Source organism: Noviherbaspirillum autotrophicum (genome assembly GCF_000818395.1).
Taxonomy (GTDB): Bacteria; Pseudomonadota; Gammaproteobacteria; order Burkholderiales; family Burkholderiaceae_D; genus Noviherbaspirillum; species Noviherbaspirillum autotrophicum.
The window spans coordinates 898,726-956,396 of the sequence record NZ_JWJG01000028.1; the positions used below are offsets into that span (position 1 = coordinate 898,726).

At 61.0% G+C, this 57,671-nt stretch carries 45 protein-coding genes, 1 tRNA gene, 1 pseudogene and 1 riboswitch (1 of these 48 running past the window's edge); of the genes and pseudogenes, 14 read left to right on the forward strand and 33 right to left on the reverse strand.

The features are described from left to right. On the forward strand, positions 1-295 hold a 295-nt coding region (locus tag TSA66_RS05490; RefSeq protein WP_269748365.1), incomplete at its 5' end, for an acyl-CoA dehydrogenase family protein. A 13-nt stretch (positions 296-308) separates the two neighbouring features. Continuing rightward, on the forward strand, positions 309-1,532 hold the full coding sequence (locus tag TSA66_RS05495; RefSeq protein ID WP_040039306.1) for a CaiB/BaiF CoA transferase family protein: 1,224 nt from the start codon (positions 309-311) through the stop codon (positions 1,530-1,532). A gap of 198 nt (positions 1,533-1,730) precedes the next feature. Here the strand turns inward: TSA66_RS05495 and TSA66_RS05500 are convergent. Next, positions 1,731-1,817: transfer RNA gene (locus TSA66_RS05500), tRNA-Leu, on the reverse strand. Between the two features lie 136 nt (positions 1,818-1,953). Here TSA66_RS05500 and TSA66_RS05505 point away from each other — a divergent pair. The 3 genes from TSA66_RS05505 to TSA66_RS05515 all read left to right on the forward strand — a co-directional run bounded on the left by TSA66_RS05505 (position 1,954) and on the right by TSA66_RS05515 (position 6,554). After that, a complete protein-coding gene (locus tag TSA66_RS05505) occupies positions 1,954-3,912 on the forward strand; it encodes an APC family permease (protein ID WP_040039307.1) in 1,959 nt (652 codons plus the stop codon). Between the two features lie 1,126 nt (positions 3,913-5,038). Beyond that, positions 5,039-5,890, forward strand: a complete 852-nt coding sequence (locus tag TSA66_RS26770) for a hypothetical protein (protein WP_157691612.1) — start codon at positions 5,039-5,041, stop codon at positions 5,888-5,890. Between the two features lie 490 nt (positions 5,891-6,380). Next, positions 6,381-6,554 carry a CsbD family protein gene (locus TSA66_RS05515; RefSeq protein WP_040039309.1) on the forward strand — a complete coding sequence of 58 codons (174 nt, stop codon included), beginning with the start codon at positions 6,381-6,383 and terminating at the stop codon, positions 6,552-6,554. A gap of 223 nt (positions 6,555-6,777) precedes the next feature. Here the strand turns inward: TSA66_RS05515 and TSA66_RS26775 are convergent, their stop codons facing one another. The 6 genes from TSA66_RS26775 to trxA form a co-directional block, all read right to left on the reverse strand. Continuing rightward, on the reverse strand, positions 6,778-7,041 hold the full coding sequence (locus tag TSA66_RS26775) for a hypothetical protein (protein ID WP_157691613.1): 264 nt from the start codon (positions 7,039-7,041) through the stop codon (positions 6,778-6,780). Between the two features lie 231 nt (positions 7,042-7,272). Continuing rightward, on the reverse strand, positions 7,273-8,646 hold the full coding sequence (locus TSA66_RS05520; protein ID WP_040039310.1) for an MATE family efflux transporter: 1,374 nt from the start codon (positions 8,644-8,646) through the stop codon (positions 7,273-7,275). Further along, positions 8,643-10,355: an ArnT family glycosyltransferase gene (locus tag TSA66_RS05525; protein WP_040039311.1), complete on the reverse strand. Its 1,713-nt coding sequence runs from the start codon at positions 10,353-10,355 to the stop codon at positions 8,643-8,645. Before TSA66_RS05525 ends, TSA66_RS05520 begins: the two co-directional genes overlap by 4 nt. 121 nt (positions 10,356-10,476) lie before the next feature. Beyond that, positions 10,477-10,743 carry a type B 50S ribosomal protein L31 gene (locus tag TSA66_RS05530; protein ID WP_040039312.1) on the reverse strand — a complete coding sequence of 89 codons (267 nt, stop codon included), beginning with the start codon at positions 10,741-10,743 and terminating at the stop codon, positions 10,477-10,479. Positions 10,744-10,971: 228 nt separating this feature from the next. Further along, positions 10,972-12,237, reverse strand: coding sequence for a transcription termination factor Rho (gene rho / locus TSA66_RS05535; RefSeq protein WP_040039313.1), 1,266 nt, complete (start codon positions 12,235-12,237; stop codon positions 10,972-10,974). Between the two features lie 100 nt (positions 12,238-12,337). Beyond that, positions 12,338-12,664, reverse strand: a complete 327-nt coding sequence (gene trxA / locus TSA66_RS05540) for a thioredoxin TrxA (protein ID WP_040039314.1) — start codon at positions 12,662-12,664, stop codon at positions 12,338-12,340. A gap of 323 nt (positions 12,665-12,987) precedes the next feature. Between trxA and TSA66_RS05545 the strand changes: the two genes are divergently transcribed. Both TSA66_RS05545 and TSA66_RS05550 read left to right on the forward strand, forming a co-directional pair. Continuing rightward, positions 12,988-15,675: a PD-(D/E)XK nuclease family protein gene (locus TSA66_RS05545; protein WP_040039315.1), complete on the forward strand. Its 2,688-nt coding sequence runs from the start codon at positions 12,988-12,990 to the stop codon at positions 15,673-15,675. An 8-nt stretch (positions 15,676-15,683) separates the two neighbouring features. Further along, positions 15,684-18,977 (forward strand): UvrD-helicase domain-containing protein, encoded by a 3,294-nt coding sequence (locus tag TSA66_RS05550; protein WP_198358714.1) that lies wholly within the window; start codon positions 15,684-15,686, stop codon positions 18,975-18,977. Here the strand turns inward: TSA66_RS05550 and TSA66_RS25390 are convergent. Then, complete coding sequence (locus tag TSA66_RS25390; protein WP_052452121.1) at positions 18,943-21,660, reverse strand: putative bifunctional diguanylate cyclase/phosphodiesterase; 2,718 nt, start codon at positions 21,658-21,660, stop codon at positions 18,943-18,945. The genes TSA66_RS05550 and TSA66_RS25390 overlap by 35 nt on opposite strands. 180 nt (positions 21,661-21,840) lie before the next feature. Continuing rightward, on the reverse strand, positions 21,841-23,757 hold the full coding sequence (locus TSA66_RS05560; protein ID WP_052452122.1) for a putative bifunctional diguanylate cyclase/phosphodiesterase: 1,917 nt from the start codon (positions 23,755-23,757) through the stop codon (positions 21,841-21,843). 325 nt (positions 23,758-24,082) lie between these two features. On the opposite strand from TSA66_RS05560, the gene TSA66_RS05565 reads away from it, so the two are divergent. Next, entirely contained in the window at positions 24,083-26,683 is a 2,601-nt protein-coding gene (locus TSA66_RS05565) for a sensor domain-containing protein (protein ID WP_198358718.1), read from the forward strand. A 25-nt stretch (positions 26,684-26,708) separates the two neighbouring features. On the opposite strand, the gene TSA66_RS05570 is transcribed toward TSA66_RS05565, so the two are convergent. Beyond that, entirely contained in the window at positions 26,709-27,782 is a 1,074-nt protein-coding gene (locus tag TSA66_RS05570; RefSeq protein WP_052452124.1) for a type I glyceraldehyde-3-phosphate dehydrogenase, read from the reverse strand. 367 nt (positions 27,783-28,149) lie between these two features. Then, positions 28,150-28,244, forward strand: a riboswitch (glycine riboswitch). Positions 28,245-28,571: 327 nt separating this feature from the next. Between TSA66_RS05570 and TSA66_RS05575 the strand changes: the two genes are divergently transcribed. Further along, entirely contained in the window at positions 28,572-29,717 is a 1,146-nt protein-coding gene (locus TSA66_RS05575) for a branched-chain amino acid ABC transporter substrate-binding protein (RefSeq protein WP_040039317.1), read from the forward strand. Positions 29,718-29,981: 264 nt separating this feature from the next. On the opposite strand, the gene TSA66_RS05580 is transcribed toward TSA66_RS05575, so the two are convergent. Continuing rightward, complete coding sequence (locus TSA66_RS05580) at positions 29,982-30,731, reverse strand: SDR family NAD(P)-dependent oxidoreductase (RefSeq protein ID WP_040039318.1); 750 nt, start codon at positions 30,729-30,731, stop codon at positions 29,982-29,984. Positions 30,732-31,042: 311 nt separating this feature from the next. Here TSA66_RS05580 and TSA66_RS05585 point away from each other — a divergent pair, with 311 nt between their 5' ends. Beyond that, positions 31,043-31,393: a hypothetical protein gene (locus tag TSA66_RS05585; RefSeq protein ID WP_040039319.1), complete on the forward strand. Its 351-nt coding sequence runs from the start codon at positions 31,043-31,045 to the stop codon at positions 31,391-31,393. Between the two features lie 4 nt (positions 31,394-31,397). Here TSA66_RS05585 and TSA66_RS05590 read toward each other — a convergent pair whose 3' ends face one another. The 14 genes from TSA66_RS05590 to TSA66_RS05655 form a co-directional block, all read right to left on the reverse strand. Further along, positions 31,398-32,207, reverse strand: a complete 810-nt coding sequence (locus TSA66_RS05590) for a substrate-binding domain-containing protein (protein ID WP_040039320.1) — start codon at positions 32,205-32,207, stop codon at positions 31,398-31,400. Positions 32,208-32,226: 19 nt separating this feature from the next. After that, a complete protein-coding gene (locus tag TSA66_RS05595) occupies positions 32,227-32,904 on the reverse strand; it encodes an energy-coupling factor ABC transporter ATP-binding protein (RefSeq protein WP_040039321.1) in 678 nt (225 codons plus the stop codon). Further along, complete coding sequence (locus TSA66_RS05600; RefSeq protein WP_040039322.1) at positions 32,901-33,608, reverse strand: ABC transporter permease; 708 nt, start codon at positions 33,606-33,608, stop codon at positions 32,901-32,903. The genes TSA66_RS05595 and TSA66_RS05600 overlap by 4 nt, the downstream gene beginning before the upstream one ends. A gap of 55 nt (positions 33,609-33,663) precedes the next feature. After that, entirely contained in the window at positions 33,664-34,506 is an 843-nt protein-coding gene (locus TSA66_RS05605; protein WP_040039323.1) for a formate dehydrogenase accessory sulfurtransferase FdhD, read from the reverse strand. Between the two features lie 28 nt (positions 34,507-34,534). After that, entirely contained in the window at positions 34,535-34,894 is a 360-nt protein-coding gene (locus TSA66_RS05610; protein WP_040042230.1) for a hypothetical protein, read from the reverse strand. An 11-nt stretch (positions 34,895-34,905) separates the two neighbouring features. Further along, positions 34,906-36,051, reverse strand: coding sequence for a formate dehydrogenase subunit gamma (locus tag TSA66_RS05615; protein WP_040039324.1), 1,146 nt, complete (start codon positions 36,049-36,051; stop codon positions 34,906-34,908). 60 nt (positions 36,052-36,111) lie between these two features. Beyond that, positions 36,112-36,342 carry a hypothetical protein gene (locus tag TSA66_RS05620; protein WP_040039325.1) on the reverse strand — a complete coding sequence of 77 codons (231 nt, stop codon included), beginning with the start codon at positions 36,340-36,342 and terminating at the stop codon, positions 36,112-36,114. Beyond that, positions 36,339-36,965: a formate dehydrogenase FDH3 subunit beta gene (fdh3B, locus tag TSA66_RS05625; protein WP_040039326.1), complete on the reverse strand. Its 627-nt coding sequence runs from the start codon at positions 36,963-36,965 to the stop codon at positions 36,339-36,341. Before fdh3B ends, TSA66_RS05620 begins: the two co-directional genes overlap by 4 nt. Positions 36,966-36,978: 13 nt before the next feature. Beyond that, positions 36,979-39,939, reverse strand: a complete 2,961-nt coding sequence (locus tag TSA66_RS05630) for a formate dehydrogenase subunit alpha (RefSeq protein ID WP_040039327.1) — start codon at positions 39,937-39,939, stop codon at positions 36,979-36,981. 18 nt (positions 39,940-39,957) lie between these two features. Then, the gene (locus tag TSA66_RS05635) at positions 39,958-40,152 is read right to left on the reverse strand and encodes a hypothetical protein (RefSeq protein WP_040039328.1); all 195 of its coding nucleotides are present in this window, start codon (positions 40,150-40,152) and stop codon (positions 39,958-39,960) included. Between the two features lie 101 nt (positions 40,153-40,253). Continuing rightward, the gene (locus TSA66_RS05640; protein WP_040042231.1) at positions 40,254-40,874 is read right to left on the reverse strand and encodes a TorD/DmsD family molecular chaperone; all 621 of its coding nucleotides are present in this window, start codon (positions 40,872-40,874) and stop codon (positions 40,254-40,256) included. Between the two features lie 47 nt (positions 40,875-40,921). After that, entirely contained in the window at positions 40,922-43,015 is a 2,094-nt protein-coding gene (locus tag TSA66_RS05645; protein WP_040039329.1) for a 4Fe-4S binding protein, read from the reverse strand. After that, the gene (locus TSA66_RS05650; RefSeq protein ID WP_052452125.1) at positions 42,990-43,541 is read right to left on the reverse strand and encodes a DUF3306 domain-containing protein; all 552 of its coding nucleotides are present in this window, start codon (positions 43,539-43,541) and stop codon (positions 42,990-42,992) included. The genes TSA66_RS05645 and TSA66_RS05650 overlap by 26 nt, the downstream gene beginning before the upstream one ends. After that, positions 43,531-44,061, reverse strand: a complete 531-nt coding sequence (locus TSA66_RS05655; RefSeq protein WP_040039330.1) for a DUF3305 domain-containing protein — start codon at positions 44,059-44,061, stop codon at positions 43,531-43,533. The genes TSA66_RS05650 and TSA66_RS05655 overlap by 11 nt, the downstream gene beginning before the upstream one ends. Before the next feature lie 233 nt (positions 44,062-44,294). On the opposite strand from TSA66_RS05655, the gene mobA reads away from it, so the two are divergent. The 3 genes and pseudogenes from mobA (at position 44,295) to TSA66_RS25395 (ending at position 49,025) form a co-directional block, all read left to right on the forward strand. Then, a complete protein-coding gene (gene mobA / locus TSA66_RS05660; protein WP_040039331.1) occupies positions 44,295-44,891 on the forward strand; it encodes a molybdenum cofactor guanylyltransferase MobA in 597 nt (198 codons plus the stop codon). A gap of 12 nt (positions 44,892-44,903) precedes the next feature. Beyond that, a pseudogene (gene moeA / locus TSA66_RS05665) lies at positions 44,904-46,179 on the forward strand (molybdopterin molybdotransferase MoeA). A gap of 188 nt (positions 46,180-46,367) precedes the next feature. After that, the gene (locus TSA66_RS25395) at positions 46,368-49,025 is read left to right on the forward strand and encodes a putative bifunctional diguanylate cyclase/phosphodiesterase (protein ID WP_084199312.1); all 2,658 of its coding nucleotides are present in this window, start codon (positions 46,368-46,370) and stop codon (positions 49,023-49,025) included. 122 nt (positions 49,026-49,147) lie between these two features. Here TSA66_RS25395 and TSA66_RS05675 read toward each other — a convergent pair whose 3' ends face one another. The 7 genes from TSA66_RS05675 to TSA66_RS05705 all read right to left on the reverse strand — a co-directional run bounded on the left by TSA66_RS05675 (position 49,148) and on the right by TSA66_RS05705 (position 56,939). After that, positions 49,148-49,387 (reverse strand): hypothetical protein, encoded by a 240-nt coding sequence (locus tag TSA66_RS05675; RefSeq protein WP_040039332.1) that lies wholly within the window; start codon positions 49,385-49,387, stop codon positions 49,148-49,150. 1 nt (position 49,388) lies between these two features. After that, positions 49,389-49,661: a hypothetical protein gene (locus TSA66_RS05680; RefSeq protein WP_040039333.1), complete on the reverse strand. Its 273-nt coding sequence runs from the start codon at positions 49,659-49,661 to the stop codon at positions 49,389-49,391. Positions 49,662-50,064: 403 nt separating this feature from the next. Beyond that, positions 50,065-50,799: a Crp/Fnr family transcriptional regulator gene (locus tag TSA66_RS05685; protein ID WP_040039334.1), complete on the reverse strand. Its 735-nt coding sequence runs from the start codon at positions 50,797-50,799 to the stop codon at positions 50,065-50,067. A 310-nt stretch (positions 50,800-51,109) separates the two neighbouring features. After that, positions 51,110-52,174, reverse strand: coding sequence for an NAD(P)-dependent oxidoreductase (locus tag TSA66_RS05690; RefSeq protein ID WP_332309957.1), 1,065 nt, complete (start codon positions 52,172-52,174; stop codon positions 51,110-51,112). After that, a complete protein-coding gene (locus tag TSA66_RS05695) occupies positions 52,056-53,243 on the reverse strand; it encodes an osmoprotectant NAGGN system M42 family peptidase (protein WP_040039336.1) in 1,188 nt (395 codons plus the stop codon). Before TSA66_RS05695 ends, TSA66_RS05690 begins: the two co-directional genes overlap by 119 nt. Positions 53,244-53,262: 19 nt before the next feature. Further along, positions 53,263-54,972, reverse strand: coding sequence for an N-acetylglutaminylglutamine synthetase (gene ngg, locus TSA66_RS05700; RefSeq protein WP_040042234.1), 1,710 nt, complete (start codon positions 54,970-54,972; stop codon positions 53,263-53,265). Between the two features lie 185 nt (positions 54,973-55,157). Then, positions 55,158-56,939, reverse strand: a complete 1,782-nt coding sequence (locus TSA66_RS05705) for an N-acetylglutaminylglutamine amidotransferase (protein WP_040039337.1) — start codon at positions 56,937-56,939, stop codon at positions 55,158-55,160. 420 nt (positions 56,940-57,359) lie between these two features. Between TSA66_RS05705 and TSA66_RS05710 the strand changes: the two genes are divergently transcribed. After that, positions 57,360-57,569, forward strand: coding sequence for a hypothetical protein (locus tag TSA66_RS05710; protein WP_157691614.1), 210 nt, complete (start codon positions 57,360-57,362; stop codon positions 57,567-57,569). 62 nt (positions 57,570-57,631) lie between these two features. Here TSA66_RS05710 and lnt read toward each other — a convergent pair whose 3' ends face one another. Then, on the reverse strand, positions 57,632-57,671 hold the 3' end of the coding sequence (gene lnt / locus TSA66_RS05715) for an apolipoprotein N-acyltransferase (RefSeq protein ID WP_040039339.1). The gene runs 2,426 nt beyond the window's last position; the window shows 40 of its 2,466 coding nt (coding positions 2,427-2,466); the start codon falls outside the window, past its right edge; its stop codon occupies positions 57,632-57,634.

Genomic DNA, 57,671 nt, shown 5'->3' on the forward strand with positions numbered 1-57,671 from the left:
TGAAATCACGCTGGGTCTTCAGGGCTGCCTGCGCTTGGGCCGCATGAAGGATGAAGGCACGGCGACGGTGGAAATCACGTCGATCATGAAGCGCAACTCGTGCGGCAAGGCGCTGGACGTGGCGCGCATGGCGCGCGACATGCTGGGCGGGAACGGCATCTCGGATGAATTCGGCGTGATCCGCCACATGGTCAATCTCGAAGTCGTGAACACCTATGAAGGCACGCATGACATCCATGCACTGATCCTGGGCCGCGCACAGACCGGTATCCAGGCGTTTCAGGCTGGACAGTGAGAAGGAGCCGGGCATGAGCGGTGCACTCTCTCATATTCGTGTGCTGGACCTGTCGCGGGTGCTGGCTGGACCCTGGGCCGGGCAGTTGCTGGCTGACTTGGGCGCGGAGGTCATCAAGATCGAACGTCCGGACACGGGCGACGATACCCGTGCCTGGGGCCCGCCCTTTCTGCAGGATGGCGAAGGCAGGAACACGAGCGAAGCGGCGTACTACCTGTGCGCCAACCGCAACAAGAAGTCGGTGACAGTCGATATCGGCAGCGCGCAAGGGCAGGAATTGATCCGCGCGCTCGCCAGAAAAGCCGATGTCGTGCTGGAGAACTTCAAGGTTGGCGGCCTTGCGCAGTACGGCCTCGACTATGAAAGCCTGCGCGCGGAAAACTCGCGCCTGGTGTACTGCTCGATCACCGGTTTCGGCCAGATCGGACCCTACGCCAACCGCCCCGGCTACGACTTCCTGATCCAGGGGCTCGGCGGGCTGATGAGCATCACCGGCGCGCGCGCCGGAGAACCGGGCGCCGGGCCGCAGAAAGTCGGCGTCGCGCTGACCGACATCCTGACCGGGCTGTATGCGACCGTGGGTGTGCTGGCGGCGCTGGCGCACCGCGAGCGTACCGGGGAAGGGCAGTACATTGACCTGGCGCTTCTGGACGTGCAGATCGCGTGCCTGGCCAACCAGAACATGAACTTCCTGACTACCGGCACAGCACCCACGCGCATGGGCAATGCGCATCCAAACATTGTTCCCTACCAGGATTTTCCGACCGCTGATGGAGACATGATTCTTGCCGTCGGCAATGACAGGCAGTTCGCGTCCTTGTGCGGCGTACTCGGCCATTCCGAATGGGCGGCCGACGAGCGCTTCGCAACCAATGCCGGGCGGGTCAAGCACCGCGATGTGCTGGTCCCACTGATGCGGCAGGTCACGGTATTCAAGACTACGCAAGAGTGGATCGCGGCGCTGGAGGCGGCGAACGTGCCGTGCGGGCCGATCAATGACCTGAAGGCTGTGTACGACGATCCGCAGGTTAAGGCACGCGGCCTGCGCATGGAACTGCCGCATCCACTGGCAGGCACCACGCCCACGGTGGCAAATCCGCTCAGGTTATCGGCTACGCCAGTCGAATACCGTAATGCGCCGCCGCTCCTGGGACAGCACACGCACGAGGTCTTGCAGCAGCTGCTCGGCTTGTCCAGCGAACGCATCGGCACGCTCGCGTCTTCCGGCATTATCTAGATAGAGGGGCAATGGGACGAATGGCTAGATGCGTGGCCAATTCGTTCCCAATCTGGACGGGAAGAAATATCCAGTATTGTGGGCCGGTATGCTGGGCTTCAATGAACATCCCGATATTTCCAAAAGCAAAAAACCCGCGCTCTTCATAGGAGAAACGAGGGTTTTCTGGACTATCTTGGGCTGCTTAAAACATTCTTTTGGTGCCGAGAGCCGGAATCGAACCGGCACGCTGTTTCCAGCGCGGGATTTTGAGTCCCGTGCGTCTACCTATTCCGCCATCTCGGCGGCACACAAGGCGGCATTATCGCTGATTTGCGACGATCGGGCAACATGCCTTCCGCAGATTGCATTGTCACAGCGGAATTGAAAGGCGTATCATCGCCTACTTTAGCTATTTCAGGCGCACACGCGTAACACAAGAATGAAGCCAGCCAAGATCCGTGAAATTGTCCTCGGCAAAGCGCTTGATCCGCTGAAGAGCGAGACACGCCATTCGCTGGCACTGGTCGCATTCCTGGCTTGGGTCGGTCTGGGGGCGGACGGGCTGTCTTCGTCCGCGTACGGCCCGGAAGAGGCGTTCAAGGCGCTCGGCACGCACGGCCATTTCGGTGTCTACCTGGCCCTGGCAACGGCGATCACGGTGTTCATCATTTCACTGGCGTATAACCAGGTCATCGAACTGTTCCCGACCGGCGGCGGTGGCTACCGGATCGCGACCACGCTGATCGGGCCGTATGCCGGCCTGGTATCGGGTGCGGCCCTGATCGTCGACTACGTACTGACCATTTCGATTTCGGTTGCCAGTTGCGTCGATGCGCTGTTCAGCTTGCTGCCGCTGGGAGCCCAGGCGTACAAGTTGATGGTGGAGGTTGCATTTGTGCTGTTTCTGTTGCTCATCAACCTGCGCGGCGCCAAGGAATCGATCAAGATACTGTTGCCGATTTTCCTCGGCTTTGTCGTCAGCCATGCGATCCTTATCGTCTACGGGCTGGTCGCACATGCGTCGGGCCTGCCAGAACTGATCCCCGACACGATCGACGAAACCAGGAAGCTCGCGAGCGAAACTTCCTGGGTGTTTACGATTGCATTGCTGCTGAAAGCGTATTCGCTGGGCGGCGGTACCTATACCGGTATCGAGGCGGTATCGAATAACGTCAATTCGCTGGCCGAGCCGCGCGTGCGCACCGGCAAGCTCACCATGCTGTACATGGCGTTCAGCCTCGCGTTTACCGCAGCCGGCATCATCCTTCTGTACCTGCTGTGGAATGCCGTGCCGGTCGAAGGCCGCACGCTCAATGCCGTGGTGTTCAACTCGATTCTGGCAAATATGGGATTTTCCGGGGCCAGCCTCGGTTTTGCATTGACGGCCGTGCTGGCGTTCGAGGCGGGGCTGCTGCTGGTGGCCGCCAATGCGGGTTTTCTGGGCGGTCCGGCGGTACTGTCGAACATGGCAGCCGATTCCTGGGTGCCGCATAAATTCCGCTACCTGTCGACCCGTCTCGTGACGCAGAACGGTATCCTGGTGATGGGAGTGGCCGCACTTGCCGTATTGTTCTGGACCGGCGGCAAGGTCGACCTGCTGGTCGTTCTCTACAGTATTAACGTATTCCTGACGTTCAGCCTGTCTCTCGCAGGCCTGTGCCTGTACTGGATCAAGCATCGCAACGATGGCTTGCCGTGGCGCAGCCGCCTGCTGCTGTCGGCGCTTGGCCTGGTGGTCACATGCAGCATCTTGGCCGTCACCGTCGTCGAGAAATTCTTCGAGGGCGGTTGGATGACGGTGCTGATTACCACCATCGTCATTGGCCTGTGCCTGTATATCCGCTCGCATTACCGCGAAACGAAGGAAAAGATCGGTGCGGTCGACCAGGTCTTCGCCAACCAGCCGTTCGGCTCGCATGTCGGCCCGGTCGAGCCCAATCCGGAAAACCAGACGGCGGTATTCATCGTCGGTTCGTCGCGCGGCGGCGGTCTGCATGCATTGCTGTGGGTGCAGCGCATGTTCCCCGGCCACTTCAAGAACTTCATTTTCGTCAATGCGCGCACCGTCGATTCCCACGCCTATGGTGGCGAGGGGGCGGTCGAGCAGATGCGCGCCGAGGCTAACGCCACCCTCAAGTTCTTCGTCGACTTTTGTCACAGCCACGGCATGGCGTCTGCGGCATATCTCGGCTTCGGCACCGACGTCGTCGTCGAGGTGACCAAACTGTGCGAAAAGATCAGCGAGGAATATCCGAATTCGATTTTCTTCACCAGCAAGCTGATCTTCGAGGACGACAACTGGTTCACGCGCATGCTGCACAACCAGGCGGCGCTCGCCATCCAGCGCCGATTGCATTTCGAGAGCTTGCAGATGGTGATTCTGCCGATGAAAGTCTAATAGGCTTGGGCATATCCAGATGCCGCCTATGACGAGTTCAAGGCATGGTTCAAGCGCGAGTACATTGCATCTAAATTCCCGAGCTATATGTTGACACAGTCAGCGAAAGGGAAAATTGCGAAGACCATGGTGGAAAAAGCAATCGAAGCAATTACCGGCAAAGCTATCGGATATACGAAGGAAACAAGTAATTAGCCGCTTAGCCAATCGCTGGAACACTTTTAGTCAAGCCCGCTCGGAGCGGGCTTTTTTTCGCCTTGGTTCTGTCGCAAGATTGGGCTCAAAACCCTACGCCAAATCCTACTCCTCCAACTGTGCGGCCGCCCGAGTGACCCATTCCAACGCCAATATGCGCGCCAGGCGTCGGATAAGCAACGCCCTGATCGGCAACGGTTTGATTGGCAGCGTCCGGAGCATAAGGTTGAGTGATTGCGCACCCGGAAACCAAAATACCTAGAATCATTGAAGCAATAGGGCGTGACATAGAACCTCCGGCAAAAATACTCATCGCTCCCTGATATTACCGATGGTGGGGAACTCCACCCCATCCGCGCCCACCGCCGAACCGATTCCCGCCTCCCCAGTGGTTGCCGCCGCCCCAAGGGTGTCCACCACCCCAGTGATGGCCTCCGTGTCCTCCTCCGCCACTCCAATATCCAAAATTGAAGCTGAATCTGACCGGAGGCCCGACGTACACTGGCGGCGGCTGAACATATACGGGCGCTGGCGGGTAGTAGTACCCGTAGCCCTGCTCAACATATACCGGAGCTGCCTGGGAGTAAGGATAATCGCTGTAGGCCGGCTCATACACGGCGCAGCCTCCAAGCAACATTGACATGGCAAGCGGCGCAATCGCTGCCTTGAATGCGGAGTTCATGAGACAACATCCTTTCCTTATCAGTATAGGAAAGGAATGGGAAACCGCAGGACAACTTTTACTGATCCAGCGCCGCCCGCGCAGTGAAAGCTCAGCAGGTTTTTTGTCTACCCCCCCATAGATATGGCATAGATCTATTGCGGGAAATGCGATGTAATCGCGCCGGCAGGAATCTTGTCATATGGAAAATCTCAACTATTTTCTTTTCACATAAATTTTTAAAAATATATGCGCCGTAGTTCTCTCTGCATGGCAGTCACTGCTGCAACAATTTCAGTTGCGGCACACGCTGATGACATTATTTCCAGATTCACTGTTCGTGATGCTGGACAGTTCGCCGTTGATGCCGTCATAGCTGGTACGGTAAACAGAAATTCAATAATCAGCACATCCGGGCAGGGCTTGATTGGAGAGGAGCGGGACCATCTAACCTCAGCAGCAATCGGTGGCAATATTGGGCTTGGCAGCGGATTTGAAGCGCGGCTCTTTGTTCCGTATGTACGAAATCGTTACGATGTCGACCTAAGCACTCCTGTCCCCGACAAATTCTCTAATAAGAAAGAGCAATGGGGGGATGCATTAATTAGCTTGAAATACCGCGCCTTCCGAAGTGCTAATGGATCTGACGAGATGCAGATCAATGGCTCAGTTTTGCATCACAGTGGTAATTCTGGCTACATTGCAGTCGAACTAGACTATCTACATTCTTTTAACGACGATCTAAGCATTGCGGTCGCCCCGCGCTACACAAAACGGCAAGGGCTTGCCCCGAATGAAGTCGGGCTGGGCGCATATTTGATGTCCAAATTGACGCCCAAAATTCACGTCGTACCGTTTTTATATTTGACCAGAATTAGATCGCATGGATTTACACTCCCTGACGTACCGAACATCGGCGACGTTTCTAACGTAAATTTTTCCGCGTCTTCCGTATTTGAGGTTGGCTTGGAAATGAGGTGTTCCCCAGCGAAAAGCTGGAATCTTACTCCTCGTTTAGTTGCGTTCCACCAAACTCCGATTGATTCTTCGTCTTCAAATGTTAATGGTTGGGGCGCAAAGAATGGGGTATCGGCCTCGCTCACACTCCAAAAGGAGTTTTAACGATTTTGTGTAGGCCGATTTAAGAAGGCAATCCTATCAAGGTTTATTTCCTGAAATAGGGCAATGGATGGGGCCATATTTAATGCTGAAAATACTGCAGCCTTTACTTGGGGAGACTTTGCAGCTTATTTGGTGATTCTGCCGATGAAAGTCTAGATTTAGCGCGATACGTTGATCTGTTGACGCCCAATTAACAGGTGCCTCCCTAACCCTCCGCTTGCGGAGGGTTTTTCATTTCTGCCGGGCCATTAATCGGTTCTTAGTTCTAGCGAGGCACAACATATTTCCTTGGAGAATATGTGTTATCTATTTAGTGAAGCAGACAAATTGCTCATATGTGAGTAATATAGCGACTGTCTCCTCCAACTCTCTCCAAGATTGGATTTCACCCGCTACCGCAAGGCTAGCGGGTTTTTTTTCGTGCAATGAACTATCGCGCGGCATCCTGGCCTAATTTGAAACATGGATTAATTTTGGAAAGGAGCTGTCCATGAATAAGGACCAAGTCAAAGGCGCAGTGAAAGATGCTGCTGGAAAAGTGCAACAGAAGGCCGGTGAAATGACGGGCAGCCAAGAGCAGCAAATGAAAGGCGTTGAAAAGCAAGCCGAAGGAAAGACCCAAAAGGTCGCCGGCAATGTCAAAGACGCCGCCCGTAAACATTGACCGTCGATCAAGCCTGAAACTCGCCCGCCCCGAGCGGGCGTTTTTATTTCTTAGCGCAAGTCATCTTTTGACTTTCCAGCTCTCTTCAAGACATTTTTGTTTTAGGTCAATCGACCTATTTAACCGCGCTCTATCGTGAGATTGCCGGTTGCCATTTCCCTGGCTCCGGCGCCTCTGCTTGTTGCCTGCACAGTGAAAGCTGTGCAGGCTTTTTTTCTAAGTGTCAGTGGCGATGGTGGTGGTGGCCGCCCCACCAGCCGAAATTAAAGCCAAACGATACGGGAGGCGCGACATACACTGGTGCGGGTTCGACATAGACCGGGGCCGGCTGACTGTAGTAGCCATAGCCAGGTTGCGCATAGACCGGGGCCATCTGTTGGTAGTACGGCCCTTGACTATAAGCCGGTGGCGGGCCATACACTGAACATCCTCCAAGGACGATGGATGTGCCGGCAAGCATTAATAGCGCTTTAAACAGAGATTTCATTACACGACTTCCTTTTTGACCAATATAGAAAAGGAATGAGTATTTGTGGAAACTTTTACACGCCCTTACATGGTGTAATCCGGCAGTCGCCATGCTACGGTTTGCTTTCCGAAATGGGGCAGTCACTGGCGAGAAAATGCTCACATCCTCGACAGATTAGGCATTTTCGATGTGCCTGGATAGGCTGCGAAGGAAAGTGTGGTGAAGGCGGCTTGTTGGGGCGGTGCGGAATTATCGTTCGTGCCCGGCGTTGCGCTGGACCAGATGCAAGTACCACAGCAAGCCGGCGGCGACCAGGGCCAGGCTGGTGCTGTTGCCCATCCAAAAACCCGCCGCGCCCTGGAAGATCGGTGGACTGAAACCGAACGGGTCGAGCCCGAGCACATAGCCGCCGCCCAGTCCCACGCCCCACAACGCAAACGCATACATCAGCGTCGGAACGACTGCCACCTTGTAGGCGCGCAGTACGAAGGCTGTGGTGACCTGCACCGAATCGAATAGCTGGTAGAACGCGATGAATACGAACAGCGGTAGCGCCGTTGCAGCGACCGACGCATCCGGCGTGTAGGCGCGAATGATCGCTTCGCGCGCGAGCCAGACGATGCCGCCGATGCTCACCGACAGGATGGCGGCCAGCCGGATGCCGGCGAAACCGATGCGGCGCGCCATGTCGAATTCGCGCGCGCCGACGGCCTGCGCGACCAGGATGCCGGTCGCATTGGCAATCGACAGCGGCAGCATGTACAGCACGGTTCCGAAATTGGCGGTGATCTGATGGCCGGCCACGACCGTGGCGCCCAGGCGCGCAATGAACAGCGCCATGAAGGTGAAGGCTGTGACTTCGATCAGGTAGGACAGGCCCATCGGGATGCCGAGCTTGAGCAGTTCGCGCTGTGCCGCCCATTTCGGCGCTGCCAGGCCGGTGCCGAAAATCCCGTATGCCCGGTAGCTGGAGTGAGTGCGCAGGAGCAGGCCGCCGACCAGGAACAGGGTCCAGGCGATAACCGCCGTGGCGACTGCGCAGCCGGGGCCGCCCAGGGCCGGAATGCCGAAGCCGCCGAAGATAAACAGGGCGTTGAGCGGCACCTTCAGTGCGAGCGCGCCGACCTGCAGCGCCATCACCATTTTCGGCTGGCCGATGGCGGTATTGAGCGACGCGTAAATGCGAAACCCCAGGGTGGCGGGCAACGCCAGCGCCAGGATGCGCAGGTACAGCATAGATTTTTCGTTCAGTTCCGGCGAGGCATGCGCTAACGCCAGCAGTGGCTGCGGGAATGCCAGTGCAATACAGCCGGCAATCGTCAGGAACAGGGCGAGCCAGATTCCCTGCTTGATCTCGGCGCCGATGTCCTGGAAGCGTTGTGCGCCGAACAGCTGGCCGATCACGGGCGACATCGCGGCCAGCACGCCGTTGAGTCCCACAAAGATGCTGATGTAGATCGACGCACCCAGCGCGAGCGTCGCCAGGTCGGTGGCCGAAAAGCGTGAAGTCATCGCCGTGTCGATCACGCCGTTGGCGATGACGGCGAGCTGGCCAATCAGGATCGGCCAGGCCAGCGCCGCAATACGGAGGGTGAAGCGGGGCGGAGTTTGAGTCGGAGTCAATTGACGCGTTGATAAAGGCGGAAGCGCTCGTCGCGGTCGGACGGGCGGCGGCCCTCCCACAACAGGGTCCACTGGAAGCCGGAGCGCCGTATCAGGTTGGCGTTTTCATGTCCGCGATTGCGGTCCTGCAGCAGCAGGAAGTCGCAGTGCGCATCGTCGAAGCGGGCAAACGGGACATGGCCGAAATACGCGAACGAGGCCCGTTGCGCGGCGCCGACGTCGGAGTCGACGCAGCTGCGGGACGGCAGTTTCCTCGCGATTTCCCGGGCCACGCCAGCATAGCTCTTGCCGTAATTAATCCACGGCAGCCACAACGTCATCAGCAGCGACCAGCACAGGATCACGCCGCCGGACGACAGCACCACTGCGCGCCACAGCACCGACGGATGGCGCGAAATGCGCCAGTGCACCAGCACGAACCAGCCGATTGTCGCGCCGGCCGCAATCAGGAACGCGATCAGGTTGAATTCCGGCTTGAAGCCGGGCGCCAGCTTGAAGGCATTTTTTGCGATTTGCGCCGGCCAGCCGGTTTGCTTGGCAATCCAGCCAATCCAGATGAAGGCGGCGGACGCGGTCAGCGTCATCACGGCGAACCAGTCGACGGCGTTGATCGCACCGCGCTTCATGGTGGGCAGCCCGAACGCGGCGAGAATCGCCAGCGGCGGCAGCAGGGGCAGCAGCACACCCTCCTCGGAATGCGGATTGATCATCGCCAGCAGCGCAACGGCGACGAAAAACGCGAGCGGAATCGTGACGTGCGGCGCGGAAGACTGCCTGCGCCATGCATATACCGCCCAGCCGGCAAATGGCCAGGCCGGCCACGCGAACACGATGCCGTTCTTTAGCAAGAATTTCAGCGACTCCCAGGACGGCATGCCCACCTGACTGAGGTTCCACAGCATCCAGGCGTCATAGGGCGAACTGTCGAACGGACGCGCGATGCTGCTGGCCACAAGCCAGGTGCTGGCAACGGCGACCGCCACCGGCAGCGTCACCATGGTCAGACGTGCCACCAGCACGCGCTCGCGCATTGCCGCCAGCGCCAGCAGCGCAATCCATATGGCCAGCGGCACGACCCAGCCGCGGGTTAGGACCAGCAGGCCCAGCGCGGTACCCAGTACGGCTGCGGCCCGCATTGAGCGCGATTCGAGCAGACGTGCCGCCGCATACATGCTGGATGCTACCAGCGACACCTGCAATGCTTCCGCACTGGTGCTATGGCTGGGCAACAGCAGGCCGAGGCAGCCGAGATAGATCAGCAGCGCGCCGTCGGCCAGCATGCGGCCGTAGTCCTTGGCCTCGGGCTGGCCGCCGAATGCCAGTTTCAGCGGTTGCGCCTCCGGACGGCGTCCAAGCAAGTAGGTGGTGTACCAGACTGAAAAACAGCCGAGCAGGAAGAAGGCGATGGTCGCGATGCGGGCTGCCAACGCATCGTCCAGCACTGCGCCGAACAGCTTGATGCACAGGGCGCCGATCCAGAATGCAAGCGGGCCCTTGTCGGCCATCGGCAGGCCGACGACGTGCGGCCATAGCCAGTCGCTAAGCCCGCCGTGCGCCATGGTCCACATGATCCCGAAGCCGGCCGCGTCGTCGCTTTTCCATGGGTCGCGCCGCAGCACGCCGGGCAGGATGTACAGCATGCACAGCGTGATCAAGACCCAGCGGGGAAGCGCATTCGTGGCGGAAGCGGGGAGGCGGACGGGCTTCATGTCGGGGACGGGGCGGCTTTGTTGTTATTGGCGTGGGCGATATTGTGCCGCAAAAGCACTGTGCTATGCATAAAACAAAAAAGGCAGCCGGGGCTGCCTTCTTGCGTACGAAGCAACGGGATTAGCCTGCAGCTTGCGTCTTGGAACCGCGGGTGCCGAACTTCTGGCGGAATTTTTCCACACGGCCAGCGGTGTCGACGATCTTGTGCTTGCCGGTATAGAACGGGTGCGATTCCGCGGTCACTTCCAGCTTCACCAGCGGGTAATCCTTGCCTTCGAAATTGATGGTTTCTTTGGTCTGGATCGTGGAGCGGGTGATGAATTTGAAGTCGTTGGACATGTCTTGGAACACGACTTCGCGGTAATCCGGGTGAATGCCTTCTTTCATGGTTTTCCTCTCGATAGTTTGGTAGCCAATCGGCACTTCGTCGGTCCTGCTGCTTCTTGACCCGATTGCCGGTCACTTGCCTGGGGGTGAAAACCGGGGATTATACAATGGAATCAGGGGTTTGCGCGAGGTGCATGTGCTTTGTGCAAGAAGCCGCTTTTCTTGTTTCAGCAGGAATAAAAAAGGCGCATGCAGTGCATGCGCCTTTTGTGATCACGAAGCTATTTATCAGGCTCCGCCACGCCGCATCATTTCAAAGAACTCGGCGTTGTTCTTGGTCGACTTCATCTTGTCGAGGATGAATTCCATCGCTTCGATTTCATCCATGCCGTACAACAGCTTGCGCAGGATCCAGATCTTCTGCAGCTGGTCCGGCTTGATCAGCAGTTCTTCGCGACGGGTGCCGGACTTGTTCAGGTTGATCGAAGGATAGACGCGCTTTTCGGCCAGTCGGCGTTCCAAGTGTACTTCCATGTTGCCGGTGCCCTTGAATTCCTCGTAGATCACGTCGTCCATGCGGCTGCCGGTTTCGATCAGGGCGGTGGCGATGATGGTGAGCGAGCCGCCTTCTTCAACGTTGCGCGCCGCTCCGAAGAAGCGCTTCGGGCGTTGCAGCGCGTTGGCGTCGACACCGCCGGTCAGCACCTTGCCGGACGCCGGAATCACGGTGTTGTAGGCGCGCGCCAGACGGGTGATCGAGTCGAGCAGGATCACGACGTCGCGCTTCATCTCGACCAGGCGCTTGGCCTTTTCCAGCACCATTTCCGCAACCTGCACGTGACGGGTGGCCGGTTCGTCGAAGGTCGAGGCGACTACTTCGCCGCGCACCGAGCGCTGCATTTCGGTCACTTCTTCCGGACGCTCGTCGATCAGCAGCACGATCAGCGTGGTGTCCGGATGGTTGGTGGTGATCGCATGCGCGATATGCTGCAGCATCACCGATTTGCCGGACTTCGGCGACGCCACCAAGAGGCCGCGCTGGCCACGGCCGATCGGCGCAATCATGTCGATGATGCGGCCGGTGATGTTTTCCTCGCCGCGCATTTCGCGCTCGAGGTGCAGCAGCTTGTTCGGATGCAGCGGCGTCAGGTTTTCGAACAGGATGCGGTGCTTGGAAGCCTCCGGCGGTTCGCCGTTGACCTTGTCCACCTTCACTAATGCAAAGTAGCGCTCGCCGTCTTTCGGGGTGCGGACTTCGCCTTCGATCGAATCGCCGGTATGCAGATTGAAGCGGCGGATTTGCGAAGGCGAGATATAGATGTCGTCGGTCGATGCCATGTAGCTCGCGTCGGGCGAGCGCAAAAAACCGAAGCCGTCGGGCAGGACTTCGAGCACGCCGTCGCCGAAAATCTGTTCGCCGGCCTTGGCGCGCTTTTTCAGGATCGCGAACATCAGTTCCTGCTTGCGCAGCCGTGCGGCATTGTCGATTTCCAGTCCGATGGCCATTTCGAGCAGGGCCGAGACGTGAAGCGCCTTGAGTTCAGATAAATGCATAGTGAGTGTCCCGGGATGGGAAAAATAAGGTGGGGGAGGGAACTGCGAGGATGGTCAATTTAACAGCGGCGGTACGAATGTACCGCCGCGCTGGTCACAATCAGATGTTGCTGTCGATGAACGAGGTGAGCTGGCCTTTTGCCATGGCGCCGACTTTCTGCGCCGCCGGTACGCCGTTCTTGAAGAGGATCAGCGTCGGAATGCCGCGAATGCCGAACTTGGCCGGCACTGCCTGGTTGGCGTCGACATCCATCTTCGCGATCTGCAGCTTGCCGTCGTATTCTTTGGCAACTTCTTCCAGGATCGGGGCAATCATCTTGCAAGGACCGCACCATTCGGCCCAGAAGTCAACCAGAACCGGCTTGTCGGACTTCAGGACGTCCGAATCGAAAGAGGCATCAGTGATGTATTTAATGTTTTCGCTCATGATTTCCTCGATGAGAGGGTAAAAGGGGTCATGCCAACGCCAACAGACTTAGTGACCTTGCTCAATCCCAGCCAACCAACGTGTCCGGGATGCAATACGCAAGTGGAGACGTCGAGCGCGAATTCAAGCCTGCTGGAGGGTACTGCAAGAGGTAGTGCGGCGGGATATTGGACAAATCATAACCGATTTTCATAAAAAGTGTAGTGCGGTGCCGATTTTTTTGCCCTAACTCACATAAAATTGCGGGCGCGGCCATTCGGCCGGGCGTTCAGGCGGCGCGCCACTCATGAATTCTGCCGCAATTCTCGACCTGGCCAATCCACATGCTGCACGATCCGCTGCTAATTCCTCCCTCCGCCGACTTCTGGCCGCTGGTTGCACGCGCGATCCTTGGCAGCGGGCTGCTTCCGCCGCATGCAAATGCCTGTGATTTATCTGCGGTGCGGGTGCTGGTTCCCGGCTTTGTTCATGCGCAACAGTTGAAATCGGCACTGTCGGCCGAATTGCGCCGCCCCTTCATCGCACCGCGCATCATCACACTGGCAGCATGGATCGACATGCTGCCGCCAGATCCGGCCACGCCGCCGGTCGCCCCTGCGAGCGAACGCATGATGTCGCTCTATGCGGAGCTGCGCCAGCACGGATGGCTTAAAAAGTTGTTTACCGCGCGCCGCAATACCGACCTGTTGCCGCTGGCACAAACCCTGTTGACCCTATTTGATGAATTGACGCGGGCATTGGTTCCATCGATGCAGCTTAGCGCCGAGGCCCCCGACGAGCGCTGGCAAGCGGCGCTCGCGCAGCTGCCGGTGCCGGCCCGCAACATGGTGTCCGACGAAGCACAGCTGGTGTGGACATTGTGGAAAAGCCAGCTCGACGCTAATGATCCGGTCGCATTCTGTCATCGGCAAATGATGCGCCTGGCTGCGCATGCCACCGAGCCGCTGATCTGGATCAGCCCGGTGATTCCCGATACCTACCACCAGGCATTCCTAGAGGCCTACGCACAGCGCCTGCCGGTGCTGCCGATTACACTGGACTGGCGGGCGGCAGCGGTGGCGCCGGTCTACGCCGCGGCATGGGGCGAGATGCTGGAGGGCGGCTTGGCGGAGCAGGCGCACCATGCTGCCGAGGCTCCCGCCGGCGTGTCGCTGTGCGCCGCGGGCAGCCTGGAAGAGGAGGCGCAGCGCGGTGCGCAAATCATTCTTGGCTGGCTGCAGTCCGGCAAGAACCGCATCGCGATCATCGCCCAGGATCGGGTCGTCGCGCGCCGTATCCGTGCATTGCTGGAGCGCGCGCAGGTTTTCGTTTCCGACGAAACCGGCTGGAAGCTGTCGACCACGCGCGCCGCCGCTGCCGTTGCCGCGCTGCTCGACGTGGTGACCACGCGTGCGGAAACCGTCGTATTGCTGGACTTGCTGAAGTCGCCTTTCCTGTTTGCGCACCTGCCCGACAAGGGGGAGCGGGTGATGGCGATCGAGCATGCCCTGCGCCGCTTCAATGTGCTGGGCGGATGGGAAGCGGCGGATGCCGTGTTGCGCGACGAGCAGGCGGCGCGCGAAATCCTGCGCGAGGTGGCGCGGCAGGCGGCGCTGTTTGCCGGACGCAAGACGCTGGGAGAGTGGGCCGAGCTCACCAGCGGCGTCATGGAAGCGCTGGGCATGCGCGAGGCGCTGCAGCACGATGCCGCAGGCGTGCAGGTGGTGGCCTTGCTCGATACCCTGACGCAGGATGCGGAATCCATGCATCAGCCATTTTCGTTTTCCGAATGGCGCGCGTTCCTCGGCCTGCAAATGGAGCTGGCGCCGTTCGTGCCGTCCGACTTCGACCGGCGCGTGGTGATGCTGCAGTTGAACGGTGCGCAGCTGCGCTGCTTCGACGCCGTGCTGATGGTGGGCGCGGACGCCGATCATTTGCCGTCCCGGCTGGACGAGATGCTGTTCTTCGCCAATGCGGTGCGGCGTGAACTCGGGCTGCCGACCCGGGAAATGCGCCAGCGCCAGCAGCTGCGCGACTTCGCCGAGCTGTTGAGCGTGAGCCCGGAAGTTGTGCTGTCCTGGCAGGCGTACAAGAACGGCGAACCCAATCCGGTCAGCAGCTGGGTTGAACGCCTGCAGCTGAGCCTGGAACGCGCCGGCCGGGCCACCGTGCCGATGCGCGCAGTCCATCTCGAGCCGCATGCGCTGCGCTGTGCGCCGCCGACCATGCCGGCGCCGGCTGCGCCGCAGCTCGTGCCACGCAGGCTTTCCGCCAGCGGCTACAACAGCCTGGTCGCCTGCCCGTATCAATTCTTCGCCACACGCATGCTGGGCCTGGACGGACTGGGCGAGCTGTCGGACATGCCGGAAAAGCGCGACTATGGCGACTGGCTGCATGAAATCCTCCTGCAGTACCACGAGGCGGTCCGCGACCGCAAGAGCGTGCCCGCCGCGCGCGAAAGCCTGCTGCGCGAAATCTCGGAGCAGGTGTTTGGCCAGGCGCTCGATCGCAGCGCGGCGGCGCTCGGCTACTATGCGCGCTGGCAGAAGGTGATTCCAGCCTATCTGGCATGGGCCAACGAGCGCGAGAGCCAGGGCTGGCAATTCGTCGTCGGGGAACAGCAGTTCCAAAAGACGCTGTCCTGGGAGGGCGGGCAGATCACCCTGCACGGCTGCGTCGACCGCATCGACGAGAATGCCGATGGCGAGCGCGCGATCCTCGACTACAAGACCCGGAACATGCAGTCCCTGCGCGACAAGGCCAAGGAGAGCGACGACCACCAGCTGGCGTTCTACGGCGTGCTGTCCGACGTGCCGGTGGCCGCCGCGCACTACGTCGCGCTGGAGGTGTCGAAGGACAAGACGGGTGACGCCGCCGCGCCCAATTACGGCGAGTGGCAGTCGCTGCTGGAAGCGCAGATCGTCTCCAACATCCGCGCCATCGGGCAGGGCGCGCCGCTGCCGGCTGCAGGCATTGAACGCATCTGCGTGTATTGCGAAGTGCGCGGCCTGTGCCGCAAGGGAGCATGGTGATGCGGGACATGACGCCACGCGCATACGAAGCCAATGGCCAAGCGGTCGACGCCGCGCAGTTCACCAGGGTCGCGTGCGATCCGCGCCATTCCGTGGCAGTGGAAGCATGCGCCGGCAGCGGCAAGACCTGGCTCCTGGTGGCGCGCATGCTGCGTCTGCTGCTGACCGGAGCCGAGCCGTCCGAGCTGCTGGCAATTACGTTCACCCGCAAGGCGGCGCAGGAGATGCGCGAGCGGCTGCTGCACCTGCTCCACCAGCTGGCGCTGCAGCCCGACGCCGAGGTACGTGCGCTGCTCGCCGAGCGCGGCATTGCCGAGCGCGAGCTGCCGGCCGTGCTGCCGGTGGCGCGCAGCTTGTACGACCGCGTCCTGGCCAGCCCGCAAAGCCTGTCGATCGACACCTTTCACAGCTGGTTCGCGAAGCTGGTGCAGATCGCCCCGCTGGCCTCCGGCGTGCCGCATGGTTATTCCCTTACGGAGGCGACCGGCGAACTGATGCTGGACGCATACAGCCGCTTCATGCAGTCGCTCGGCGACGAAGACAATGGCGAGGTGCGGCAGGCGCTGCTGACGCTGTACGACATGGTCGGCGACTGGAATGCACGCCGGCTGCTCGACGCCTTCGTCGACAAGCGCGCCGAATGGTGGGCCTCGCTGCAGGCCGGGGAAAACGCGCCGCTCGCATGGCTGCAGGAGCTGTGCGGCGAGGATGGCCGGTGCGATGCGCGGCTGATGCTGTGGCAGGATGCGCGGCTGACGGAGCGTATCCAGACCGTCGCACGCCTGCTGGGCCAGGGAACGGCGGTCAACCAGAAACGGGCAACGGCGATCGAGAAGGCATTGAGCGCCGGTGCCGGCGTCGACAGCTTCGATGCGTTGTGCAACGAGTTTTTCGGCAGCGACGGCGAGTCGCGCAAGAATACCAAGACCAAGGACCTGCAAAAGGCGCTGGAAAAGCATTTCGGCGGCGACGCTGCCGCCGCCTTCGACGAGGAGTTCGACGCGCTCGGCAAGGAGCTGAAACTGCTCAGGAAGCGCAGCTGCGAACGCACCGTGCTGGCGCTCAACGAAGCGCTGTTCATCGCCGGGGCCGCCTTCCTGGAACAATATCAGGCGGTCAAGGCGGAGCAGCGTGTGTTCGACTTCGGCGACCTGGAGTGGCACGCCTATCGTCTGCTGACCAATGAAGAGCATGCGGCTTATCTGCAGAGCCGCCTCGACGCGCGCTACAAGCATGTCCTGCTCGACGAATTCCAGGACACCAACCCTTTGCAATGGAGCATCGTGCGCGCGTGGCTGAACGCCTATGGCGACGACACGCAAAAGCCGAGCGTGTTCGTGGTGGGCGACCCGAAGCAGTCGATCTACCGCTTCCGCCGCGCCGAGCCGCGCGTGTTCGCCGCCGCGCGCGACATGCTGGCAGCGCAGGGCGCGGCCGTGCTGCGCACCAATCAGACCCGGCGCAATGCGTCCGCGATCGTCGACCTGCTCAACACCAGCTTCGCCGGCAACCCGATTTTTTCGGCGCAGACCACGCTCGGTCTGCAGGGGGGGCAGGTATGGCGCCTGCCGCTGGTGCGTTCCGGCGAAGAGCAAAAGGAGCAGGGCAGCGGCTTCATGCTGCGCGATCCGCTCACCACGCCGCGCGCCGAGGAGGAAGATGCGCGGCGCCTGGAAGAGGGGCGCGCGGTGGCGCGTGCGATCCTGGCAGCGCGACGGGAGCTGGCGGCGCGCACGGGGAGTGAGGGCGCCTGGTCCGACGTCATGCTGCTGGTAAAAAAGCGCACCTACCTGAGCGCTTACGAAAGCGCGCTGCGCGAGGCCGGCATTCCGTTCGTGTCGGACAAGCGCGGCGGCCTCCTGGAGTCGCTCGAAGTCGCCGACCTGATCGCGCTGCTGACCTTCCTGATCACGCCCGGCGACAACCGGGCGCTCGCGCATGTGCTGAAGTCGCCCATCATCGGCGCGTCCGACGACGACCTGGTCGCGCTGGCACAAGCGGGGGATGGCCCATGGTGGTCGCGCCTGCTGGCGTCGGCATCGGATGGCGCCTCGGCTGTCGTCAAGCGGGCAGCCGTGCTGCTGCGGCACTGGCTGCATGCGGCACCGCGCCTGCCGGTGCACGACCTGCTCGACCTGATCCTGCACCAGGGCGAACTGGTGGCGCGCTATGCGCAGGCCGCGCAGCCGCCGGCGCGCCAGCAGGTGCTGGGCAATATCGAGGCGTTCACCGAGCTTGCGCTCAATCTGGATGCGGGCCGTTACCCGAGCCTGCCGAAATTCATCGACGCGCTCGAACTGCTCAGGAAAAGCGCCGCCAGCGACGCTCCCGACGAGGCGGCCATCGATGCCGCCGCCGACGCGGTACGCATCTTGACGATCCATAGCGCGAAGGGGCTGGAGGCGCCGATCGTGGTGCTGGTCGATGCCAACCATAGCGAAGCGGCGCGCGACGATTGCGGCATCTTGTGCGACTGGCCGCAGGACGCGGACGCGCCGACGCACTTTTCCTGCTTTGCGAAAAAGGATGAGCGGGGCGCTGCGCGCGATGAACTGTTCGCGGCCGAGGAACGCTTCAGGCAGCAGGAAGACTGGAACCTGCTCTATGTGGCGGTGACGCGCGCCAAGGAAATGCTGATTGTCAGTGGCGTCGCCGGCACGCGCGGCGCCCTGGCCGACGGTACTGTCGACGGCAGCTGGTATCAGCGCCTGCTGGGCGCGCCGGAGCTGGCGCTGGAGCCGTCGCCGGATGCGGCGGAAAATGCATTCGCCGCCCTGCGCGGGCAGGAATTCAGCCTGCCCATCTTCAATCCGGTGGCGCTGCCGCCGGCAGCCTGTTCGCCGCCGGCGCACAACGACGCCATCGATGAAGGCATCGCACTGCATGCGCTGTTGGAGCGGCTTACGCCGGGAGTGAATTGGCCGCCGCAAGTGCCGGATGCCGAGCGGATGGCGCGCTGGCTGAACTGCCCGCAGCAGATGGCGGAGAGCATCCGGGACAAGGCGTTGCGGATCTTTGCCGAGCCACAGCTGGAGCGATTCTTCAATCCGGCATGCTTTCAGTTCGCATGCAACGAAATGGAAGTCGTGAGCGGCAACGAGCTGATGCGTTTCGATCGCGCCGTCGTGTACGCCGACGAGGTCTGGATCCTGGACTACAAGCGCGACCTGCTCGACAGCGAGCGCGCGGCATACGCGGGGCAGCTGGCGCGCTACCGCTCGGCGGCGCGTGCCGTGTTTCCGGGCAAGGCGGTCAGGACGGCGTTGATCACTGCGGATGGGCGGTTGTGGGAAATGGAGTGAGCGCCGCTGTGAAGGCGGCGCGCTGCAGGACCCTGCGTTCGAAATCCTGTGCGGCCAGCGGCTCGCTGAAGTAATAACCCTGGATTTCGTCGCAGCCCTGCCTGCGCAGGAATTCGAACTGCTCGGGCGTTTCCACGCCTTCGGCGATCACTTTTTGCTTCAGGCTTTTCGCCATGCTGATGATGGCGCAGGTGATCGCGGCGTCATCCGGATCGGTGGCGATGTCCTGCACGAATGAGCGGTCGATCTTCAGGGTGTCGATCGGGAAGCGCTTCAGGTAGGACAGGCTGGAGTAGCCGGTGCCGAAGTCGTCGATCGACAGGCCGACCCCCATTTTTTTCAACGCCTCGAGCAGCGATGTCGTCAGCTCCAGATCCTGCATCGTGACGCTTTCCGTCAGCTCCAGCTCCAGATAGCGCGGCTCCAGGCCGGTTTCATGCAGCACGCGCGCGATCATCTCGAGGAAATTCTTTTCCCGGAACTGCACTGCCGATACGTTGACCGCGATCGGGATCGGCGCGTAGCCGGCATCCTGCCATGCGCGGTTCTGGGTGCAGGCCTGGCGCAGCACCCATTCGCCGATCGGAATGATCAGGCCGCTCTCTTCGGCAATCGGGATAAACTGCGCCGGCGGGACCGGCCCGCTGCCGCGGTTGTTCCAGCGGATCAGCGCTTCTGCCCCGATTACGCGCCCGCTGGCGATGCACAGCTTGGGCTGGTAGTACAGCGCCGACTCCTCGCGCGCGATAGCGTGCCGCAGCCTGCTTTCCAGAGCGAAGCGGCGCAGCGCGCGCTCGTTGATGTGGCGTGTGAAAAACTGGTAGTTGCTGCGGCCCTGCGCCTTGGCCTGGTACATCGCGGCTTCGGCATGCTTGATGAGAGTGGCGCCGTCGTCGCCGTCGTCGGGGCAGATGCTGATGCCGATACTGGCGCTGACGTGGATTTCGTGTTCGTCGATGAAATACGGTTCGGTGATCGATTTCAGCACCTGCGTGGCGGCACGCGCCGCGCCTATGCTATCGCTGACCTCTTGCAGAAGAACCACGAATTCGTCGCCGCTATGGCGAGAGATGGTGTCGGTGTCGCGCGTGCATTTCCTGAGGCGGCGGGCCAGCTCCTGCAGCAGGTGGTCGCCTATCGTGTGCCCGAGCGTGTCGTTGACATGCTTGAAGCGATCGAGGTCGAGGAACAGCACCGCGGCGCGCGTGCCGTGGCGCAACGTGAGGCCGATGGTCTGGGTCAGGCGGTCGTTCAGCAGGAAGCGGTTGGGCAGATCGGTCAGCGCGTCGTGCTGCGCGATGTAGTCCATCTTGAGGGACATCGCACGCACGGCGCTGACGTCGCGGAACACGAGCACGGCGCCGATGACTTGGCCGTCACGGTCATGCATCGGCGCGCAGGAATCGTCGACTGCCGTTTCGCTGCCGTCGCGCCTAATCAGGATGGAACTTGACGGCATGCGTATGACCTTGTCGCCGAGAAGCGTTGCCTGCAGCACGGAGTTGGCCGCGTGCCGCGATACCGGGTCGACGATCATGAACACCTTGTCCAGCGGCTGCCCGACCGCGTCGGCATTTGTCCAGCTGCACATCTGTTCGGCGGCGGGGTTGAGGTAGGCCACCTTGCCGTCGATATCCGTCGTGATCACGCCGTCGCCAATGGAATTCAACGTGACTTGCATGCGCTGGTGTTCATGGAACAGGTTTTCTTCGACGGCGTGCCGCATGCTGATTTCAGCCTGCAGCCGCGCATTGGTGTTGGACAGCACGTTCAGGTTGCTCTCCAGCGCGTCGAGCGTCCGGTGCAGGGCTTCTTCCGCGTCGGTGCGCTTTTTGTCCAGCCGCAGCAGCAGCCGTGCATTCCAGCCGATCAGGAGCGTGAAGATCAGGATGCTCGACAGCGTTACCGCAATCATGCCGAACGTTGCGTCGTACAGGCCGGCCCCGCGCCCCCAGTATTCCAGCCGGTTGACGGCAAGCGGCAGCAGGATAGCGGCGGGCAGCAGGCGGCGCGCCGTAATCCCGCCGGCGCTGCCGTTGGAAACCAGCGCCATCAGCCCGCGCTCTGGCCGCGCCGCCAGGATGCCCGCGCATAGCAGCAGGAAAGCCAGCGTGACCGGGAGTGAAATCGTGCCGTAATACGGGATCTGGTACAGCGCGGTTTTGCCGTACAGGTAACCGATTGCGGGAATCAGGGCATTGAAGATGGCCAGGAACGTCAGACCTTCCACCCAGCGCGCCGGCGCATTCTTGCTGAGCAGGAGCAACGCGCCGCCAGCCAGCATGAAATTGATCGCCGACACAAACGACATGCGGCCCGGATACAGGCCTTCCGGCACGTTGCGGTCGACGGCGAATAACTGGTCAATGCCGATGTTGAGGTCGGCGGTATATTCGATGGCGGTCAGCAGGCCAAGCAGCAAGGCGAGCGCCGCGGCACTGCGGCTGCAGCCCAACGCCATGCGCGTCGAGGCGCCGGCGACCTGCAGGTGCAGTGACATGCCTAACAGCAGCAGCCCGACGGAGGAATTGAACTTGGTGCCGGCGAAATCCGGCAGCGAGGTCAGGAACGGGATGACGCCAAGCCATCCGAGTATCGCGATCGTCGCCGTCAGAGCGACTGTCGCGCTTGCGGCCCTGGCAAAGAGGAAATATCGTTCGCGATGGCTGGTAACGTGAGGCATGGGGTGAGTGTGGCAGCGCGTGTCGCGTTACAGGCCATAGCGCGACGCGCGAATTGGCGCGCCGGGCACCGATACATATCTTGGCTTTTGACCAATAAGACGAGGGCCGCTTGAATAAAGTTCAATAGGGATATACTCGCTTGCGCGTTCATCGTGTCATGCGCAAAAGGCGGGCGGCTATCATCCCGCCGCCAGCGTGTCGCGGCTGCCGTAGCTGCGCAGTAGCTGCGCGCATGCATCCGCGTCGACCGGTTGGCTGAAGTAAAAGCCTTGTGCCTGATCGCAACCGCAGGCGGCAAGCACGGCCACCTGGTGCTCGGTCTCTGCCATTTCGGCAATCACTTTCATTCCGAACCGATGCGCCACCGACACTACCGCATCGGTGATGGCTAGCCGCGCGGTATCGGTTTCGATGTGGCGGATGAACGAGCCGTCCAGCTTCAGTTTCTCGACCGGGAAGCGCTGCAGGTAGTGCATGTTGGAGTAGCCGGTGCCGAAGTGGTCGATCGACAGGCCGACGCCCAGATCCCGGAGCTTTTGCATCAGCTGCAGCGTCTTGTCCGGCATCTGCATGGAAGCGCTTTCGGTCAGCTCCAGTTCGAGATATTCCGGGTCGAGGCCGGTGCTGCGCAGGCTTTGCGCGATGCGCGCGGCCAGACCCGGCCGTGCGAGCTCCCGCGGCGAGAGATTGACCGCGACGCGCAACGGCTGCAGGCCGGCATCCTGCCACAGCCGGTTCTGCCGGCAGGCATGGTGCAGCACCCATTCGCCGATCGGCTCGATCAAGCCGGTTTCCTCGGCAATCGGGAGGAAGCGATGCGGCTCGATCTCGCCCAGTTCCGGGTGATGCCAGCGCAGCAGCGCCTCCATGCCTGCGACGGCGCCGCTTTTCAGGTCGAGCTGCAGCTGGTAGCGCAGAGAAAACTGGCCGCGCTCGAGGGCGTGGCGCAATTCGTTGGCCAGCGTGCCGCGCTGGCCGAATCGATGGCGCAGGTCTTCGTTGTAGTGCTGCACGCTGTTACGCCCGTTTTCCTTGGCGCGGTACATCGCCACGTCGGAAAACCGCAGCAGCGCTTCCGGCTCCTCGCCGTCGTCGGGATAAGTGCAGCATCCCATGCTGCAGGTGACGCGTATTTCCTGGCCGTCGACCACGGTCGGCATCGACACGCAGTCGACCACGCGCTTGAGCACCTGCACCGAGTCGCCGCCATTGACGCTGTCGCGCAAAACCAGCACGAATTCATCGCCACCGAGCCTGGCGATAGTGTCCGACTCGCGCAGGCAGGCCGACATCCGTTCGGACACGGTGATCAGCAGGGCGTCACCGGTTTCGTGGCCGTAGTTATCGTTGATCCATTTGAAGCGGTCGAGATCGATGAAGGCGACGACGAAGCGTTCCTGGTAGCGCTTTGCTTCGGCAATGGCCAGTTGCAGGCGGTCAACCAGCAGGTTGCGGTTCGGCAGCCCGGTCAGCGCGTCGTGAGTGGCCTGATGAAGCAACTGCGTTTCCTGCCGCTTGCGCTCGGAAATGTCGTTTGCCACCATATAGAGCGCCGGCTTGTCGAGATAGTTGATCCATTGCCGTGTCACGGCGATATCGATCAGCTCGCCGTCCACGCAAAGCGCCTGTTCTTCCGCGGCGCGCGGCGCGGCGTCGTGCACGGGGACGCCTGCCGCCGGCGCAAGGCCGCGATAGGCGGGCGCGACCAGGCTGTGCAGGCTGCGGCCCAGCAGTTCTGCCGCGCTCGAGGCGCGGTACAGGTGCACGGCGGCCGGATTGACAAACACGATGCGTCCTTCGCATTCGAGCAGGATCGCATCGGGCGCCAATTGCACCAGGAGCCGGTCGCGTTCCGCCGCTGCACGCATTGCCTGTTCTGGCTCCATGCCCTGACAAGGAAGGTCCACGCTCTGTTGCCGCAGGAGTGACTCAGCTTGCAGACGCGCGCTGATTTCCTGGGCAAGACGACGCTTGTATAGTTCGATGTCTTCCATTATCGGCAGGTTCTTCTGATTGACGGCAGGCGGCTGCGCGATCGTCCGGGGGGAGAGCGGTTTGCCAGCGCTGATGCCGTAGTGATGAATCGGCGATTGCATGAGTTGCACTTGCGATACTCACTTTAAAGGAGGCGACTCGCTGCACAATGAGCGCGCGCAATAGTCCGGTCAGGACCAAGGCGATTTGCAATATTTGCGTCGTGGAACGAGAAATTGAGGGCGAGGTAAGCACGCCGGGGCCGCAACCGTAATATTGCAAAAATGCAACGTCTGTAAAAAATTAACAAGCGGAAAAAGGTTTTGCGGACTTTCCAAGTATTACGCTATGCTGGACCGAGCAACATCGCATCATCACTTCAGTCAGACATCGGAATTTCGCAAGGTGGACAACCTTTGGTCATATTTGACGCGTGCACTGCTTGTCGTGGAGCGTTTTGCTTCAGGAAAGGCTGCGGCGCAGGCGCGCCTCGCCGGCGAGCTCCGCAGCCCAGTGCCGGAGCAGCAGAGCATTCTTGAAAATGCGGGGGTCGGCATCGCCTTCGTGAAGAATCGCCGGATTGCCCGCTGCAATCAAACCTTTGCCCAGATATTCGGTTACAGCATCGAGGAATTGACCGGCAGCACAACGAACCTGCTGCACCAGTCGCAAGAAGCATTCATCCGTCTCGGGGAGCAAGCGTATTCGACCATTGCCGCCGAAGGCGAGTACGCAGTCGACGCGCGCTACCGGCGCCGCTGCGGAACCGAATTCTGGGCGCGGTCGACGCTGACTGCCGTCGACCGCGCCAACCTCGGGCTGGGCGTGATCTGGGCGGTGCACGACATCGACCAGCGCAAGCGGGCAGAACAGGCCCTGGCCGAAAGCGAGGATCGCTTTCATCGCCTGACCAACCTGTCGTCCGACTGGTACTGGGAGCAGGACGAGAACTTCCGGTTCACGTCCTTGTCCGGAGGTATCCTGGAACGGGACCACATCAATCTGTCGCAAGCCATCGGAAAGACGCGCTGGGAACTGCCTCTCGACATTGACGCCGCCGAGCTGGCTGCGCACAGGGCGCAGCTGGAGGCGCACCAGCCTTTTCTCGAATGGGAGTACCGGGCACGTTACCCCGGCCAGCCGATGCGCTGGTTTTCCATCAGCGGCGAACCGCTCTTCGATGCGCAAGGTCAGTTCAAGGGATATCACGGCACCGGCAAGGAGATCACGCAGCGCAAGCTCGAAGAGGCGCTGCAGGCAGGGCAGGCGCAGGTGCTCGAAATGATGGCGACCGGCGCGCCGCTAGCGGATGTGCTCGGCAAGCTGGTGCGCGTGATCGAATCGCAGTCCGATGGCATGATCGGTTCCGTGCTGCTGCTGGGCGAGGATGGGCAGCATGTCTGCAGCGGCGTCGCGCCGGGTTTGCCCGAAGAATACATTCATGCGCTGCAAGGCGCGCCGATCGGCGAACAGGCCGGATCGTGCGGCACCGCGATGCACCGGCGCGAACGGGTGGTCGCAAGCGACATCGCGCACGACCCGTTATGGACCGGCTACCATGAATTCGCCGCCCAATTCGGGCTGCGCGCGTGCTGGTCGACCCCGATTGTGTCGCAGCAGGGACGGGTACTGGGCACGTTCGGCATGTACTACCGCACGGTGCGTCATCCGACGCCGGCCGAAATGCGGCTGGCCGACATCGCCGCCCGCATGGCCGGCATCGCCATCGAGCGCAAGCAGGCCGAAGAGCGCATCGGCTTCATGGCCCATCACGATATGCTGACCGGCTTGCCCAACCGCGCGCTGCTGCTGGACCGTGCCGCCCAAGCCATCGCGCAGGCAGGGCGGCAGGGAAATTGCGTGGCCGTGCTGTTCATCGACCTCGACTACTTCAAGAATATCAACGATTCGCTCGGCCACCCGGTCGGCGACCAGGTGTTGCGGATGGCGGCCCAGCGCCTGCAGGATTGCCTGCGCAAGGGGGACAGCCTGGCGCGCCTGGGCGGCGACGAATTCGTCATTGCGCTGCCGGCCCTGTCCGACAGCGGCATTGCCGCACTGGTGGCGCAAAAGGTGCTGGATGCACTGGACATGCCATTTGCGGTCGATGCTCAGGAACTGCATGTCGGCTGCAGCATCGGCATCAGCATGTTCCCGGCCGACGGCGGCGACGTCGATGCACTGATGAGGGCGGCCGATACGGCGCTCTACCATGCCAAGGCGAAGGGGCGCGGCAACTACCAGTTCTTCACCGCCAGCCTGAGCGCGGCGGCGCAACGCCGCCTGATTCTGGAGAACCAGCTGCGCCAGGCCTTGGCACGCGGCGAATTCTCGCTGCACTTCCAGCCGCAGCTGGACATCGCCAGCGGCCGCATTCTGTCGGCCGAGGCCTTGCTGCGCTGGCAGCAGCCGGAGCGCGGATATATTTCCCCCGTGGAGTTCATCCCGATCGCCGAAGAGACCGGCCTGATCCTGCCGATCGGCGAATGGGTGCTGCGCGAGGCTTGCATGCAGCTCAAGCGCTGGCGCGACGCCGGCCACGCCGGCATGACGATTGCGGTGAACCTGTCGGTGCGGCAGGTGCTGCAGTCCGGCTTTACCGATCTGGTCGCTCGCCTGCTGCACGAATCCGGCCTGCCGCCATCGGCGCTCGACCTCGAAATTACGGAGAGCATTCTGATGCAGCCGAGCGAAGACAACCTGGCGCCCTTGACCCGGCTGAGCGACATGGGCGTCCAGCTCTCGGTGGACGACTTCGGCACCGGATATTCGAGCCTGTCGTACCTGAAGCGTTTTCCGATCCACGCGCTGAAGATCGACCAGTGTTTCGTGCGCGGCATCGGGCAGGATGCGAACGACATGGCGATCATCGCCGCCATCATCGCCATGGCGCGGAGCCTGCGCCTGAAGGTTGTCGCCGAAGGCGTGGAGACGGCCGGCCAGGCATCCTTTTTGAAGGAAAACGGATGCCAGTCGGCGCAAGGATATTACTTCAGCAAGCCGGTAAGCGCGGACGCATTCACGGAGCTGCTTGCGAAGTCGTCATAGCGGCGCGCGAACGTTGGGACGGCATTCACCGGCCATTTTTCGCAAAGCAAGCCCGCCAGTAGCTCGCCACGTCCAGCAGGCGGTTGGCATATCCCCATTCATTATCGAACCAGACAAACAGGTTCGCGAGGCGAGGGCCGATGGTGCGCGTCTGGCTGCCGTCGATCGTCGCCGAATGCGGATTGTGGTTGAAGTCGACCGACGCATGAGGATCGTTCGAATAGGCCAGCAGTCCGGCCGGCGCGCGCCGCGCCGCAGAGGAGAACAGCCGGTTGATGTCTTCGGCGGCAACGTCGCGCCTGAGGCTGACGACGAGATCGATGGCCGACACGTTCAGGATCGGCACGCGCACCGACTTGGCCTGCGTCCGCCCCTTCAGCTGGGGCAGCAGGCGCTCGACCCCCTTCGATAGGCCGGTGGCCACCGGAATCATCGACTGCATGGCCGAGCGCGTCAGGCGCAGGTCGGCATGGTGGTAGCCGTCGATCAGCGGCTGGTCGTTCATGACCGAGTGCAGGGTGGTCATGAGGGCATGCTCGACGCCGAACTCGCGATCCAGGAGGTCGAGCACCGGGACGATGGCGTTGGTGGTGCACGATGCATTGGAGACGATACGTTCGCCGCCGGTGATGGCGTGGTGGTTGATGCCGTAGACCACCGTCAGGTCGACGTCCTGCGCGCTTTGCCCCGGATGCGACAGCAGCACGCGGCGGCAGCCCGCATCGAGAAAACGTGTCAGTTCGTCGCGGCCGGTATAGCGGCCCGAGCATTCGACCAGCAGGTCGATGTCGTGCTCTTTCCAGTTCACGCCCTCGGGCGTCGTCGCATGCGTCACATGGATCGGGTTCCCGTCGATGTGCAGGTAGTCGCCTTCGGCCTCGACCTTGCCGGGAAAAACGCCGTGGGTGGAATCAAAGCGGGTGAGGTAGGCAATCGTCGCGAGATCGGCCGGCTCGTTGATCGCAACGATCCGGAACTGCGCGCGGTGCGGCGATGCATGCAGCGCGCGCAGAAAGCAGCGGCCGATGCGGCCATAGCCGTTGATGGCGATTCTTATCGGGGGATGTGGTGGGATATCGTCGGTGCGGGCAGGTTGCATGAATTCAGACCAGGGCTTCGGGCATCGGTCGGCCGGCGCGCGAAGCTGCAGACATGATGGTAACGGGCGGGCGTGCAGACATGGTGCGGTTTGATTGACCGATGAAGGTGGACGGCAGGCTTGTCATTGTATCCCATCAAGGGGCAGCGCCAAGCCGGCGCGGTGGCGACCCACCAGCCAGTCCCGGCCTGCTGCGGCACAATATGGGAAGTTCGCTGTTTCGAATGCCGTGCTCAATCAGGCCCGTGATCATGACAAGCACGCGCCTGTATCGTGCAGGTGCGCCCGGCGCTGGTTGCTTGTGCAGACGATGGAAGTCATGTTAGCCTTTGTTGCTATACATAAGAATATGAATTCGGCTTTTGCCGAACTTCGATCGGGAGAGAACGCCGGAGACATCGCGGCGGCGCCGAAGGAGCAACCGCCCCGGAAACTCTCAGGCAAAAGGACCGATCGGATCAATGAACTCTGAAGAGTTGCCGGAATTCGTCAACCGGCACACCGCAGGAGCAAGCGTCTTTCCCACAGAAAGCGCGAATCTCTCAGGTAGCAAACAGAGGGGGCGTGCGTTGCGCATGGTGCGTAACGGACCTTGTTCCCATGACCTGTTTGGAGCCTCGACCTATCCAATCCTTTGTCCATATCGGCATGACCGGCTTGCAGGCCCCATGCAGCACGTCCTTGTTGTGCGTGCCTGCCGCGTTGCAGTTCCGGGGTGCGTAAGCTTGGCTCTGGAAAACCGCCTATTTGCAGTAAGTTTATTTTGTTTAAACCGTAGGAGTGTGAAACATGCAGTTCAAGACAAAAATGATTCCGTTGGCTGGCGCGATCGCCTTTGCATTCGCAGGCACGGCATCAGCGCAGGAACAAGTGGTCAAGATCGGCCATGTCGGCCCGATCTCCGGCGCGATCGCCCACCTGGGCAAGGATAATGAAAACGGCGCGCGCATGGCCGTCGACGAATTGAACGCCAAGGGCGTGACCCTCGGCGGCAAGAAGGTCAAGTTCGAACTGCTGGCCGAAGACGATGGCGGCGACCCGAAGCAGGGCACTGCCGCGGCTCAGAAGCTGGTCGACGCCAAGGTCAACGGCGTGGTCGGGCACCTGAATTCCGGCACCACCATCCCGGCATCCAAGATTTACCACGACGCCGGCATCCCGCAGATCTCGCCATCGTCGACCAATCCGAAGTACACCCAGCAAGGCTTCAACACCGCGTTCCGCGTGGTGGCCAACGATAGCCAGCTGGGCGGCACGCTGGGTCGCTATGCGGCAGACCAGATGAAGGCGAAGAAGGTTGCCGTGATCGACGACCGCACCGCTTACGGTCAGGGTGTGGCCGAAGAATTCGTCAAGGGCGCCAAGGCCAAGGGCGTGCAAGTGGTGGCGCAGCAGTACACGACCGACAAGGCGACCGACTTCAACGCGATTCTGACCGCCATCAAGGCGAAGAAACCGGATACCATCTTCTTCGGCGGTACGGACGCCGTGGCCGGCCCGATGCTGCGCCAGATGAAGGCGCTGGGTATCAATGCCAAGTTCATGGGCGGCGACGGCATCTGCACCGGCAGCCTGCCGCAACTCGCGGGTGATGCCATGGCCGACGGCCAGGTGGTATGCGCCGAAGCCGGCGGCGTGGAAGAAGCGCAGAAGAAGGGCATGGACGATTTCCGCGCCGCGTACAAGAAGAAGTTCGGCTCCGATGTGCAGATCTACTCGCCGTACACCTACGATGCGGTGATGGTTCTGGCCGAGGCCATGAAGAAGGCCAACTCGGCCGACCCGGCCAAGTACCTGCCGCAACTGGCGAAGATCAAGTACCGGGGTGTGATCGGGATGATCGAGTTCGACGCCAAGGGCGACATGAAGAACGGCACCCTGACGCTGTACACCTACAACGGTGGCAAGCGCACGCAGATCGCCGTTGTGAAATAAAGCACCACGTGGGGATGGTGCCGGGGAGTTGCCGACAAAAGCCGGCGCCTCCCGGCATCCTTTGCACTCCCCGTGCCTTCAGGCGCTGTGAAAAATCCCATGGCCGGTGAAAAGTACTATCCCACCTCTGCCGGCGAGAACCGGCCATGCATGGCGCAAAATTCGGGGTATTCTGAATAACGCGATCGTACAGTTGAAATTGACCTGGCAATCCCTCTCCGCGAAGGAGCAACTGCCAAGTCACGTTTCGTCTACGCCGTTTTCTTATCCGATGGTATAACCGCCATCGACCACAATCTCTTGACCGTAGATGTTCTTTGCTGCATCTGATGCCAGGAATACGGACGTCTCAGCGATATCCTCCGGCTGCCCAAATGCCCCTTGCATTAGTCGGGCATTGATTTTTTCCGCAACAGCGCCAAGCGTATCGGCTGGCAAGCCCACAGTGCCCCACAACGGCGTGGCGATCGGGCCAGGCGCAATCGAATTCACCCGGATACCCTTTGGCGCCAACTCAGCTGCCAGTGTTTGCGAAAGGGACTTGAGCGCCGCTTTGCTGGCGCTGTAAATGGCCAGTCCCGGGAAGCCGACCTGCGTCAAGAAGGTGGTAATGAATTGTATCGAGCCTCCCTTGCGGATATGCGGTACGAACAGACGCGCTGTCTCGGCCGCAGCAAACAAGTTCACCGAAAACTGTTCGGAGAATGCATCGGCAGTGCTGTCCTCAAACGATACGACACGCGCAATTCCCGCATTCGGGATGAGGATGTCAATGGCATCGGTGTTCTTCAACACCGTCGCCACCAGTTGTTGCAAGTCTTCCTGGCGCGTGACATCGCCGCTGACGGCGATAACTTGCCCGGGATGTGCGACTTCCAGCGTTTTTAGCGCCTCGGCATTACGGGCAAAAGCGAAAACCTTTGCGCCTTCGGCAATAAATTGTTCGACAATCGCGCGCCCAATACCACTGCTTGCGCCTGTTACTACTGCCGTTTTTCCGTCCAGACGTTTCATGTGCTTTCTCCTAAAGGACTGTTCGTGAGGTTGCAAAAGCTGCTCACTGAGACTCTACCATAAAAGATGTAAATTAAATGTATGTTTAAAGCCGCATATGCATCCATCCTATTTGGGGATGCATGACCAGACTCTGCATGGAGGGGAACTGGCCTGAAGCGGCCAATGCGCAGAGCTGAAAGTGGAACTCAGTTCGGCCATGAGTGGGCATTCCCAAGAACTGCTCTCGTTAAAGTTGGTCAAAAGATAAAGCTGCGGCCCCGCGAAATTGCTTCGCCGGTACGAGACCGCTCTTTCTTGAGGAGATCTCCATGAAGGTGAACACGCCCGTGCTGCTGGCCGGACTTGCATTTGCATTGCTCGCCGGTTGCCAAAAAACGCCGGAACCGAAGACTGCGGGGCCCGATCCGGCTTCCGGCGCATCCCCCGCAACCTCGCCCGCGCCCCCCGGCGGATCCGTAGCATTACCGTCTAACAAGATGCCACCGTCGGACGCCTCATTGCCAGCGACAGCGGAAAGCAAGGGCAATAGCGGGAATGCGAACAGTCCGACACAGGCCAATCCAGCTGCGCTGCAAAAACAGCAGGAGCAGAAGGCCATGCCGCAATCCGGCCAAGTGAACAATCATTCGACACCGGAAACGGTGGGCACCACCAAGTGACGCATCATCGCGGCGCGGCGGTCGGGAAGAAGAGCTGCTGTCCCTGGACGCGGTATGCGGCGATGCGTTGCTGTCCGGCGTCGGAGGTGATCCACCGGATCAATTGCATTGCCCCGGTGAAGTTGACGTCCTTGTGCCTGTCCGGGTTGACGGCGATGATGCCATAGGGATTGAACATTCTGGGGTCGCCTTCAACCGCAATCGCAAGCCCGGTACGCGCCATGTACGCCGTGTAGGTCGCCCGGTCGGTGAGGGTATAGGCTTGCAGTTCGGCCGCCATCGACAACACTTCGCCCATCCCCAGGCCGGCCGATACATAGGCAGCGCCTTCCGGTTTGACGCCTGCTTCCTTCCAGTAGCGCTGTTCCATCTGGTCGGTGCCCGAGTTATCGCCGCGCGAGATGAATCGCGCCTTCGCCTGTACGATTTTCCTGAATGCTGCCTGGACGTTCTTCAAGCCCCTGATTCCTGCCGGGTCGGAAACCGGGCCGACAACGATGAAGTCGTTGTACATCACGTCCCGCCGTTCCACGCCATATCCTTGCGCGACGAACTGGTCTTCGGACGGCCTGGCGTGAACGAGTGTCACGTCGACGTCGCCATTCTTCGCCAGTTCCAGCGCCTTTCCGGTCCCGACCGAGATGACCTGCACCTTCAGTCCCGACTGCGCCTCGAATGCGGGCAGAAGGTAGTTCAGCAACCCGGAATTTTCCGTGCTGGTCGTCGTCGAGAGCTTGAGGACTTGCTGTGCCAGTCCATGCGGCGCAATCCACAGCATGGTCGCCGCCAATAGTACGTGCAGCAGTTTCTTCATGAACCTTCCTTTCTATGCATCAGACGACCTTCCGGAGCCGATTCTGCCTTGCCTGTAAGCGGCCGTCGCGCAGTTTCAAGCGTTCCACATTGGGCAAGGAAATCAGGTCGCGGTCGTGACATGCCATGACGACCGTGCTTCCTGTAGCGGTCAGCGATGGGATCAGCGCGATCACCTGCTCCCGCGCGGCGCCGTCAAGGTTGGCTGTCGGCTCGTCAAGCAGCAAGAGTTTTGGATGGAGCACTTTCGCCCGCGCCAGGGCAACGCGCTGTTTCTCGCCGCCCGAGAGCGTGGCCGGCTTGCTCCTGCGCAGGTGTGCCACGCCCGCCCACTGCATCGCGTCATCGACGCGCCGTACAGCCTCTTCGCGTGCGACTCCGCGCGCGTTCAACCCGTAAGCGATGTTGTCTGCAATCGACGTGGAAAACATGACCGGGTGCTGGTGCACATAGACGACCGCTTCGCGCAGGATTCTGGGATAGGGGGAGAGAGAGGTCGCGGCTCCGCAGAAGCTGACATTGTCGACCTCGGCGCTTTCCAGGCCGGCGAGAATGCGCAGCAAGGTGCTTTTTCCCGTGCCGTTCAATCCGGTCAGCACATAGGCGGCTCCCTCGCGCAGCTCCAGGCGGTCGATCTCGAACAACTGTCGTTCGCCGAACGCCTTTTTCAGCCCGTCGATGGAAAGCAGCACAGTCATGATGCGCCCTTGGCCATCCGCGGATCGCCTTGCGCGAACACCAATCCTGCGTTGATCAGCAGCGCCAGGGTGACCAGCACGACGCCCAATGCAATACCTTGTGCGAATTCACCCTTGCTGGTCTGCAGCGCAATGGCGGTAGTCATGGTGCGCGTCTCTCCTGCGATATTGCCGCCAATCATGATCGCGCATCCCACTTCGGAAATGACGCGGCCGAACCCGCTGATAATGGCAGCCATCACGCCGAAGCGAACTTCATGGAGAACGGTACGCATCGTGCCCCAGCGCGAGGCGCCCAGCGTCACGGCGGTTTCCGCGATGCGCGGGTCGGCAGCCTGGATGGCGGCGAGCGAGAATGCGACCAGCACGGGCAAGGCGATCAAGACCTGCCCGGCGACGATGCCGCTCTGGGAAAAGAGCCAATGCAGGCCGCCCAGCGGACCCTGGCGCGACAGCACCAGGTACAGCAGCAGGCCGATCAGCACGGTCGGCAGCGACAGCGAGGCTTGCACCAGCCAGATGGCGACACGGCGGCCGCGAAAGGAACCGGTCGCGATCGCATAGCCGGCGACGATGGCGAGCGGCGTCGCCACGACGAGGGCGAGCACGGCGGTTTTCAGCGATACCCAGATGATCTGCCAGAGCTCGGCGTTCCCCGATAACAAGAGGGCAAAGGCGGCTTGGATGGCGTCAAGAAAAGGCATCGTTGGTGAGCGTGGCAAGTACCGTGGAGATCAGTTTTCCAGAATGTACTGTCGACTACGCGACGCGCAGGACGTCGGCCAGATGGGGCTCCATGACGAGCCTATCCTTCCCGGTCAAGGCAAGGAAGTGCTTTCCGGTACAGCGCGCAAGTAGGGCCATGCCCAGCCTGTCGGCCACCATGTGTCCCATCTGCGTGGTTCCCGAGCGCGAGAGCAAAAATGGAATGCCCATCTGCGCACCCTTGATCACCATCTCGGATGTCAATCGGCCGGTGGTGTAGAAGACCTTGTCGTCACCGGCCAGTCCGTCCAGCCACATGCGGCCGGCAATCGAATCCACGGCGTTGTGGCGCCCCACATCTTCGATGAAATACAGCAGTTCACCCTCGCCGCTGAACAAGGCGCAACCATGCACCGAGCCGGCCTGCTTGTAAATCGACTGAACTGTGCGGACAGTGTCGACGATCCGGTACAGCACCGACTGCCGCAGGCGCGCGTCCGGCGAAAGCGTAGTCCGGTCGATGTCATCCATCAGCCCGCCAAATACCGACCCCTGGCCGCAACCGGTGGTCACCACTTTCTTCGACGTTCTTTCCTCGATGTCGGCAATGCCGCCGGTCGTCTTTACGGCAACCGCTTCCACGTCCCAGTCGACCGTAATCGATTCGATCTCGTCCAGCGACCTGACCAGGCGCTGGTTGCGCAGGTAACCGAGCGTCAACGCTTCCGGCGCGCTGCCCAGCGTCATCAGCGTGACCAGCTCCCGCTTGTCGACGTACACCGTCAGCGCCCGCTCAGCGGGAATCGAGATCGTGGAAAGCCGCCCTCGCTCATCCATCGCCTCCACCTCGCGGGTCAGGGGAGCGCTGGCGTTGGTCATGGTCGGACGGCGGGGCATGGCGGGCTTTCGTGGTGGTGGAACAATCTTATTGCTTGGGCGGGGTGGCAGCCGCGGCAGCCGGAACGCCTGATGCCGCGGGGGGAGCAGGGGTGTTGGCGGCATTGGGCGCGCCAGCAGCCGCAGCGCTTGGCACATACGGCCCGGGATCCGTGCAGGCCGGCGTCTCCATGGTCGGCTTCCTTGCGCCTTCTTTGCTCTTCAGGTACTGCTTGGCAACACGATCCTGCGCCAGGCATAACTTGTAGGCGGCGACCTTGTCGCTCCATGCCGCCTTATCCTTGGCGGCCGCTGCCGCCGCGGCTGCTTCCGGCGTCGGCGGGGGAAGCTTCGCCAGGGCGCTGGCCGTGGCGAGCGCCAGGATCGTCAATACGAATGCGGTGCGCATCAGGACCTCCTTCAAGCATTGATCGGCGCAGGCGCATCGCCGGGACGCGGCCGCGTGCGCACACGCGGGATTTCGCCGCTTTGCACCTGCTCGTACCACAGGTCATGGTGTTCCTTTGCCCAGGTGTCGTCGACGTATCCGTGGCGCATGGCGTCGTAAGCGCCTTCCATGCCGATCGTGCCAAGATAGATGTGGCCGATCGCTCCCGCAGCCATCAGCGTAGTTCCCACCAGATGGACAATGTGGGCGAGCTGCATGTTGCTGCGCGAGTAGACAATGCCGGGCACCAGCATGTCGAGCACGAAGCCCGATACGCTGATGATGAGCCCGAGCAGCACCAGCCCACCCCAGAACCAGATTTTTTCGCCGGCATTGAAGCGCCCCGCGCTGGGCTCCCTGCCGCCGAACAAGCCGCCGAAGCGCAGCAGCCAGCGCATATCTTCCCTCGCCGGAAAATTGTCACGCACGTACAGGACGAAGAACACAATGATCGATACTGCAAATACCGGGCCGACGAAGTTATGCACGGTCTTCAATGCGTAGGTCAGCCAGCCGAACAGCATGTGCCCGGTCAGGGGCAGCAGCAGGTAGCGTCCGAAGAGCATGATCAGGCCGGACACGGCAAGGGTCACGAAGCTGAGGGCAACCGTCCAATGCACGGTGCGCTCCACCACGGTAAACCGTTCGATCGATCTGCCGGTCGGCGGCTCCTTGTTGCGGATCTTGCCGAAGACGAAGTACAGGATGGCCACCGCCAACAATGCCGCAAGGATGACGCCGGCACCGAAGAGGGTCAGCGGCCCATTGCGGTACTGGCGCCACGCCTCGCCTGCGGTCAATGCCCTGTCTTGCCCGAGGAACCGTGCTTTCGGCTGAATCAGCACGCCCGACTCCAGGCCGGGCAGACTGGAATAGTGGCGCTCGCCTTGTTTCACTTCCCGCCACACCGGCGCGTTGTTGCCGGGCTGGTCGCGCGACCGCTCCGCCTGGTTTTGCTTAAGGATGTCAACGGATTCGACATTGGGAACCCCGGCGGCCGGTGGCGGTGCCTGCGGAGCGGGGCTCTGCGCGGGCGTGGCCGTTTTCACATCCTGCGCCCACGCCATGCCCACGGCCAGCATCGTGGATAAGGCAAGGCTGAAAAGCCATTTGATCATGATGTCGTGCCTCCTGGAGCTTAGATGCCTCTCGTGCGGCATCCATGCCTGTGGTGCGCCTTAATTCGTCTTCACATACTCGTTCTGCAACTGCCCCCGGGACCGGATCTGGTTTTCCCAGCTCCCCTGGTTGCCGGGCGTCCATCCGTTCACGACATACAGGTCCTTTGCTCCTTGCCAGGGAGCGACGTCGTGCCGGTTGGTGTTGTCGGAAGTCTTTTTCTGGTCGGGCTCGCTGCAGCCGGAAAGCAGTACGGCGGCAGCAGCGAGAAGCAGGACGATCGGCTTCATGATTTTTTCCCGGTTGGTGCTGCACCCTGGTTGGGCGCCTTGCCATAGGCAGTTCCCCATCCCCACACTTCGCTACCCTTGCCGCGGTGAATGACACGGGTGCGAAAGATTTCCGCCACCACGTCGCCATCGCCGCCGAGCAGCGCCTTGGTCGAGCACATCTCGGCACAGGCCGGCAGCTTGCCTTCCGCCAGCCGGTTGCGGCCATACTTTTCAAACTCTGCCTGCGAGCCGTTTTCTTCCGGACCGCCGGCGCAGAACGTGCACTTATCCATCTTCCCGCGCAGGCCGAAGGTACCCTTGGACGGAAACTGGGGCGCGCCGAAGGGGCAGGCGTACGCACAATAACCGCAACCGATGCAGGCATCCTTGTTATGCAGGACCACACCCTCGTCAGTCCGGTAAAAGCAATCCACTGGGCAGACCGCCATGCAGGGCGCGTCGGAGCAATGCATGCAAGCCACCGAAATCGTCTTTTCCTGCCCGACGACGCCGTCATTAATCGTGACCACGCGGCGGCGGTTGACGCCCCATGGAACCTCGTTCTCATTCTTGCACGCGGTCGCGCAGCTGTTGCATTCAATGCAGCGCTCCGAGTCGCAAATGAATTTCATCCTTGCCATGTCGTCCTCTGCGTCAAGCGGTGAAGCGTTCGATATTGCAGATGGTGGTCTTGGTTTCCTGCATCATGGTCACCGAGTCATAGCCGTAGGTCGTGGCGGTATTGACCGCCTCGCCGCGTACTATCGGCGCCGCGCCTTCAGGGTAGTCTGCAAGCAGATCCTTGCCCTGCCACCATCCGGAAAAGTGGAACGGCATGAACGCGGTATCGGGCCCGACGCGCGGCGTGACGAGCGCCTTGACCTTCAGGCGTGCGCCGGTTGGCGTGGCCACCACCACGTACTCGCCGTTACGGATGCCGCGATCCGCTGCCGCCTTGGGATTGATTTCCACGAAGGCGTCCTGCTGCAATTCGGCCAGCCAGGGATTGGAACGCGTCTCCTCGCCGCCGCCTTCGTACTCGACGAGCCGGCCCGACGTCAGGATGATCGGGAATTTCTCGTGCAATTTGGCTTCCAGGTTCTTTTGCTGTACCGACTTGTACAGCGTCGGCAGGCGCCAGAACGACATCTTGTCGTCGTGCGTCGGATACTTGACGACCATGTCCGGCCTGGTACTGTAAAGCGGCTCGCGGTGCAGCGGCACCGGGTCGGGGAAGTTCCAGACCAGCGCGCGCGCCTTCGCATTGCCGAACGGGTGCACCCCGTGTACCTTCAGGCAGACACGCTGGATCCCTCCGGATAGGTCGGTTTTCCAGTTCTTGCCTTCTGCCGCCTTTTTCTCTTCTTCGGTCAGGTCGTCCCACCAGCCGAGCTTTTTCAGCAGCACATGGTCGAACTCCGGGTAACCGGTCGTGATGTCCGACCCTACCGAGTACACCCCGTCTTCCGCAAGGAGATTGACGCCGTCGCGCTCGACGCCGAAGTTCGCGCGGAAGCAGCCACCGCCGTCCATCACATGCTTCGTGGTGTCATACAGGTTGGACGAGCCCGGGTGCTTGAGTTCCGGCGTGCCATAGCAAGGCCAGGGCAGGCCGAAGTAATCGCCGGTCAGATCGTAGCCTGTGAGCGGGTCCTTGCCGCCCTTGCACTTGAGCGTCTTCACGTCGAACAGGTGCATGTTGCGCATGTGCGCCTTCAGCCGCTCCGGCGACTGGCCGGTATAGCCGATGGACCAGGTGCCCCGGTTGATTTCCCGCAGCATCGACTCCGGCTCCGGTTCCATCATGCCTCCCTTGCCGGGCACCAGTTTCAACTTCGCCACCAGCTCCTTGCCGAAGCCGAGTTTCTCGGCCAGCTGGTACATGATCATCTGGTCGGTGCGCGACTCGAACAGCGGCTCGATCACGCGTTCGCGCCATTGCAGCGAGCGATTGGACGCGGTCACCGATCCGGCGGTCTCGAACTGCGTTGCCGCCGGCAACAGATAGACGGCGCGGTTCGGATTGAGCTGCTGCCCATCCACCTTCATCGCGGCCATGGCCGCTGTCGCGGACGGGTACGGGTCGATGACGACGAGCAGATCGAGCTTGTCCATCGCCTTCTTCATCTCCAGCCCGCGCGTCTGCGAGTTGGGCGCATGGCCCCAGAACACCAGTCCCCTGACGTTCGGGCCCTGGTCGATCAAGTCGTTCTTTTCCAGCACGGCATCGATCCAGCGCGACACAGTCGTGCCGGATTTTTCCATCAGTGCCTGTGATGGGTATTGCTTCTTGATCCATTCATAGTCCACGCCCCAGACTGCCGCCCAGTGTTTCCACGCCCCGGTGGACAAGCCGTAGTAGCCCGGCAGGGAATCGGGGTTCGGTCCCACGTCGGTCGCGCCCTGGACGTTGTCGTGCCCGCGGAAGATATTGGTGCCGCCGCCGGAGATGCCGACGTTGCCGAGCGCCAGCTGCAGGATGCAGGACGCGCGCACCATCGCGTTGCCGATGGTGTGTTGCGTCTGGCCCATGCACCAGACGACCGACGATGGACGGTTCATGGCCATCGTTTCCGCTGCCTTCTTCACTTCCGCTTCCGGCACGCCGCACGCTTCCTCGACCTTGTCCGGCGGCCACTTCATGACTTCTTCGCGCACCTTGTCCATGCCGTACACGCGGTCGTTGATGTACTTCTTGTCTTCCCAGCCGTTCTGGAAGATGTGGTACAGCATTCCGTACAGGTAAGGAATATCCGAGCCGGAGCGGATCCGGATGTACTGGTCGGACTTGGCCGCGGTGCGGGTATAGCGGGGATCGACGACGATGATCTTGGTGCCGTTTTCCTTGGCATGCAGCATGTGGAGCATGGAAACGGGATGTGCTTCGGCGGCATTGGAGCCGATATACATGATCGCCTTGGCGTTCTGCATATCGTTGTAGCTGTTCGTCATCGCACCATAGCCCCAGGTATTCGCGACGCCGGCGACCGTCGTGGAATGGCAGATGCGCGCCTGGTGGTCGGTATTGTTGGTCCCGAAGAAGGAAACGAACTTGCGCAACAGCGCCGACTGTTCATTGCTGTGCTTGGAAGAGCCGACGAAGAACATAGCGTCCGGGCCGCTCGTCTTCCGGATGTCGAGCATCCGGGCGGAAATTTCGTTGAGCGCCTGATCCCAGCTGATGCGCTGGTATTTCCCATTGACCAGCTTCATCGGGTACTTGAGCCGGTACTCGCCGTGCCCGTGCTCGCGCAGGGCGGCGCCCTTGGCGCAGTGCGCACCGAGATTGATCGGGGAGTCGAAAACCGGCTCCTGCCTGGTCCACACGCCGTTTTCGACCACGGCGTCCACCGCGCAGCCAACCGAGCAATGCGTGCATACGGTGCGCCGGACCTCGACCTTGGCCTTGCCTGCCGGCTTGTCGTCGGCTGCGCCGGCCTCCTGAATGAGATTGAGCTGCGATACAGCAATGCCGGCACCGATACCGATGCCCGAGCGTTTCAGGAAGGTCCGCCGGTCCATGGTGGGCAGCGCCCGCGAGAGGCTGTCGGTGAGGCTGGAGCTGAAGCGATCGGGCGAGCGTTGCCCTGACTGCCCTTTGCGAGTCAACAACATGGTCATCTCCGCAATCAATTAGATGGTCGTGGTGCGGTAGTACTTCTTGATGTGGTCGGTCAAGCGGTAGCTGTCACCTTGCGGTTCCTTCGCGGCTGCTGTGTCGCGGGGGATGGGGGGGCTGGAGGAGAGCTTGGCGGCTACTCCGGCTGCCGCGGCTCCGCCCAGTACGGCGAAGAAGGTTCTCCGCGCGATCTTGGACTGCTGGGACATGCTTGTCTCCTTTGTGGAACGTCCGCGAGGCATCTGCGTTGCCTTTGCATCTAATCAAATTAGCACAGTCATGGTGCACAAGATTGATCGGTCGCAAGCGCTCATGCCATATCGAATGCCTGCGTTTCGACATCAAAAAAATGTTTTGCGAGCTGTGCAACTTCAGAATAAAAAACGGCCTGCGGATGATGCATGATCGTGTCGCACATCGCGCCGGCCCACTGCTGCAGATGCGTGCTGAAAAACCGCTTCTGCGTATCGAGGCTGCTGTGCTCGGCATCCTCGGACAGGATCAGGTAGCGCATGACCTCGCACATGGCGGCAATGTGATCCTCGCTTTCCGGCATGCTGTCGCTCCGCTGCAAGCGCAGCGCGTCGAGATCGCTGCGCAGGGCGGCAAGCGGCTTCTCCATCAAGAAACCGGAAAGATAGAACGAGGCGTACAGCATGATCTCCGGCTTGCCGACGCCGATGAACAGCGACTCGTACTCGTCCCGGACCTTCTGTGCCTGTGCTTCCTCGCAGGTGGCAGCAAGGTCGTTCCATGCCTGTTGCAGCACGCCGTCGCCGGACGAAGGCGCCTGCGCGATCGCATCGAGCAAATCCTTCGTCGGCGGCCCATAGAACAGGGTGGCCAGCAGGCCGTACAGGTCGGCACGCGCGCTTTCCTCGCCCTGGTAGGGCGCTTCGAATCGGAGGGCCTGGGTAGAGACAGATGTCATCGACGCTTTCCTTTTCGGCAAGGTACTGCCAGCAATCACCGCTTCATTCACCGTTTCAATTCGAGAATGCTCATTTCCTGCTTGTTCTGCATCATGTCCACCACGCGGCAGTCGCCGCACATCTTGATGCGGTCGAGGTTGCCGGCAAAGGCGCCATGGGTAGCGAGTTTGGCGAGCATGTTGTCCATCATCTGCAGCGTGCCGAATGGCGTGCCGCAGCGTATGCAATGGAAAGGCTCCGCTTCATTCAACACGACGCGCTGCGTTGCGCGCTCATCGAGCAGCAGGCGCGGCCTCAGCGAAATCGCGCTTTCGGGGCAGGTCTTTTCACACAGGCCGCACTGCACGCAGTTCTTCTCGATAAATCGCAGTTGAGGCAAGCTCGGGTTATCGATCAGCGCCGATTCCGGACAGGCGCCGACGCAGGACATGCATAGCGTGCAGGCCGAGGTGTCAACGGCGACAGCACCATAGGGCGCACCGGCCGGCAAGGGGATGTCGGTGGCCCGGACGGGGGCATGGTCGAGCAAATGACCGAACGCGAAGTCGAGGGTGGCGCGTTTGTCCGCGGTGACGTGGTAGACCGCCGCTTCGGCCGGAACGGATGCGGGCCGTGGCCGCTGCAATTCGCTGTCCAGTTCGAGCGCGCTTGCCGCGCGCAACAGATCGATATGGCGCCCTTCATAGCCGAACGCCGAAAGGATCGTTTGCGCGATGCCGATCTGATGTTCCAGGGCATCGATGTACTGTGGCGCTTCCTCATCCGTCAACAGCACAAGGACGTTGGAGGCGCCATAGGCGATGGCGCTGAGCCAGACGTCGATGCCAACTGCCGCCACATGGTGCAAGTCGACGGGAATGACGCGCGCGGGCATGCCCTGCGCTGCGCCCGTTCCCGCGAGCCGCCCCAGCGCAACGATCAGCTCCGCACCGCGTTCCTGACTATGGAGCAACAATGCAGGCTGCCTTCCTCCCGCTTTCCGATAAGTGCCGAGCAGCGTGCGCAAGCGTTGGCCGAGGTCGGATGCGCGGGGGTAGGCATAAGTCAGCGCACCCGATGGGCAGACCGTCGTGCATGCCCCGCAGCCGGCGCAGAGCTGCGCATTGACCTTGATGTGGTCGCCGTCATGGCTGATCGCGGCGGTGGAGCAGACGTCGATGCAGGCGTTGCATCCGGTCTTCCTGTTACGACTGTGAGCACACAGCTTTTCCTTGTAGGTAAAGAATTTGGGCTTGCTGAATTCGCCGACCAGTTGCGTCAGTTGCAAGGCATATTCGGCCTGCCTGACCACATCCTCGCCGGGAGCGAAATAGCCCTGGGGCGGCTGGTGGAGGGTAATCAGCGGCTGGTCGCAAAGATCGAAGATCAGGTCGAACGCTTTCTCGCGCTCAGAGGCGGCGCGGCCAAAGTCGATCGCGCCGATCGCATTGCACGCCTTTACGCAGTCACGATGCGACGTGCAGGCGGTTAGATCGATCTGGTAGCTTAAGTCGATCGCGTTTTCAGGACAGGCCGCGATGCAGGCGTTGCAGCGCGTGCACAGTTCGAGATCGATCGGATTGGACTGCTGCCAGCGCACCGTGAACGCGCCCAGCCATCCTGCGATCCGTATGCGCTGTCCCGAAAAGGTCGGATAACGCCGCTCCAGCATGGCCTCGCCGCCGAAGCCCGAGGTCAACAGGACACTGACGTCAAGTTGTGCGGACAGCCGCTTTGCCCATGGCATGACACGCGACGACGGCCCGATCAGCAAGACGCTGCCGTTGGAGACGTAGTCGACCGACGGCACCGGCTCCGGATCGGGCAAGGCCGCAGCGGCAAGCAGGGCAGCTATCTTGGGCAAGGCCTGCTTCGCCTGCGCGCCCCATCCAGCCGTTTCCCGGATGTTCACGAAGCGAATCGGCGCCGTTGTCTCCCGTTGCTCGGCCAGCTCGGAAAACAGGGCGCGTTCCTGCGTACAGCCCACCACGACCTGGTCGCTGCCCTGCAGCGTATCGAGATAGGCGCCCACTTCGCGCCGGCACAGCTGCGACGCGACGGGCAGCGCTTGCGTGCCGAGCGCGGCACCCAAGGCGCTGCCGGCCGAGGCATCGAGCGGCATCGTGCGATTGCAATTACATACCTTGAACCGGGTCGTCATGGCTGTTCTGTTCCTCTGGGGGCGGCGGGGCGCCGCGTGATGCGTTGCCTGTTAGGGATGCGCCGCATGCCGCTGCGCTGTCGCGATCCTCGGCAAGCGAGGGCGCGCAAGCCTCGACCTGGGGAAGCGCGTCCAGCGGCGTCGTCAACGGGTTGTCACGTTGCGCCAGCGGGTCCAGCAGCGATTGCGCATGGTTGAGCGCTGCAAGCATTGCCGCGGGAATCGGCGTGAACGTGTGATAGTCCTCGATATAGACATCCAGCCCGTCCATCACATTGAAGCGCGGATCGGCGAACAGTTTTTTCATCGCCGAACGGCGGATATGTTCGTCAACGCCGCGCGCGACGAATGGCGTGAAGTCCGACTCACTCGTCAACTGCGCGACATCGTCCAGTGAAGGTGGCGGGGGCGTCGCAGCGTGCGACGGCACATCCGCTGCGCCGGGTGTTTTTTCCCGGGCATGTCTTTCCGCGGCCACTTCCGCGTTCCGCTTCGACCAGCGGGCGAAGAAGCTTTCAGCTTCCATGGGAATTTCCCTCCGCGCGCGCCATTTCCTCCACGGCCGCTCCACCTTCGAACGAAGGCTTGCGCCGTTTCTTCTTCGGTTCCGGACGATAATGTTCCTGCACGAAAGCCTTCATGTGCGCAATGACCGCCGGGGACGCCGGCAGGGTGTCCACCTGCTCGCCGCCGTCCATCAGGCGGGCAGCTTCGTTGTAGGACAGCGTGACTTGTTTCGGCACGGCGACCTCCTGACCGTCGCATGTCTCCAGGCGCCACATGATGAACCAGCAGGGAGTGGGCGAAGCAATGTTCAGGAAGTAGCCTTCGGCTTCATCAGGGTAGAGGCTGATTGGAAAACCGCCGAACAGCCAGCGCATATCCGACGCATCGTGGCGCAGGCAGCGATAGCCGGCGTCAGCCAGGAGATCGTCTGCTGAGATTTCGATCGGCTTCCACTGGAAAGGCTGCCATCGATTGGCAATCGGATTGGCAATAGGTTCGCGCTGCATCACTACTGCAACCGTAAGGGAATCTGTCTCCATTTGCTCCGCCAGCGCTCGCCGCGCTTGTCCTGTGTGGGAACATGTAGGTCTTCGATATTGCGCCAAAAAACAGGCGGGCGCAGCCTTTTTTGTATGCGCGTTTGATCAATGCCGAGTGGAATGCGATGTAAGGTTGTCCTGCGTCATTAGCACTGCAAGGAGCCAATCGAAAAGTGCCTGCACGAGGCTACAATTTTCAGACTTCTCCCCCAATCGTTGAACGACCCAGCACGATGTCAATTGCGCCTTCTCGCATTACCGGCCTGGTTCTTGCCGGCGGCCGCGGCTCCCGAATGGGCAGCGTGGACAAGGGATTGCAGCCCTTTCGCGGCGCGCCGATGGTATTGCATGCAATCTTGCGCCTGGCGCCGCAAGTCGGCCCCCTCGTCATTAACGCGAATCAAAACATTGGCCCCTATGAAGGCTTCGGCTATCCGGTCTGGCCGGATCAACTGACCGGGTTCGAAGGGCCGCTAGCCGGTGTGCAAACCGGCCTCGCGGGCTGCGAGACGGAGTACCTCGTGACCGTGCCGTGCGACTCGCCATTCCTTCCAGAAAATCTCGTGGCGACCCTTGCCGACGCGCTCGTTGCCGCCGACGCCGATATTGCGGTCGCCGTCACGCAGGAAGAGGAGCGGCGCACGCATCCGGTTTTTTCCCTCATGAAAGCGAGCGTGCTGCCCAGCCTGACAGCATTCCTGCAAGAGGGCGGGAGAAAAATCGAAAAGTGGTATCGCTCGCTGCGGTTCGTCGAAGTGATGTTTCCTGGCGCAGACGCCTTTCGCAATATCAATACCTTGGAAGAATTGCGCCGCTTCGAAGAATCCTGATTCTTGACCGACATGTCTTATTCCCGGCTCTCCGACGTCACCGGCTGTTTTTCCGATTACGATCCCGACGCCTTGCCGGTGGAGAAGGCGCAGCAAATCGTCAGGGAGTTCGTTACGCCCATCAACGCCGTCGAAAAGGTCGCCCTGCGCAGCGCGCTGGGGCGGGTACTGGCGCGCGACGTCGTTTCTCCGATTAACGTTCCGCAACACGATAATTCGGCAATGGACGGCTACGCGTTTTCCAGCGCGGCCCTCGGCGGCTCGCAGCCTGTGACGCTGGAAGTCGTCGCGACCGTCCTCGCCGGCGCAAGCTTCGATAGGACAGTGCGCGGCGACCAATGCGTACGGATCATGACGGGAGCGCCGATGCCGCCCGGTTGCGACACGGTTGTTCCGCAAGAGTTGACCCGCGCGGCAGCGTCCGGGAAGGTGACGTTCGCCTCAGGAGTGGTCAAGGCGGGCGACAACCGGCGACTGCAGGGAGAAGACTTGAAGGCGGGAAAGGCGGCTCTTGCGCAGGGCCGGATGCTGCATCCAGCCGATCTGGGCCTGCTGGCGTCGCTTGGCATAGCGGAAGTGCAAGTGCAGCGGCGTCTGCGGGTCGCATTCTTTTCCACCGGCGACGAGCTGCGCTCGGTCGGCGAACCACTCGACTCCGGCTGCGTCTACGACAGCAACCGGTACACCTTGCACGGGATGCTGCAGCGCCTCGGGTGCGAACTCATGGACATGGGGGGGGTAAAGGATGATCCGGCATCACTCGAAGCGGCCTTCCGGACGGCATGCGAGAACGCGGACGCCGTGATCACGACCGGCGGCGTGTCGGTGGGAGAAGCGGATTATACGAAGCAGATCATGCAGACCGTGGGCGACGTCGCCTTTTGGAAGATAGGAACGCCCCATGGCCTTCGGACGCATGTCGTCGGGCGGCAAGAGCGCCTACCTGTTCGGACTGCCCGGCAATCCGGTAGCGGTCATGGTGACGTTTTACTTTTTCGCGCGGCCCGCGTTGCTGCGGATGATGGGCGCAGACGACACACCGTTGCCGATGTTGCGCGCGCAATCGCAAGGAGACATTCGCAAGAAGCCGGGGCGCACCGAGTATCAGCGCGGCATCCTGACGCTCGGCGACGACGGTGTTCAGCGGGTGTGCATCACCGGTTCGCAAGGCTCCGGTATTCTGCGTTCGATGGTGGAGGCGAATTGCATGGTGGTGCTTGGCGATCGCCAGGGCTCCGTCAAGGCCGGAGATCTGGTGGATGTGGTTGTCTTTGACGGGCTCTGTTGAACCTTCCCGCTGTATTCATCATGGCGTGCTGATTGCAGCAGCGGGCAACGGCACTTCAGTGCGGTTGCAAGACTGCGCATGCATGCCTCAACGATCGAGCGCTCAATTTCACAGTGGCATGAACGGATAACGATATATGCAATCAAAGATGAGACATATCATCCCGTTCGCTCGGTGCAATTCCTTTCATGAAGAAAAACGCTCCCGACAGTCTGATCTTTCTCGCTCAAGACAGCGAAATCGCCTCGTTGATGCGCTCCTTCGACTGGACGAGATGCCCGCTAGGCGCCCCGGAGGGGTGGCCGCCAACATTAATTGTCTTGGTCAACAGTATTCTCGCCACCAGCGTGCCGATGGTCGTTAGTTGGGGACCACGTTTTATCTCCATCTATAACGACGCCTACCGGCAACAATTTCTCGGCAACAAACATCCCGAAGCATTTTGTCAGCCCTATCTGGATATTTGGCCGGAAATCCGGCCTCAACTTGGCCCTATCGTAGAGCGAAGCTGGGCGGGACAGACGACCTACGTTGAAAACACACCGTTCATCGTGCAACGTCGCGGATACAAGGAGCAAATCTGGACCACGTTTTCTCTTTCACCGATCTTCGATGACGGTGTCGTCGTCGGTGCCCTATCAGTTGGCATGGATACGACTGCGCAGGTCGTGGCAGAAAGACGTCAGCGGTTTCAGCTTGCCTTCATTGACGAGCTGCGTGGATTGACCAATGCCACCGACATCACTGCGGCAGCGACAAAGCTGCTATGCGAACATCTGGCAGCAACACGCGTTTTCTATTCAGAAGCTGACGATCTTGCGGAAAATTTCTTCACCAGGGCGGCATGGTCAGCTGTCCCGTTGCCCGCGCTGCCGCCGGGCGGACGAATCAGTGACTATGGTGCGGAAATTAGTGCCATTTTGCGTTCCGGCGAGGCATTCGTTGTTGATGATATTGATCGTGACGACCGGACCCTAACCTCTGCGGAGGCATACGCTGGCCTGAATATCCGCTCGCTGCTGGTCGTTCCGCTGGTGAAGTCGGGACGCCTTATTGCCGCCCTCAATGTTTCCCGCCTCGATCCTTACCACTGGACGAAGGAAGACATCGTTGCGACGCAAGAGGTTGCCGAGCGAACGTGGGCGGCGGTCGAGCGCGCACGCGCAGAGGCGGCCCTGACATTGGAGCGCGATCGCAGCCGGGACATTCTGGAAAATATGGATGAAGCCTTTGTGCTGCTGGACCGCGACTTCCGGATCCTGCAGATCAATACCGGCGCGCTACGCCTCGAACAACGATCGGCATCTGAAATGATCGGGCACACTGTTTGGGAAGTTTGGCCCGGTCTCGAATCCGCAGAGTTAGGGCAGCTTTACAAGCAAGCCATGGCGCAGCGCATCCCGGCGAGACATGAACATTACTACACATTCGCACACGGAAACGCGCTCTGGCTCGACATGCACGCCTATCCTTATGGCGATGGAATGGCGGTCTTTTATCGGGATGTGACCGAGACCAAGCTTGCCGAGCAGCGGGTACTCGCGGCGGCACAGCACGATCCGCTAACCGGGCTGCCGAATCGGGCCCTAGTGTTCGAGTATGCCAGCCACTTGCTTGCCGCAGCTCAGCGCAGTCATGCACACGGAGCCTTCCTGTTCATCGATCTCGACCGGTTCAAACCCATCAACGATCTCTACGGACATGAAATCGGCGACCGGCTGCTGCAGGAAGTCGCCAAGCGCCTCTTGAAATGCGTGCGACAGGAAGATCTTGTCGGCCGCTTGGGCGGCGACGAGTTCATCGTCGTGCTGCATCAGGTAGGCCACGTGCATTCGGCTGCCACCGTGGCGCAGCATATACTCGACGCACTTTCGTATCCGTTTGAAATTGACACCCTGGATCTTGCCATATCGGCTTGCATCGGAATCAGCGAGTTTCCGCAGCATGGCACCGACGTGGATGCGCTCATCCATGCCGCCGATCTGGCCATGTACCAGGTCAAATACGACAATCGCGGGAGTTATTTCACCTACACCACCGAACTGGATAATCGGGCTGACGCAACCTCGGCAATTGAAGCGCGCTTGAAACGTGCCCTGCAACGCGACGGCCTTGTGCTGCACTATCAGCCAGTCATTGACATGAGACGCGGGCACGTGGCCAGCGTCGAAGCCTTGCTTCGGCTGAGAGGCGACGATGGCCGATTGATCGGTCCCGATCAGTTCATTCCGATTGCCGAAGCGGCGGGGCTGATCGGCCAGCTCGGCGAATGGGTCGCCGTCGAAGCGTGCCGCCAGCATAACGCGTGGCAAAAGGAAGGACTGCCCCCGGTCAGCATGGCGCTGAACGTCTCCCCGCTACAGTTCAGGCAACGTGGATTCGCGCAACAACTAGAGGCGATTCTGCGCAACGCCGGCATGGACCCCTCCTTTATCCAGATCGAAGTCACTGAAAGCACGGTGATGGGGAATGTCGACGATGCCGTCAACACGCTAAAAGGCATCCGATCGAGCGGAATCAAAATCGCATTGGACGATTTCGGCACCGGCTATTCCAGCCTCAGCCATCTGAGCAGTCTTCCGCTCGACAAGCTGAAGGTAGACCAGTCCTTTGTGCGCCGCCTGGAACACGACAATTCAAGCAAGGCCATTACAATGGCCATTATTGCCTTAGGACGAACGCTGAACCTGGAAATCGTCGGGGAAGGCATTGAGTCGGAAGAGGCTCTGGCCTATCTGGAAGAGCAAGGTTGTAACCAGGCGCAAGGGTATTTCATCAGCCGCCCGCTGTCGGCGACAGACTTCGCCAGCTGGTACCGGGAAAGAGCGTTGACGATGTACGGCTAAATACTTCGAACATCTGGCAGCGAATCAAGCGCAGTTCTATTTCTCCAACGCCCGCTTTCGGATGCCATCATCGGCAATTCCGATCTTGGTTATCTGGTGCAGTAAAAAGCCATACTGCGCGTTCAATAAAAGCCGCTTATTTCACAATTGTCAGTCGGCGGCGCAGTGCGCGATGACACGGTATTGCTATTCGGCCCTTCCTCCCGTGCCGAAGCAGTAAAGGCAGCCTGTAAAATCGCGCGCATGACTTCTCTGTCCGTCGCCGCATCATATGCGGTGCCGTGGCGCCGGAATACCCCCGCTTCCACCGCTTTTTGAATGGCGGCATCCAACGCCGCCTCGGAAATCCCGATGACCGCCATATCAGGCCGCAATTCTGTAAGGCAAGCGTAACTTCCTGCGACGATCTCCGACGATCGACCGCAATTCGTCCATGCTGGTTGCCGCGCATTCGGCCATGCACAGAAGGAGGGTGGCGCTCAATTGCAAATCTCCGTTACGGATTTTGTCGAGCGTCTTTGACGAAATACACAGGCGCTGAGCCAGCGCCTGGTCGTTGCTTACCCCGAGGCGCTGCTGCAAGGTATCGAGTAATCGATTCGGATCGTAGTGTTTATAAGAGAATGTTTTTTGCATGGTATTAGGATAAAAAGGTCCGTCAACGACGGTGGTGGATCACCACAAAAATAACGCTCGGACAGGGTTCTCTGAACAATGCGGAGAAGACTTGGAGCGCGCATATTCTCATGGGCCCGGTGAGCGACATCGAGGTTTTATGCATACACCGCATAGACGCCGAGTATGCATGGATGGGCACTATCCTCGTACGATAATTTCAGGTTCATCAACGGAAGATCGAACTATCAAGCCAGATGAAATTGTCCCGCATCCGGGCTACGGGGTACTGTCCGGTAGCTGACATAGACGCGCAATTTGAGCAAAAAATGACATGAACTTTCTTGTTGTAATCCCGTAGCAGACAAATGATTCCCTCATGCATGTTTTTCATATCGACACAAACCTCCTGACGCCTTTGCGCTCACTCTTCCTGGCCGCGCGGCATGCCGAGCAGGCGCTGGTACTGATCGCGCACTGTCGCATAACATTCGCACGCGGTTTCTTCGAGCTTTTCCCGATTCAGTATCCTCATGTGGCCACGGCTGTATTTGATCAAGCCAGCGTGCTGAAACATTCCGGCCACGAGGCTGACGCTGGGCCGATGCACGCCCAACATGGCTGCCAGGAACTCGTGGGTCAGGTTGAATTCATTACCCTGCACCCTGTCATGCGTGACCAGCAGCCAACGGGCAAACCGCATCTCGACGCTATGCAGGCGGTTGCAGGCGACGGACTGCAATACCTGCGCCAGATACCCCTGGGCGCAGCATTCGGCGAGATGGCGTAACGGCAACAAGGTGCTGATGGCTTCCCTGAAGTCGCTGACCTTCATACGGAGGCTATGCCCCGCAATCTGGCAGATGATCGTTTCCGTGGCATGCGTGGCACCGACCAGCACTTCGACGTTGGTATGGCTTTCGTTGCCGATCGTGCCGACTTCAACCATGGTGCCGTCTTCCATGCACAACGTGCAGGAATGGGCGCAGTCGCAGGGGAAGTAGACATATTCAAATGGCTGGCCTTGCTGGCACAGGACGTCCTTCACCTTGGTCGGCACCAGCTCGAATAAGGGTAATAGCTGCTGGTATTGATCATCCGGGAGTCTGGACAGCAAGTGGTTCTGGCACTGCTGCGCCTGCGCAAGGGTGACAGACATGTCGTTTCCTTTGTTAAGGATGCTATCGAAGCCAGAGGAAACGGACAGGTGACTGTGATCGCAATCAGCTACGGTTTCGACCTGAAGGGGAGGTCTTTAGAGGAAGGCCGATGGAGTGTGTTGTCCATAGGCATGGCTGAAAAGAAAGCGATGCGGACGCGATGCATAGTTTGCGCATCATGGCTATGTATGTAATTGACATTGCTTCAAGCCGGTAAGTTCAATCCTGACATATTGCTCTTGATTCAAATATGGCAGGCTCCATGCCGGAGCGTGAAGGCCTGCCACCGTCGGGAGAACACGGCCTCATTCATTGGCCAAACAGCTTGACCACGCTGGTCAGATGCTCGCTGCCTAGCCCACTCTCCTGCGCTTGACGGAAGACTCCATAAGCCGCTGCGATGGTCGGTGTCGATTCTGGATTTCCCGCCGCGGCCAGCACATAGCCAAAGTCCTTGGCCACTAGCTCGACAGGAAACTGTGGTGCGAACTCTTTAGCCAACATCCCCTCGGCGGCACGCTTGGCAAAGGGACTGCACACGACCGTCCCGCCCATTGCCTGAAGCACGCGGCCAGCATCGGCCCCCGAGCGTTTCAGGATTCCAATCAGCTCGGCCATGGCGGTGACTTGAATGCCGAGCAAAGCGTTGGTGGCAAGTTTCGTGAGCGCCCCTGTTCCTAAGGGGCCAACGTAATGGATGGCGGTTCCCATCGCTCCCAGCAGCGGTTCCGCGCGCCTGGCGATCGTCTCATCGCCGCCCACGAAATAGATGAGTTGTCCCGCCTCGGCTTGCGGTCGAGAGCCGGACACGGGCGCTTCAAGGAATGCAACGCCGGCTGACTGCGCTGCCTTGCCGAGCTCGCCAATCCAGTCGCGCGACACCGTTGAGCTTTCGATCGCCACGCTGCCGGGTTTCATGCCAGCCAGCGCGCCGGTCTCGGGGCTGCACCAGACGCTGCGGGATGCGTCGTCATCACGCACCATGGCAATAACGAAGTCCGCTTGCGTCGCGGCTTCGCGAGGGCTTGCGGCTGCGCTGGCGCCGGCCTGGACCAGCGGTTCGGCTGCCGCAATCGTGCGGTTCCAGACCGAAACCCGATGGCCGGCCTTGATCAGGTTGGCGGCCATGCGGCTGCCCATGGCGCCCAAGCCCAAAACAGCGACGTTTGACATAGTGCTTCTCCAGTTCAGCGGTTGGTGGTCTTGCGCGCAGTTGCTGCCTGGCGCGCAACGTGATGACGCGAGCGGTTCAAGCTTATTGCCGCAATAATTTCCCCAGGTCCGGGCGCGGCGTGTCGGTCGGCGCCATCTGTTCGGCGTCGAGTTGTTGCGAAAAGCTATCGACCGAATCGAGAACGGGCTCGCGATCCTCAGGCAGCGCAGGGGGCGACTGCATGTACAGGCTAAGCAATTGCGCCAGATGCGCCAGGGTGGAAACATGGGTGCGCTCATACCCGTGCGAGGCATCCGTGGCAAAGCACGCCAGCGCCGTGCGAACATCATATCCGGCGGAGACGGCCGAGCCGGCATCCGAGTGGTAGAAACGGAAAACATCGCGATGGCTGGGAATGCCGTGTTCGGTGCACAAGGACAGCAAGCGCCGCGTCAGATGGTAATCATGCGGACCGGCGGAGTCCATCAGGGGAATCGTCACTCCCATGCGCTGTGTATCCTGGCCGGCCTCGGTCGGCCCGATATCGACGCCAATGACTTCGCTGACATCCTTGTCGATGCCTGCGCGCGCGCCGGAGCCGACTTCTTCGGTGAGCGTAAAGATGGGGTGGCAAGTCATCGCTATCGCCACCTTCGCATCCGTCACGGCTTTCAGTGCCGCCAGCAGTGCAGCCACGCCTGCCTTGTTATCCAGGTAGCGCGACACGATGAAGCCATTGTCCAGCAACTCGGGATTGGGGTCGAAGGCGACAAAGTCGCCGACCTGGATGCCCAGCGCAGCGGCATCAGCCGCCATGAAAACCTGTTCGTCCAGGCGCACTTCCACCTGTTCCCATGCCACCGGCTGCGTGTCTACCGCATCGCCATAGACATGCCCCGATGCCAATAACGGCAGTACCGAGCCGCGGTGCCGCCCGTGATCGGTAAACACCGTCACGCGTCCGCCTTCTGCCCATCGGCTCGACCAGGTGCCCACCGGCCTCAACGTCAAGCGGCCATTCGGCTTGATCTGACTGACCATCGCGCCGAGCGTGTCCAGGTGCGCGACAATGGCGCGCGCCGGGCTGTACCGGCGCCGTTCCGGCAAGCTGCGCGGCAGCAATGCCCGGATCGTGCCGCGCCGCGTCAGCTGATAGGGAATACCCATCCTGTCCAGACGGCACCCCGTGTAATGCACGATTGCATCCGTCAGCCCCGCGGGGCTGGGGATGGCGAGCAATTCAAGCAAGGTCGTCTTCAGGTAGTCGACATCAATCGGGAGTTTTTCCATCGCATATTTCCAGCCATTGTTATGCAGTCAGGGGAAACAGCAAATCGATAAAGCGCTGCGCTGTCGGTTGCGGTTCATGGTTGGCGAGTCCCGGCCGCTCGTTTGCCTCGATCACCACGTATTGCGGCGAATCCGGCGCCTCCACCAGGAAATCGAGGCCGACCACCGGAATGTGCAGCGCGCGGGCGGCCGCTTCGGCGGCATCGCGCAGGGCAGGGTGCAGCTGCGCCGTGACGTCATGAATCGTGCCGCCGGAGTGCAGGTTGGCCGTTTTGCGCACCTGCACATGGCGGCCGTTTTCCGGCACCGAGTCCATCGTCAGGCCTTGCGCAGCCAGACAGCGCTCCGTTTCCTCATCCATCGGAATCTTGCTTTCTCCGCCGGTGGCCGCCGCGCGCCGCGCGCTCTGGCGCTCGATCAGGCGGGCAATGGTCGATTCGCCGTTGCCCGTCACTTCGGCGGGGCGGCGGATTGCCGCGGCCACCACCTTGTAACCGATGACGACAATGCGCAGATCCTGCCCCTGGCAAAATTGTTCAATCACCACATGGCCGCCGACGGCGGAAGCGCGCTTGATTGCGTCGGGCAAATCTTCCGGCGAGCGGATATCCACGCTGATGCCGCGCCCCTGTTCGCCGAGCGCAGGCTTGACCACCACCGAGCCGCACTCGCGCAGGAATTCGGCATCGGCCTGAGGATCGCCTGCCACCCTCTGGCGCGGCACGTTCAGCCCGATCGACGCAAGCCGGCGCAGCGTGAGCACCTTGTCCTGGCACCAGGTCATCGCCACGCCGCCGGTCAGTTCGGTAAGCGACTCGCGGCAAAGGATTTCATGGCCGCAGTAGCGCAACTTGAAAATGCCGGCATCCACATCGAGCACGTCGACGCTGATGCCGCGCCGGCGCGCTTCATCGACAATCAGGCGGGCATACGGATTCAGCCCGTCGATGCCTTCCGTGTTCGAAAACAGCGATTCATTGATCGAGTTCTTGTGTTTCACCACAAAGCCGGGCACCTGTTGAAACCCAAGCCGCTCGTAGAGCGCAATCGCGTGGTCGTTGGTGTGGAGCACGGACAGATCCATGAAGACGCGCCCCCGCTGGGCAAACAACCCGGCCAGGTGGTTGACCAGCGTCGGGCCGGTGCCGGACAGCCGGGTTTGCGGATCCACCACCAGGCACCATAAACTCGTGCCGCCTTGCTCGTCGCCAAAGGCGATCTCATGGTCGACACCGATTGCCGAACCAATCACTTCGCCGCTGCTTTCATCTTCGGCGATCAGGTAGACCAGCGCCTCGGAACCGAGCTGGTTCCACACGATTTTCGGATCGAGCGGCACCATGCCGCGCATCAGGTACAGGCGGTTGATGGCGGCGATATCGGCACGCGTCGCGAGCGGGCGCACCACCACGCCCGATGCCGGCTCTTCCGGCGGCTGCGATGCAGCCAGCTTGCGCCTGAAGATCAGCGATGGGTCGAGGAACAGGTTGGCAGGCGCCTCGGCCAGCACCAGCTGCGGCGCGTTGACATGCAGCGCAATGTCCCGTTTGCCCGGCGCCTCCTGCAGCAGTGTTTGCGCCAGCAGCGCCGGTGATTCGAAGGAGGGCGCGTACAGCAAGCGCCCCCATCCGCACTCGATCATCGCGTTGGTGCGCGACCCTCTCGGTATCTCGCACGGCGACGGCATCCGATCCTGCGCGCGCCGGACCAATTCTGGGTGGGCTGGCATTCCGGTTCCATTGCCGGATGAACCAGGCTGGGCGGTATTCATGATGCTTTCCTATCTCGTGTTCGGATTTGTTGATACATCAGGAGCCGATCAGGAATGTCCGGCTCCCGGCGAGCGTTGCCGCCTGCTGCCGCAGGCATGCAGAGCGGGTGTGTGCGGATTGCGCCGGCGATGTCGAATTGCCTTCATATGCCGTGCGCCTGCAGCCATGCTTCCAGCAACGCCATCTGCCAGAGCGTCGAGCCGCGTAACGGGGTGATGTAACTGTCGGGTGATTCAAGCATGCGGTCGATGGCGTCGCGGCGGAACAGGCCGCGTGTGCGCGCAGCCGTGCTGTCCAGCGTGCCGCGCACGAATTCGAGGAAGCTGCCGCGCAAGTACTTCAGCGCCGGCACCGGAAAATAGCCTTTTGGCCGGTCAATGACCTCGGCTGGTATCACGGCACGGGCCGCCTCCTTCAATACGTACTTTCCGCCATGGGCGATTTTGTGCCGCGCCGGGATGCGTGCCGCCAGCTCCACCAGCTCATGGTCAAGAAACGGCACGCGTGCCTCCAGCCCGAATGCCATCGTCATGTTGTCGACGCGCTTGACCGGGTCTTCGACCAGCATCACCGTGGTATCCAGGCGCAACGCCCGATCGATCACGCTGTTTGCGCCGGGTTTGGCGAAATGGCTTTCCAGAAAATGGCCGCTCGTGTCTTCCAGCAGCATGTGCGGCGCCAGCAGATTTTCCATGTCCTGGTGCGTGCGGTCGAAAAACACCTGCCGGTATGCGTCGACCCCGGCCGCGGGATCCGTGATCTGCATCAGCGGCGGATACCAGTGATAGCCGCCGAACACTTCGTCGGCGCCTTGCCCGCTCTGGACCACCTTGCTGTGGCGGGATACGGCTTCGGACAACAGATAGAACGCGACGCAGTCGTGGCTGACCATCGGCTCGGCCATCGCGGTAATCGCCTTGGGCAAGGCCTGCAGCAGGTCGACTGCGGGAATGTGCAGTTTTTCGTGGATCGTGGCGTAGTGGCGCGCCACCAAGTCCGAGTAGTGATATTCGTCGCCCGCTTCCTCGTCGACCGCCTCGAACCCGATGGCGTAGGTGCGCAGATCCGGTGTGCCGGCTTCGGCCAGCAATCCCGTGATCAGGCTGGAATCGAGCCCGCCGGAAAGCAGCACGCCAACCGGGACGTCGGCCACCAGACGGCGCTTGACCGACACGCGCAGCGCATCGAGGACGGCCATCTTCCAATCCTCAAAGCTGCGCTTTTCGTCGTCGTCGCCGCGCTGGAAATCGAGATTCCACCATTCCCTGATGGTGCATTTTCCTGTGGGGAAAACCGTCATCAGGCTGGCCGGCGGAAGTTTTTTTATGCCGCGCAATATCGTGTGCGGGGCGGGAACGACCGCGTGCATGGACAGGTAGTAGTGCAGCGCCTGCGAATCGAGTGAGGTGTCGACGTCGCCTGCCGCGAGCAATGCCGGCAAGGTTGACGCAAAGCGCAGGCGATCGCTGTCGACGGTGTAGTAAAGCGGCTTGATGCCAAGGCGGTCGCGCGCCAGGTAAGTCATGCCGCTGTCGCGCTCCCACAGGACAAAGGCAAACATGCCGAGGAAGCGGTCGAGTGCCTTTTCGCCCCATGCGTGCCACGCCTTGACGATCACTTCGGTATCGCCCGTGGAAATAAAGTGATAACCGGCGGTTTCCAGTTCTTGCCGGAGCTCATGATGGTTGTAGATCGCGCCGTTAAAGACAACCCCCATGCCGGTGGTGCTGTCAATGAACGGCTGATGCCCGCGCAGGCTCAAGTCCATGATGCTCAGGCGCCGATGGCCGAAGCAGCGTGAGCCCAAGCTGAAGATGCCTTCGCCATCGGGGCCGCGGTTTGAGTGCGCGGCGTTCATTCGCGCCACCGCGCCCACATCGGCAAAGGTTTGATCGAAGCGTAGCTCGCCGGCAAGGCCGCACATACATTTTTCCTTGCATGTAGCCAAAACCATTTAAATGCAAGTAGCGTTCCACGCCTCCCTATTATTGGAAGCAATTTTTCAGGGGACTGGAGAAGATTACAAACAGGCATCCATTGCTGTACGGCGTGTCTACCGATAGAGCCATGCAACACTCGATTCAACGGCAAATGTGCTGTCAGCACTTGAAAAAAGCATCGGCATTTTCCACCGCAAAAACGCCGCTACCTCTTCTCTAGTATCGAAAGTTTTTCTGGCAGCGTGAAGAACTTACGCAGTGTTGAAGTACTTGCCTTTCCATGTTGCCGGATCGGCTTGCAGGTTCGCGAAAGGCAGATGCCTGTGTCAGCTACAGTACAGACTGCACCGCATGTGCGGCGGACAATCCGACTCGTGTTAGTCCACGATCCCAAGAGGAGAAACATGATGAAGATTACTTGCGAAATGTTGCAGGCGGGGACGAGAAAAGCGGTGGAGCATGGTGTCTTGCCGCGTCGCTCGTATATGGAAGATCTCGCTACCAATGCAGAGATCATGCAAGAAATCCTCACGGCGGCGCTGGAAGCTCATCCTGAGCAATCGAAGGGAAGCAAATTGTCCGGTCATGCGGAAGCCGTATTGAATGCGGATTGAATCACCTTGTGCGCCGGTGCTCTGGCGCGCTGTGCCGAACGAGTTATCGGCGTCAAACAGTGTCAGCCGCCATAAACGCGCAGAAGCAACCACGACGGTAAG

Bases quoted from the DNA above. Each gene is read 5' to 3' on its own strand.
- TSA66_RS05560 (WP_052452122.1), bottom strand. From the start codon at position 23,757: ATGCAATCGCCGATTCATCACTACGGCATCAGCGCTGGCAAACCGCTC.
- TSA66_RS25390 (WP_052452121.1), bottom strand. From the start codon at position 21,660: ATGCCTCACGTTACCAGCCATCGCGAACGATATTTCCTCTTTGCCAGG.
- TSA66_RS05525 (WP_040039311.1), bottom strand. From the start codon at position 10,355: ATGAAGCCCGTCCGCCTCCCCGCTTCCGCCACGAATGCGCTTCCCCGC.
- TSA66_RS05515 (WP_040039309.1), top strand. From the start codon at position 6,381: ATGAATAAGGACCAAGTCAAAGGCGCAGTGAAAGATGCTGCTGGAAAA.
- rho (WP_040039313.1), bottom strand. From the start codon at position 12,237: ATGCATTTATCTGAACTCAAGGCGCTTCACGTCTCGGCCCTGCTCGAA.
- TSA66_RS26775 (WP_157691613.1), bottom strand. From the start codon at position 7,041: ATGAAATCTCTGTTTAAAGCGCTATTAATGCTTGCCGGCACATCCATC.
- TSA66_RS05580 (WP_040039318.1), bottom strand. From the start codon at position 30,731: ATGAAACGTCTGGACGGAAAAACGGCAGTAGTAACAGGCGCAAGCAGT.
- TSA66_RS05655 (WP_040039330.1), bottom strand. From the start codon at position 44,061: ATGGAGACAGATTCCCTTACGGTTGCAGTAGTGATGCAGCGCGAACCT.
- TSA66_RS05495 (WP_040039306.1), top strand. From the start codon at position 309: ATGAGCGGTGCACTCTCTCATATTCGTGTGCTGGACCTGTCGCGGGTG.
- TSA66_RS05675 (WP_040039332.1), bottom strand. From the start codon at position 49,387: ATGGCGGTCATCGGGATTTCCGAGGCGGCGTTGGATGCCGCCATTCAA.
- TSA66_RS05705 (WP_040039337.1), bottom strand. From the start codon at position 56,939: ATGTGCGGCCTTGCCGGCGAGCTACGCTTCGATCAAACCTTTGCCGAT.
- TSA66_RS05640 (WP_040042231.1), bottom strand. From the start codon at position 40,874: ATGACATCTGTCTCTACCCAGGCCCTCCGATTCGAAGCGCCCTACCAG.
- TSA66_RS05545 (WP_040039315.1), top strand. From the start codon at position 12,988: ATGCTGCACGATCCGCTGCTAATTCCTCCCTCCGCCGACTTCTGGCCG.
- TSA66_RS05680 (WP_040039333.1), bottom strand. From the start codon at position 49,661: ATGCAAAAAACATTCTCTTATAAACACTACGATCCGAATCGATTACTC.
- TSA66_RS05635 (WP_040039328.1), bottom strand. From the start codon at position 40,152: ATGTCCCAGCAGTCCAAGATCGCGCGGAGAACCTTCTTCGCCGTACTG.
- TSA66_RS05615 (WP_040039324.1), bottom strand. From the start codon at position 36,051: ATGATCAAATGGCTTTTCAGCCTTGCCTTATCCACGATGCTGGCCGTG.
- TSA66_RS05595 (WP_040039321.1), bottom strand. From the start codon at position 32,904: ATGACTGTGCTGCTTTCCATCGACGGGCTGAAAAAGGCGTTCGGCGAA.
- TSA66_RS25395 (WP_084199312.1), top strand. From the start codon at position 46,368: ATGAAGAAAAACGCTCCCGACAGTCTGATCTTTCTCGCTCAAGACAGC.
- TSA66_RS26770 (WP_157691612.1), top strand. From the start codon at position 5,039: ATGGCAGTCACTGCTGCAACAATTTCAGTTGCGGCACACGCTGATGAC.
- TSA66_RS05530 (WP_040039312.1), bottom strand. From the start codon at position 10,743: ATGAAAGAAGGCATTCACCCGGATTACCGCGAAGTCGTGTTCCAAGAC.
- TSA66_RS05710 (WP_157691614.1), top strand. From the start codon at position 57,360: ATGATGAAGATTACTTGCGAAATGTTGCAGGCGGGGACGAGAAAAGCG.
- TSA66_RS05570 (WP_052452124.1), bottom strand. From the start codon at position 27,782: ATGCAACCTGCCCGCACCGACGATATCCCACCACATCCCCCGATAAGA.
- TSA66_RS05605 (WP_040039323.1), bottom strand. From the start codon at position 34,506: ATGCCCCGCCGTCCGACCATGACCAACGCCAGCGCTCCCCTGACCCGC.
- TSA66_RS05645 (WP_040039329.1), bottom strand. From the start codon at position 43,015: ATGACGACCCGGTTCAAGGTATGTAATTGCAATCGCACGATGCCGCTC.
- trxA (WP_040039314.1), bottom strand. From the start codon at position 12,664: ATGAGCGAAAACATTAAATACATCACTGATGCCTCTTTCGATTCGGAC.
- mobA (WP_040039331.1), top strand. From the start codon at position 44,295: ATGTCAATTGCGCCTTCTCGCATTACCGGCCTGGTTCTTGCCGGCGGC.
- TSA66_RS05575 (WP_040039317.1), top strand. From the start codon at position 28,572: ATGCAGTTCAAGACAAAAATGATTCCGTTGGCTGGCGCGATCGCCTTT.
- TSA66_RS05685 (WP_040039334.1), bottom strand. From the start codon at position 50,799: ATGTCTGTCACCCTTGCGCAGGCGCAGCAGTGCCAGAACCACTTGCTG.
- TSA66_RS05650 (WP_052452125.1), bottom strand. From the start codon at position 43,541: ATGGAAGCTGAAAGCTTCTTCGCCCGCTGGTCGAAGCGGAACGCGGAA.
- TSA66_RS05505 (WP_040039307.1), top strand. From the start codon at position 1,954: ATGAAGCCAGCCAAGATCCGTGAAATTGTCCTCGGCAAAGCGCTTGAT.
- TSA66_RS05695 (WP_040039336.1), bottom strand. From the start codon at position 53,243: ATGGAAAAACTCCCGATTGATGTCGACTACCTGAAGACGACCTTGCTT.
- TSA66_RS05600 (WP_040039322.1), bottom strand. From the start codon at position 33,608: ATGCCTTTTCTTGACGCCATCCAAGCCGCCTTTGCCCTCTTGTTATCG.
- TSA66_RS05630 (WP_040039327.1), bottom strand. From the start codon at position 39,939: ATGTTGTTGACTCGCAAAGGGCAGTCAGGGCAACGCTCGCCCGATCGC.
- TSA66_RS05620 (WP_040039325.1), bottom strand. From the start codon at position 36,342: ATGAAGCCGATCGTCCTGCTTCTCGCTGCTGCCGCCGTACTGCTTTCC.
- TSA66_RS05550 (WP_198358714.1), top strand. From the start codon at position 15,684: ATGACGCCACGCGCATACGAAGCCAATGGCCAAGCGGTCGACGCCGCG.
- TSA66_RS05585 (WP_040039319.1), top strand. From the start codon at position 31,043: ATGAAGGTGAACACGCCCGTGCTGCTGGCCGGACTTGCATTTGCATTG.
- ngg (WP_040042234.1), bottom strand. From the start codon at position 54,972: ATGCCAGCCCACCCAGAATTGGTCCGGCGCGCGCAGGATCGGATGCCG.
- fdh3B (WP_040039326.1), bottom strand. From the start codon at position 36,965: ATGGCAAGGATGAAATTCATTTGCGACTCGGAGCGCTGCATTGAATGC.
- TSA66_RS05610 (WP_040042230.1), bottom strand. From the start codon at position 34,894: ATGCGCACCGCATTCGTATTGACGATCCTGGCGCTCGCCACGGCCAGC.
- TSA66_RS05590 (WP_040039320.1), bottom strand. From the start codon at position 32,207: ATGAAGAAACTGCTGCACGTACTATTGGCGGCGACCATGCTGTGGATT.